The following is a 57,671-nucleotide window of genomic DNA, read 5'->3' as shown; positions in this document are numbered from 1 at the left end:
CTCCGGTTGTCTGCTGACGATTGGAAGTGCACTGGGACAGGAAACTCCGGGGTTTGTGCTTGACGGGCATGTCCCCGGACTGGAAGACGGTACGACCGTCCGTCTGGTAAACTTGGAGAAAGACGGCAGCAGGGGAGAACCACTGGGAAAGACAACAGTACGTGACGGACGTTTCACCTTCCGTGGCAGTGTCGTATCTCCAACACTCTGCCGGGTAGAGATTCTGCGGACGGAGACTTACGAGGACGGCTCCTCGTATGAGACGGAGACGGACACCCGTCTGATGCTGGAGAATGTTCACGTTGCAATGGAAGCCGTTCATCTCGACAGCCTCCCGCTGACGTATGAGTTCGGGCATTCTCCGTTGGAGAAGGAGCGTAATGCGACGGTCACCGGTGGACGTGCCCAACAGGAATACCTCGCTTACCGGAAGGCACTTCATGCTGCCGAGCTGGTCGCCTGGCAGATGGAACGCCGGTATGTGGACCTTCAGTTCTCCCGGCAGAAGAAGGAGCATGCAGACTCCCTTTCATACTACAAGCAGCGTTCCCAGGAGGCTGCCGGCAAGGTGAAAGCGCTGACCGATGCGTTTATCCGCAGCCATCCCGAGGCGTCCATCTCGGTGTATCTGGTCGGGCGGAAGCTGACGGAACCTTTCAGTCTGACGGCTGACGAACTGGACCGTTGGCTCGATTGTGTGAAGGGTACTTGCGACACGGTGCGTCTGGCACACGTCCGTCAGCAGGCAGAGGCATACCGGGCATACGTTACCGGACAGCCGTTGAAGGACTTTGCGCTTCTCGATACCGGGAGGCAGCCGACAACTCTTGCTGCCGTCCGTAAACCGGGTGTCTATACATTGGTCGACTTCTGGGCGTCGTGGTGCGGTCCGTGTCGTGCGTCGATTCCGCATCTGAAACAGCTCTATGCAGCCCAACCTGTTGCACTCGACATCATCAGTGTGTCCGTTGACCGCAAGGAGGCGGACTGGCAACGTGCCATGAAGGAGGAGCAGATGTCCTGGCGTCAGTTTACCGTCACGCCTGAGGTGTCGAAGCAACTGTCCGAGCTGTATCAGCTGACGGGGATTCCTTTCCTGCTTTTGCTTGACCCGGACGGGAACATCCGGGTCGGTACGCACAGTCCCGATGTCGTGGAGCGTATGCTGATGCAGGAGGCAAGTGAGGAGACTGCCTTGTAATCGAGAAACCGCCGTATTGCAGGTTTTCTTACAACACAAACTCCACTTCCTTGAAGGCATAGGGGCGCAGACGGCCTTCCGTGTCTTCAAGGATGATGAGACCACTGTCCTCCACATGATGGAGGCGGGCATTGAATACTCCGTCGGCATCCCGGTAAGGATGGAAGTCGCGCCGGCGGAACAACGCCTTGCGGTAGTGTTCGCGGATGGTTTCCACCTCGCCACGCTCCAGCATGCGGTAGTAGGATTCGAAATGTTTCAGGATGCGTTCCAGCACATGCTTGCGCTTGCAGTGTATTCCGCAGACCTGGAGCAGTGATACTGGATTGGGTGCGCCGCCTTTGAACTCCGTTTGATTGATGTTCAAACCGACTCCGATGATGCTGCGGGCAATGTGTGTGCCCGAGAGGTCGTTCTCGATGAGGATGCCGCCAATCTTCTTGTCACGCCAGTAGATGTCGTTGGGCCACTTGATGCTGAAGCGACGGATGTAGTGCCGGAAGACATCGAGCACGCTGAGTGAGATGATTTGCGACAACAGGAATTGCTGTTGGGCGTGCAGGAACGTCGGATGGCACGACAGGCTGAAGAGCAGGTTCTTCCCCCGCGCCGATTCCCAGGAGTTGCCGCGTTGTCCCTTGCCCCCGGTCTGATATTCGGCGGAGATTACGAGGAACTCTTTGCCGGGACTGTGTTCATGGTTGCGGATGGCGTTGTTGGTCGAGTCGGTCTCGTCGACACGTATGATTTCGAAGTGGTCAAGGTAGTGTTTCATATGTGGTTCTCATTTTGCGTGTGAGTTTTTGGGGGGATGGAATAGCCGACGGACGGGCTTATTCCAAGGGAGGATAGAAGGCATCCTCGATGTGCTCAATGCTGTGGCTGGCAGCATTGCCGGTGACGGCAATCACATCGAAACGTACCGGCATGTCCAAGTTGAACCGCCTCAGGTAGGCGTCCGTAGCCCATACGATGCTGCGTACCTTCCGTTCGTCGATGGCTTCATAGGGGTCGCCGAAGCTGCCGTTCCGTCGGGTCTTTACCTCGACGACGACCAGCGTCCCGTCCTGCACGGCGATGATGTCGAGCTCGTGACGTCCGGCACGCCAGTTGCGGTGGCGGATGTAGTATCCTTTTGACAGGAGGAAATCTGCAGCAAGGTCTTCTCCGGCTTGTCCCAGCAGGTTGTGTTCAGCCATAGTTGTTGTCTTTTTTGCAAATTTACTCTTTTTATCTTTCGTTATTTACTCAGAGCGACTAAATTTGCAGGTAGTATGAGCAAAGAAGTCAAAAAACGGGTAAAAGTAGCTCCGACCGAACCGAAACGTACGCGCCGCCTGGTGTGTCTGGTGAGCGAGGATGAGGCAGCCATCGTCGACCGTTACTTGCACAGGTACAAGATAACGAACAAGGGACGCTGGATGCGCGAGACCATGCTTGCCTTCATCTGCCGTGCGATGGAGGATGACTACCCGACTTTGTTCAACGAACATGATATGCGACGCTGACTATGCCCGATGATTCCTATTACATGAGACAGGCGCTGGCGGAAGCCCGTCTGGCGGCAGACTGTGGCGAGGTGCCGGTGGGTGCCGTCGTGGTGTGCCGCGACCGCATCATTGCCCGTGCACATAACCTCACCGAGACACTGACCGATGTCACGGCTCATGCCGAGATGCAGGCCATCACTGCAGCCGCTCATACCTTGGGTGGCAAATACCTCAACGATTGTACGCTTTATGTCACCGTGGAGCCCTGTCCCATGTGTGCCGGAGCCTTGGGCTGGTCGCAGCTGGGGCGTCTGGTCTATGGCGCAGCCGACGACAAACGGGGCTATCACCTGTATGCTCCTGCCGTGCTCCATCCCAAGACGGTGGTGGTGAGCGGCGTGCTTGCCGATGAGGCGCGGACGCTGATGCAGGAGTTCTTCCGGAAAAGAAGATAGGAAAACAAACAGGACAGAAGCAGAAGGAAGGTCCGATGACCTCTTCTGCTTCTGTCCTGTTTGTCGTATTTCGTCTTGCTGCCTTGTGTCGGAAAGGCTTGTCTTCAGTCCACTTGTCCGAGTGAATTGCCGAACTCCATCTCGCCTTGCACGACGAAGAGGATGTCCTCGGGGTCATATTCACCCATCTGGTCCTTCTTGGCCTCCTTCACGATGTAGTCTACGATGGCGTCCTGGTCGATTTCGATGTAGCCGTCGCTGTCGGGCTCCACATCCAGGCATCCGCTGGAAGCATAGTAGTCCACGATGAGGTCCAGGAAATAGTAGAGTTCGTCGTCAGTAAACTTCTCTTTCAGGTCCTGCGGCAGGTAGTTCTTGATGAACTCCACGGTCTTTTCATCGTCCAGGTCTTCCTGCAAAAATTCATCTGTTGCCATATCGGTGCTCTTTATCGGTTAAAAAATATCCGCTTTCCTCCCCTTGTGTGGAAGGGGACGAAAGCGGATCATATTCCATCTTTCAATCAGAGAATAGCCTTGAGCTTATCCTCGAATACGGACTTCGGAGCGGCGCCAACCTGCTTGTCCACTACTTCACCGTTCTTAAAGAACAGTACCGTCGGGATGTTGCGCACACCGAACTTTCCTGTCAGAGCGTCGTTGGAGTCAACGTCGCACTTACCAATGATTGCCTGTCCTTCATATTCTTGAGCCAAAGCTTCAATCTCCGGAGCAATCTTCTTACAGGGACCACACCATGTAGCCCAAAAATCTACTACGAGCGGCTTGCCTGAGGCCAGCAGTTCGTCAAAGTTCGCGTCAGTAATTTGAAGTGCCATAATTTTCTGTATTTAATGAATTCGTCGCAAAGGTATTAATTAATTTTGAATTCCAACTCCGGACGGCTCTTTATGTAAGTGATGAGGTCACGCTTAACAGATATTTTAACTTTATTGGCTTTCATCGTGACATGCATCTTGCTGTCCCTGTCGACCACGCGGAAGTGCAGCTCGGCGTTGCCGGGATTCTTCTGCACGAGCGTGGAGATGTCGGTTATCAGCTCTTTGTCAAGAGACGAGAGCGGAGTTGTGATGGTGATTTTGTCTATCAGGTTCTCCTTCACGTCGGGCAACAGCTCGATGGAGCCTATCTTCAGGTCCAGTTCGTTGGGGTTCCACTGACGGGGAAGGCACTTCGCCCGTATATAGAGGAAATAGCCTTCGCGCAGGTAGTTGCACCAGGTGAGCCAGTCGTTGCCGAAGAAGGGGATTTCGCCGGAACCGGAGTAGTCCTCCAGCTTCACGATGCCGAAGGGCTTGTCGTTCCGCGTACGCCCTTCCCGGACGTTGGTCACGATGCCGCCCATCGTCAGTTCCCGGTTGACCAGGGCCGACTTGTCGGCAAGGTCGGACATGTGGGTGTTGCAGACGTTCTCCAGGATGATGGCGTAGTCGTCCAGCGGGTGGGCGGAGAGGTAGATGCCCACCAGTTCCCGCTCACGGTTCAGCCGGTCGAGCGAGTTCCACGGTTCGAAAGGCGGAATTTCGGGCTTGGCAATCTCCACCTGGTTCTCGCCGCCGAAGAGGGAGTTGATGGCTGCGGCTTTGTCTACCTGATATTTTGCCCCGTAGCGGATGAGCAGTTCGGTGAACGTTTCGCCTTTGGCATTGGCGGCAAAGAACATCTCCCGCTTCACGCCGGGCAGGGAGTCAAAGCCGCCCGCCAGTGCCAGGTTCTCGACGTTCTTACGGTTGCACGCCAGGAGGTTGACCCGCTGCACGAAGTCGAAGATGCTCGTGAAAGGACCGTTCTTCGTGCGTTCGTCGATGATTGCCTGCACGGCATTCTCGCCGACTCCCTTCACGGCTCCCAGTCCGAAACGGATGTCTCCCCGTCGGTTGACAGAGAACTTCATGATACTCTCGTTCACGTCCGGTCCCAGCACCTGTACGCCCATCACCTTGCACTCGTCCATCAGCTTGGTGATTTCATCGATGCGCGAGATGTTGCGGCTCAAGTTGGCAGCCATGTACTGGGGAGGATAGTGCGCCTTGAGGTAAGCCGTCTGGTAAGCCACCCAGGAGTAGCAGGTCGCGTGCGACTTGTTGAACGCATACGAAGCGAACTTCTCCCAGTCGCCCCAGATTTTCTCCAGAATCTTCGGGTCGTGTCCGTTCTTCTTTCCACCCTCGATGAACTTGGGCTTCATGTGGTCCAGCTTGTCGCGCAGCTTCTTTCCCATCGCCTTACGCAGGGCGTCACTCTCACCACGGGTGAAGTCCGCCAGCAGACGGGAGAGCAGCATGACCTGCTCCTGATAGACCGTGATGCCGTAGGTGTCCTTCAGATACTTCTCCATGACGGGGATGTCGTATTCGATGGGCTTGCGTCCGTGTTTGCGGTCGATGAAGTCGGGGATGTAGTCCATCGGTCCCGGACGGTAAAGGGCGTTCATGGCGATGAGGTCCTCGAACGTGGACGGCTGGAGCTCGCGCAGGTACTTCTGCATGCCCGGCGACTCGAACTGGAACGTACCGATGGTGCGTCCCTCGCTGTACAGTTTATAGGTGGCGGCATCGTTGATGTCGATGGAGTCGATATCTATCTCCAGTCCCAGACTCAGGCGGATGTTCTCGATGGCCTCCTTGATGATGGAGAGTGTCTTCAGTCCGAGGAAGTCCATCTTGATCAGTCCGGTGTCTTCGATGACCGAGCCTTCGTACTGTGTCACCAGGATTTTCTCTCCGGTGTCCTTGTCGTCGGCCGTACTGACGGGCACCCAGTCGGTGATGTCGTCACGGCAGATGATGGTGCCACAGGCATGCACGCCGGTATTGCGGACGTTGCCTTCCAGCATCCGGGCATACTTGATGGTGTCGCGCAGGACGGGGTCGGTCGATGCCTCCGCCTCCTGCAGCTCCGGGACATATTCGATGGCATTCGCCAGGTTGACCTTCTTGTCGGGTATCTTGTCGGGGACGAGCTTGCAGAGGTAGTTCGAGGTGGCTAGCGGAAGCTTCTGCACCCGTGCCACATCCTTGATGGCAAGTTTGGTTGCCATGGTGCCGTAGGTGATGATGTGCGCCACCTTCTCCTGTCCGTACTTCTCGGTGACCCAGCGGAGCACGTCGCCCCGTCCGTCGTCATCGAAGTCCACGTCGATATCCGGGAGGGAGATACGGTCGGGGTTGAGGAAACGCTCGAACAGCAGGTCGTACTGGATGGGGTCAATCTTCGTAATCCCCAGACAGTAGGCAACCGCCGAACCGGCAGCCGAACCACGTCCCGGACCGACCGAGACGCCCAGCTTCTCACGCGCGGCGGCAATGAAGTCCTGCACGATGAGGAAGTAGCCCGGGAAACCCATCGTCTTCATGATGTGAAGTTCGAAGAGCAGTCGCTCGCGCACCTCGTCGGACAACGGGTCGCCGTACCGCTTCTTGGCTCCGTCGAAGGTCAGCTTCGTCAGGTAGTCGGCTTCCAGCTTGATGCGGTAGAGCTTGTCGTATCCGCCCAGCTTCTCTATTTTCGCCCGGGCATCGTCCTCACTCATCACGACTTCCCCGTGCTCGTTGCGGGTGAACTCGTTGAAGAGGTCTTCCTCGGTGTATTTCCTGCGGTATTCCTCCTCCGTCCCGAAGTCCTCGGGAATGGCGAAGGTCGGCATGATGGGCGCATGGTCGATGGAGTAGAACTCCACCTGGTCGCAGATGCTGACCGTGTTCTCCATGGCTTCGGGCACGTCGGCAAAGATGGCGTTCATCTCCGCCTTGGTCTTGAACCACTCCTGCTTGGAGTACATCATGCGGTTCGGGTCGTCGAGGTCCTTGCCCGTGCTCAGGCAGATGAGCCGGTCGTGCGCCTCGGCATTCTCCTCGTCGACAAAGTGGACATCGTTGGTGCAGACGAGCTTCACCCCGTACTTCTTGCTGTATTCCTTCAGGTGCTTGTTCACTTCGAGCTGAAGCGGATACGCTTCGTGGTTGGCACGGGGGACGGTTGCCTTGTGCAGCTGCAGCTCCAGGTAATAGTCATCCCCGAAGACACGCTTGTACCACTGCACGGTCTCTTCCGCCTCCGCAAACTGTCCGGCGCGTATCTTGCGGGGCACCTCGCCACCCAGGCAGGCGGTGCAGACAATCAGCCCTTCGTGGTATTTCTCCAGTTCGACCCGGTCGGTACGCGGACGCATGTAGTAGCCCTCGGTCCAGGCTTTGGAGACGAGCTTGATGAGGTTGTGGTATCCCTTGTTGTTCTTTGCCAGCACCACGAGGTGATAGCCGCTCTGGTCGGGCTTCCCTTCCTTGTCGAAGAGCCGGCGGCGTGCCACATACATTTCGCAGCCGATGATGGGCTTGAAGAGCTTGCCTTCCAGCTCGGTCACCTTTGCCTTGCAGGCAGCCACTTCTTCCGCCGGATTGTCTGCGGTCTCCTTGCCGCTCTCCAAGGCAGCGATGCGCTTCTTGAGTCCCTTGATTTCGTCTTTGACTTTTCCGTTCTTCTTGTTGACGTAGTTGTAGAACTCCTTCACGCCGAACATATTGCCGTGGTCGGTCAGTGCCATTCCCTTCATGCCGTCCGCCATCGCCTTGTCTACCAGACGCTGGATGCTCGCCTGACCGTCGAGGATGGAGTATTGACTGTGCACGTGCAAATGAACAAAATCATGCATGTTGATGTGAGTTTATTGAGGTTTCTTGTATGTTTATCGGGTTATGAATCGCTTCCGAGGGGATAAAGGTAGCGCTGTTTCGGGGAATCCCCAAGCATCGTTTGCCAACTTTAGCGGATTATAACAGATGGACCGGCACATGCCCCGGTTATCAACTCGTCACAAGAATGAGAAATAGCGGACATTCTTCGACAATATATGGTCCTTTTGCTTGCAGTATTCTCAAAATAGCTCTACTTTTGCAGAATAACCGCTAGCTATGTGGAAAATAAGAACCAAGCTACCTTTTTGGAATCATGAATAAATTAAAGAAGCTAAAGAAAATAAGACTTCATAGAGAAGGGACGCACATTCTCGTCCTCAGTTTCATCCTGTTGGCGGGCATCAATGCTTTGCTGTTCTTCTTGGTCGACTCCAAAGCTCCCTTCAGTATTGTGGCGTTCCTCAGTCTCTGCCTTTATCTCTCCATGGTGAATTTCTTCCGTTGTCCCATCCGGCTCTTCGGACAAGAGACCGAAAAGATAGTTGTGGCGCCTGCCGACGGACGCATCGTCGTCGCGGAGGAGGTGGACGAACACGAATACTTCCATGACCGCCGTCTGATGATTTCCATCTTCATGGGCATCACCAACGTACACGCCAACTGGTATCCGGTGGACGGCGTGGTGAAGAGGGTGAGCCACCAGAGCGGCAATTTCCACAAGGCTTTCCTCCCCAAGGCAAGTACGGAAAACGAACGTTCGACAGTGGTCATCGAGACCCCTGAGGGCATCGAAGTCATGGCACGCCAGATTGCCGGAGCCGTGGCGCGACGCATCGTGACCTACGCCAGCGAAGGCGAAGAGTGCTACATCGACGAGCACATGGGCTTCATCAAGTTCGGCTCGCGCGTCGACGTCTACCTGCCCGTAGGCTCCGAGGTCTGTGTCAAGATGGGTCAGAAGACCGTGGGCAACCAGACCGTCCTTGCCCGACTCAAATGAGGATCGGCAACCCCTTGCCACCCCACCAACCGCTTAGTTACTGAAAGCTTATGTCAAACTGCATTACCCGTTCCATTCCCAATCTGGTGACCTGCTGCAACCTGTTCTCGGGCTGCATTGCCACCGTCATGGCATACGAGATGCGCTATGAGCTGGCGCTCCTGTTCATCGTCATGGCTGCCGTCTTCGATTTCTTCGACGGCATGCTCGCCCGGCTGCTCAATGCCCGTTCCTCCATCGGGAAGGACATCGATTCACTGGCCGACGACATCAGCTTCGGGCTGGCCCCTGCCATGATAGCCTTTTCACTCTTCAAGGAAGTCCCTTACCCCGCTTTCCTCGACGGCGTTTCCGAGTGGATGCCCTACACCGCCTTCCTCATCGCCGTCTTCTCAGCGCTGCGCCTGGCGAAGTTCAATGTCGACACCCGTCAGACGACCTCCTTCATCGGCATGCCGACCCCTGCCAACGCGCTCTTTTGGGCATCGCTGGCCGCCGGGGCACATCCGTTCCTGATTTCCGACATGTTCAATGCCCTGTGGCTTTTTGTCCTGGTGTGTCTGTTCTCCGGACTGCTGGTTGCCGAACTGCCGATGTTCTCACTGAAGTTCAAGAACCTGTCATGGGCTGACAATCAAACACAATATATCTTTCTCGGGGTGTGCATCCCGCTGATTGCTTTCCTGGGTATCAGCAGCTTTGCAGCCATCATCGTGTGGTACGTGTTCCTCTCGCTGGTCACCCGACGCAAGGCGTGAGTCCGCGTGGCACGGAAGTTGTAGTCTGTTTGATATACAAACCCGTCGCTCAACCCCGACCGAACAAACTTATCATCTATGGGATGTCTACTTTCTATACCTATTATATTACTGTTCCTTGTAATATTCTTCAGTTCCGCCCTCCTGCGCATCGTGCAGGCACTCCTTGGCGGCTCTCCCCGTACCAACCGACAGACGCGTGCGCAGTCGCAGACGGCTTCCGCCCATGAAGCGGAAGAAGAGACCTACTATGACAGCGACAGCGGCACTGCCTATCGCCGCCGGCACACCAACGGTCCGCGCCGCAAGATTTTTGCCCCCGACGAGGGCGAATACGTCGACTTCGAGGAAATCCGGGAAGACTGACCCCGTGCATTCCCTCCGCCATCCGTTATGGATGCTGCCCTTCTTCTGCCCGACAATGACTCTTGTTGCCGGGCTCTTTTGTATCCCTTCCGCTTCTCCTTTTCTGCTGCATTTGATTAGCTTTGGATTCCCACGGCGTGGAACTGTTATTCCCACGGCGTGGAACTGTTATTCCCACGGCGTGGAACTGCGAGTCCCAGGCTGTGGAACTGCGAGTCCCAAGCCGTGGAACTGCGAGTCCCAAGCCGTGGAACTGTGAGTCTCAAGCCGTGGAACTGCAAGTCCCAAGCTGAAGGATATTTTCCGGGACGCTCATCAGGGAAGACGGATGCAGCGCAGAAGGTTGATTACCGGTGCGCTGGCATACAGAAAGCCCTCTTCCCGACTGTCGCAGCCGGAAAGAGGGCAATGGGTATAATCGAAGTTATAGAGAGTGCTCAGGTCATCGGTAAAGTTCCGACTTGGGATACTTGGAATACAAGTCCGGATTCTGAAGTTCCTCCTTCTCGGGAATGCGGAAGAGGTAGTAGATACTGTTCTTCACGAACGCGGTCCCGTCGGGCAGGTTCAGGCGCGAGTGACCGGCATTGGTCATGATGGGTTCCTGCTTGTCATCATACATCGGATTACCGTCGGTGTCGTGCTGTTGCACCATGCATTGTTCGCGCTCCACCGATTGCTGGTTGCGGATGATGTCCGTCAGTGAGAAACCCTCACCCCACAGCTCGCGGCGACGCTCCAGCCAGATTTCCTTCAGCAAGTCTTCTCCCGTGGCGGTCACTGCCGCAGCGGTATAGCCGTCTTTCATGCGGTGCTGACGGAAGGACTGCAGGAGTTGCTGCGCCTCGGACTCTTTTCCGACGAGGTGGGCAGCCGCCTCCATCTTGATGAGATGGATTTCAGACGTACGCATCAGCAGGATGTCTGCCAGCATGTTGTCGAGGTCCTTGAAGCGGAACTTCGTGCACAGCATCTTGTACTCCTGACCCTGCTGCGTGTAGCCCAGGTAGTACATGTCCTTCCGGTAATCGCCCTCGGCGAACTGGTTGTTCACGAAATTCGGGTCGGCACACAGGCTGGTGTAGTAGGCACCTTCCGTCGTCGTATCCTTGAAGTAGAACGTGTACGCGGGGTCGTTGTCGTCCAGCGTACAGGAGAGGCTCCAGATCCACTCCTTGTTGGTATAGTTGTTGAAGCCCTCGTTGAACTCGTCCTCGGTCATGATGTAGTCGTTGATGGCAAGCGCCTTGGAGGCATAGTCGTAGGCGTCCTGCCAACGGGCTGCATAGAGGCTTGTGCGTGCCAGCAGGCCCAGGGTCGTCAGATGGTCGATCTTGTATTGGTCGGTTGCCACGCTGCCATGCGAATAGTTCTCGGGAATCAAGTCCAGCGCGTCTTTCAGGTCCGTCAGTGCACGGTCATAGACTTCGGACACGCTGGATGCCGGGATACCTTTCAGGGCAGAGTCGTAGGTGCTGGGCTCCAGCCAGATGGGCACGCACACCGCGTCCGGGTCTTTCTCGATGGAGAAGGAGTAGTGCGACGCCAGCATCATGTACATGTAGCCCCGGGTGGCGAGTGCCTGTCCCTTGATGAGGTTTTTCTCGGACGCGTCGCCTTCGATGCCGTCGATGTGGGCAATGACGTTGTTGCAGTTGTTGATGGCGGTGTACATCAGGTCCCACATCACGCCGTTGTACTCACCGCGCGAATAGCCGTTCGTCAGGCTGTAGCTGGCGGAGAAACCGTAGCTTGCCGCACGCACCACGTCGGAGCCTCCGAAGTCATCGTTGATGAGGATGGAGTTCAAGCCCAGGGAGGCGTAGGTGGAACCGGAGGTGAACACGTAGTTCCACGTTCCTGCCAGCACGGCTTTGGCATTGTCGAGATTCTTGAATACCGCGTTGGTCTCCAACGAGGTGGTGGGGGTGGTGTCCAGGTCGCAAGCCACCAGGGAGCAGGACGCAAGGACCCCCATGCATATGTTTTTCAAACTTACTCTCATAGTCTTCTTCTTCTTTTAGAGTTTCACATTAATACCGAACGAAAGGGTCTTCATGGCAGGATAGCGCCAGTAGGTCACGCCGCCCAATGCCTGTTCCGGGTCGAGCCCCTGCTGCTTGGAGAAGGTCAGGAGGTTCTCTCCCTGCACATAGATGCTCACATCCTTCAGCATCGCGGGCTGAATCCACTTCTTCGGCAGGTTATAGTTCAGCGTGACGGTCTTCAGGCGCAGGTAGCTTCCGTCGACCAGCCAGCGGGTACTTGCCGAGGTGAAGTAGCTCGTCTGGTCATACTCCAGACGGGGTACGTCGGTTTGTGTATTCTCAGGAGTCCAGCGGTTGAGCAGGTCCTTGCTCATGGTGCTGCCGTTGGCACCGCTCACGCCCATCAGGCTTGCCTTGTCGCGGTTGTAGATTTTGTTGCCGATGGAGTAGGCAAACGCCATCGAGAGTGACAGGTCGCGCCACGTGAGGTCGGACTGGAAACCGCCGCTCACCTTCGGCAGGGCATTGCCCACCTTCACCTTGTCCTGCGACGTCAGCGAACCGTAGTTGGTCGTCTTCATCCGTTCGCCGGTCTCGGTGTCGGTCATGTACCACTGCGCATCGCCCGTCTCAGGGTCTACGCCTGCCCACTCGTACATCCAGAAGTCGTAGATCGAGCCTCCCTTGACCCACTTCTTCGTGCCGCTCCACATCACGTCGGTGGGGATGCTGACAATCTCGTTTTTATAGGTCGTCGCGTTGACCGACAGACGCCAGGTCCAGTCGCGTGTCAGGATGGGGGTGCCTCCGAGGGTGAACTCCCAACCATAGTTCCGCACCTTGCCGATGTTGTCGTCGATGCTGGAGAAGCCTGACGAGGGCACCAGGTCACGGGCGAACAGAAGGTCCTTCGACGTCCGCTGGAACCACTCGACGGTACCGAAGAGGCGGTTGCTCCAGAGGCTGAAGTCCAGACCGATGTTGGCGTTCAGGTTCGTCTCCCACGACAGTTCGGGGGTGTCAAGCCGCGAGGTCGTCAGTGTCGTCTCTCCCAGGAAGCTGCCGATGCTGTAGAGCGCCTGGTAGGCATAGTAACCCACGTTGTCGTTGCCCTGTGCACCGTAGCTGGCACGGAGGGTCAGGTCTGAGAGCCACGAGCCGGCAGCCTCTTCCACGAACGCCTCGCGTCCGATTTTCCACGAACCGCCGAACGACCAGAAGGCTCCCCAGCGGTTGTCCGGATGGAAGCGCGACGAACCGTCGGCACGCATCGACACCGAAGCGAAGTATTTCTGTGCGTAGTTGTATTCTGCCTGTCCGAAGTAGCTCAACAGCTTGTACTGGTCGCTGTTGCCCGAGAATCCCGTCAGTGTGGACGCCACGTCGGGCTCGAAATACCCGTCGGTGATGACGTTCGAACGGCTTCCGCCGAAGTTCGACGTGTTGTACTCATAGTATTCCTGACCAGCCATCAGGCGGACGTTGTGCACCTCGCCGAACGTATGTTCCCAGTTGACCACGTTGTTGAAGGTCATGCCTGTCGTGCGGGTGTTGCTCTTGCTGACCGAACCGGTCACAGGCTCCTTGCCGTAAGTCGGGTTGGCATAGTCGTGTGTGAAGCGGCTGTTGTAGTCGATGTTGAGCGACATCTTGTAGGTCAGTCCCTCGATGGGTGTCACCTGGAGGTAGCCGCGCACCGAGGCGGCATCGCGCTTGATTTCGTTTTTGTCATAGAGCATCGACTGCGCCTGGTTGTATCCGGCATACGAGCCGTGACGGTACTTGCCGTAGTCATAGACGCGCTGTCCGTTCTCGTCGAACACATAAGCACCGGTCTCCGGGTCGCGCTCATAGACGGGGTAGAACGAGGGAATGCTGCGTGCGGCGAGTACGACGTTGCCCAGCGAGGAGTCATCGGACTTCGGGAAGTCCTGGATGGAGTGTGTCAGACCGACGTTCACGCCCACCTGCAACCATTTCGTCAGGTCCGAGGTGATGTTGGCGCGCAGCGTGTAACGCTTGAAGCCCGAACCGATGTAGGCTCCCTGGTTGTCCATGTATCCCAGGGAGAAGTAATATTGTGAGTTCTCGCTACCTCCCGACACCCGGGCACTCAGGTCCGTATAGTGGGCATCCTGCGAAAGCGCATCCTCCCAGCTGTCGTTCCACAACAGACGTGCCCCCTCGACGAGCTTGCCGTCCGTGCCGATGGGTTGCGGGTAGGCTGTCCCGTAAGGATTGATTCCGATATAGTTGAGTATCAGGTTCTGGGTGGCATAAGCGGCAGCCGCCTCAGCCGTGTCGGGATTCTTTTTCAGGTTCATGCGCATGTTGCGGATGGCCTCCCACTCGAGCATGAAGTATTGTTCGGTGCTCACCTGCTCGTAGTCTTTTACGGCGCGGTCGGAGAAGCCATATTTGGCTGAAATCTCGATGCTGGGAGCTGACTTCTTCGAACCCTGTTTCGTGGTAATCATCACCACACCGTTGGCGGCGCGGGAACCGTAAAGCGAAGCCGCAGCGGCATCCTTCAGCACCGTGATGGAGGCGATATCCTGATTGGAGATGGACGAGAGGGCGCCGTCATAGGGCACACCGTCGACCACATAGAGGGGCGTCGTGGAGGCATTCACCGAACCCACGCCACGAATCAGGATGGTGGCGTCCTCGCCCGGCTGTCCGCTGGCAGAGAACGACTGCAGACCTGCCACCGAGCCTTGCAATGCCTGTGACACGCTTGCTACCTGTGAGTTGGCAATGATTTTCTTGTCGACGACACCAGCCGACCCCGTAAAGGTCGATTTCTTCGCCGTACCATAAGGGACGGCAATGACCACTTCGTCCAAGTCGGTTGTTTTCTCTCTCAGTTCCACGTTGATGGGGCCGTTTCCCTTGACGGGCACTTCCACGGTCTCATAACCGATGAATGAGAATACCAGTACACTTCCGGCATCCGCCTTGATGGTAAAATCACCGTCGAGCGATGTGATCGTACCTCCTGCGGTCCCCTTCACGGAAACTGTCACGCCGGGCATTTCCAGACCGTTCGCCGTGACCTTTCCTTTCACCGTCATGTTCTGTGCATACGCTGCTCCTCCGAGCAACAGCGCACACGCCAATAAAGAAAGTTTTCTCATGCGATTAATACATTAAATGATACAAATCTTTTTACCTTAAGAGTTCTTCAAGTTCATCCTAAAGTCTCGTCAAATTTAGTTTTCGCCTGCAAAGGAAATGAAACAAACGTATACTTACAACAAGAAATCGGAATTTCCCCGTACTTTAACATTTGCATCCATAAGTTTTAGCCCGCAAAAACGGATTAATTTACAATCAATATACAACCTGTACTATCATTTTGAAAGAGATGTTCCTAATGACAGATAGGCAACTGAATCGGGTTAATTGGTGTTCAACGGGCATGTGAACGTTTCTTAATGGTATCCTGGAGCGTTTCTTCGTTTAAATTCCTGTATTTAATAAAGTTTATGCTTTGCAAGAATATATTTTACGTTGTGGTTTTGGGCTGTTGAGATTTTGTGGTGAGAGTCAGGGAAGGGAAGAGGGTTATTAGAATGGCGTTTGAATAGGATTTGAACAAAGAAAATCCTCCTTGCAGGAGGGGACACTCATCTGCAGGGAGGATATTCTTTCTAGAAGGAAATAAGCAGTTTACCGCTCGCGATAAAGCACGTCGCGAATCTTGCCGAATCCTGTATATTCGCTGAGCAATGTCAGTGTGCCGGTAGTCTGGTTGAACTTGTTTTACCAAACATACCCCACAGACAGGCTGAAAGCGTTGCTTTTCAGGTTGTATTGGGGTTGCAGACTCTTCAAGCCATGCTTGTAGCTTGCAGATACCGAATAATGTCGGGCAAAACGGAAGTCAATCCCGCACTCTGCACCATAGTCCCAACGTTTGAAAGCGTCTATATGATGGTAATCCTGATCATAATCCGTTGTCGGATGCCATTTTTGGGACAAACCGTCAGCAGATACGACATCCCCCTTGAGTGATGCGACTGCATACCTTCCGAACATGCCGATGGAGGGTATGATTGAGAAGTTATGTCCCATGTTGAATTCATATCCGACCTTAATGGGGAGTTCAAAAGAAAGTGTTTGGGTATTCACTTCCTTGAACTCCGTAATTTGTGCCGATGTCACTCCCACGTACGGACTCATTACGGAGAATTTTCCACCATATTGCGAGAGGTTGAGTCCGGAAAGGAGCAGCAGATGTGAAGTCAGACGATAGGATATGTCACCTCCTATCTCTGCTCCCACTTTTGCCGACTCATCATAGATGCGGTAAGCATCTCCACCCTGATAGCCGGAAACATTCATACCCACATGAACTCCATAGTTGAATCGCTGACCGAATGTTGCAACTCCGGAGGTAAGTAGTAAAACGAACAACAGAATACGCTTTTTCATACTTGATACTATTTTTATTAAAATCACTGTCCTTAAGACGCCGTCTCCCCCGGAAACCCTTACTCAAGAAGGAGGAAAAAATGAGCTGAAGAAGAATTTTCTACTTTTTCCTGATGAGGAGTAGGAGTTTTTGGGTTCTTTTTCGTCATACTAATAAAATCTGGAAGCGCAAATGTTTAAAGCATCCGAATTAGAGGAGTTGTTCAAGGAGAATTACGATGCGTTGTGTATGTTTTCAATGCATTATGTGGAAGGCTTTGAGGCTGCGGAGGACATTGTCATGGACAGCTTTTCGAAGTTGTATGAGAAGGTGTCTGCCGGAGAAAAGATAGTATCCCCCAAGCTGTATCTTTATCAGATGACCAAGAATGCCAGTATAGACTACGTCCGCAAGAAGTTGAATTTGAGTCCTATAGTTTGGAGAGTGCCGTCCGGATGCTTGAAGCCACGTTGGATGTCATAATAAACAAGGAATGAAAAAGGGGATGTTCGCTGTTCTGTTTTTATGCATGGCATTGGCGGCGTCGGCTCAGAAGTCTACCGTCCATGATGTGTTGTTGCAGATTCAGAGAGCGTACAAGGTACATTTCGCTAGTCCTCACGACGCAAACAGGCAAACGGTCCTTGACGTGCAGTAATATCAAAACAGAGTTTTCGCTGTCCGTGGAGGTTGGGGATGTGTGGCGGGATATCATTTGGTTGTCAGGTGAAGCTTGGAGTCTTTGGAATTTTGACATTCTGTCATTCCTCGACAAAGTGTCAAACGAGGCCTCTCTATTTTGCCTTCAAACGGAGCGGAGGACGAGTCGGTGGATTTTTTTGCATTCTCAGGCGATTCGCAAAATACATCTTGCTGCCGTATGTACTCATGCCATCTCATAACGGAAGGAAATGCGTCCGGATGAAACCATAAAGCAACAGAACCGGGGAACACGCTGTGCATTCTCATACCTTCCGATTTTACGCTTCCGGGAACAAACCAGGAGTGAATGACTCTGAAATTGTGTTTCGAAAGTGTAAAACAAGTGTTTTGTCTTCCGAAGACTTGACATCGACGGATGAAACAATATTGTTTGACGTACCAAACACAAGTGTTTCACTTCCCAAACAATATTGTTTGACGAGTGAAACAATATTGTTTCGCAGTATAATTATTCGTTTTTGCCCCGGATTTGGAATAAGTATGCACACGCTTCCGCATGAATATTCCTAAAATAACCTACTTTGCGCGATTCCTCCAAAGTATGCGTTAGTCGGAAATGGTGTTTTGCCTTGTTTTGTCAAGTAGAACCCTTGTTTTGCTGGCATTGTGTCATTCCGTGCGGTCTTTCCGGCGAGTGGAATCTGTGGGCGGAAGATATGAAAGAATCTGACAGAAGAATGGGAAGGAATGTTGGTTTTCTGCGGAATATTTTGTTACTTGCGTGCCAAAGATAATCAGGAAACAGCATGAAAAACGTACTTTGCTTTTTACTTGCCGGGGCAGGGCTGATGGCCTGTCAGTCGGCAGATGAGTTCATTGTGTCGGGAGAGTTCCCGGAGCCTTTTTCCGGGTCGGTTTATCTGACGTATGTGCAGCCGGACAGCGGATTGGTGAAGCTGGATTCGGTGGCGCTGGAGGGGGATACGGAGTTCCGTTTCAAGCGTCGGCTGGACAACCCCGACACGTACCGGATTGTGACTGCTCCCGGGAAATATGACGGGGAGTTCATAGCCGAAGGCGGAAGCCAGTTCCGGTTGAGCTTTGGCGATGAGCTGCATGAAGTGTCGGTGGAGGTGCTGGAAGGGGGCAAGGAGCAGCAGCTCTATGCTGACTATGCCATGAGCCTTGGAGACTTGCGTGAGCGGGAGCTCCAGCTCAACAGGGCGTACAGCCAGGCTTCGGAACAGGGTCCGAAGGGCATCTCGAAGCTCGACTCGCTGCAACAGCTGTTGAGCGCCGTGTTCACGGAGCGTGAGCAGGCGACGCGGGAGTTCATCCTGCAGCACCCGACGACGTATGTGGCTTGCCGACTTGCCGGCGAACTGCTGATATACACCTATCCCGAACTGGAGGAAATCTACAGTCGGATAGACACGGTCACATTTGCCCGGACGCGCAGCTTCCGGGACTTCTACGGGAAATATGCGGACGCCCGCTCGCGTTGGTTGGTCGGACGCCCGGCTCCTGAGTTTGTGACCCGTACGCTTGACGGACGGGAGGTGAAGCTCTCCGACATGCGAGGCAAGTATGTACTGCTGGACTTCTGGGCAAGCTGGTGCCGTCCGTGTCGCAAACGTGCGGCTGAGCTGAAGGCGGTCTACGACCAGTTGCAGGCACGCGGCATCACCGTCTGTGGCGTGAGCATGGACCAGGACCGCACGCAGTGGAAGACTGCCACGCAGGAGGATGGCATCGTGTGGACCAACACGGGCGAGGGGCTTCCCTTCCGCGACAATGCCATCGCCGCCGCCTACAAGGTGGAACAGCTGCCGACGATGTTCCTCGTCGACCCGGAGGGTGTCATCGTGAAGCAGAACCCGGAAGTTGCCGAACTGCTGGCCATGCCTGTGGTGAAGGAATAAGGGGAGAACCTGCAAAGACGCCGGGACACGGGGGAGTAGTTCCCTTCCGTGTCCCGGCGTCTTTGTGTCTGTATGGGTGTGCTGCGTGCCTTACTTCAGGTATTCGAGAATCTTCCCGCTAATCTGGAGCAGGGAGATTTCGCACACCTTGATGTCGTACTGTACGGAGAGGATGCGCTCCTCGGCATCGAGCAGACTCTGCTGGGCTTCGCGCACCTCAATGCCCGAGAGGTCACCTTCCATGTAGCGGGTGATGGCGATGTCGTGGTTGTCGCGGGCGGTGATGAGGTTCTGACGTTCCAGGTTGAGCAGGTTGAGGTTGTTCTGGTACGCCTGCCACATGTTCATCAGGTCGGCACGGAGGCTCTGCTCCAGTTGCTGACGTGCCAGTTGGGAGTTCTCGATTTCCAGGCGTGCATTGCGGAACTCACGTCGCCGGTTGCCGTCGAAGAGGTTGAACCCGAGAGTCAGTCCGGCGTTGAAGCCCAGGTTGCCGCTCTTGCGTGTGGGCGAAGAGGAGTCGTACTTGTTGAACGTATAGCCGTAGCCGGTGTTCAGACGCAGGTACGGATAGTCGCGCGAGCGCACCTTCTTGTAGTCCAGCTGGGCGATGTTGACGTTCTGGTTGGCCTGGAGCAGGGAGGCGTTGGTTGCCAGCGTCGCTTCCCACAGTTCGTCGAAGTGGAGGTTGGCGTTGATGTCGATGAGCGAGTCGCGGATGATGAAGAACTCGTCGACGTCCGGCACCGCCATCAGTTCGTTGAGGCGGATGCGCGAGGTGTGCAGGGTCTCCTGTTGCTTGATGTACTGGGCGCTGTCGGCGTTGAAGTCGACGAGTGCCTGCTGGTAGTCGAGTCGGGAGCCGCTGCCCACGATGTGGCGTGTCTCGGCGACACGTACACGCTCCTTGGAGAGCGACACGGCATAGAGGAAGTTCTTCAGGCGGATTTTCTGCTGGATGAAGTTGTAGTACTCCGACGCGATGTTCGCCACCATGTCTTCGATGGCGATGCGCGTGTTCGTTTCACCCTGACGCTTGAGTTCACGCAGACGCTTGTAGTCGGCGGTCATGCTGAAGCCGTCGAAGAGGGTCCAGTTGAGGTTCAGCCCCACGTCGGCGCTCTGGTTGAAGGTCGAGGGGGCCTTGGTCGTGGTGCCTGTGGCACGGTCGGTGGTACTGCTCTTGTCGGCATTGCCCACGTATCCGGCCGAGAAGTCGAGCGTAGGCAGCAGTCCGGCGTTCGCCCAGGTGGCGTTGTTGTCGCTTATCTGTTCGTTGTTGTGGGCGATGCGCAGGTCATAGTTGTTTTGCAGTCCCAGTTCCAGGCAGTAGCGCAGGTTGTAGAACTTCTGCGCCTGTACGCCGGTGAGCAGGCACAGTGCTAGGAGGAAAAGGCAGGTACGTTTCATGCTTTCAGTTGTTGTTTGATGCGGTTGGTTGACACATAGCTATACACGGCAGGCACGATGTACATGGTCAGGAAGGTCGACACGAGCATGCCTCCCACCACGGTGATACCCATGGCGATGCGCTGGTTGCAGCCTTCACCCGATGCAAAAGCCATCGGAATCAGACCCAGGATGGTTGCCGCGCTGGTCATGAGGATGGGACGCAGACGCTGGAGCGAGGCGTCGTGGATGGCCTGCATCTTGTCTTCTCCCGCTGCCTGCTTCTGGTTGGCGAACTCCACGATGAGGATACCGTTCTTCGCCACCAGTCCGATGAGCATGATGATACCGATCTGGCTGAACACGTTCATTGTGATGTCGTTGAAGTACATGAAGATGAGTGCTCCCGTGATGGCGAGCGGCACGGTAATCATGATGACGAGCGGGTCCTTGAAGCTCTCGAACTGTGCTGCCAGGATGAGGTAGATGAGCACGATGGCGAGCAGGAAGGCGAACATCAGGCTCGATGCACTCTCGCTGTATTCCTTCGATTCTCCCGAGAGAGCCGTGCGGAAGGTGTCGTCGAGCGTCTCTTTGGCAATCTTGTCCATCTCTTCCAGTCCTTCGCCGATGGTCTTCCCTTCAGCCAGTCCGGCAGAGATGGTGGCGGACACGAAGCGGTTGTAGCGGTAGAGCTTCGGCGGGGCGATGCCGTTCTCCAGCTCGATGATGTTGTCGAGCTGCACCATGTCTCCGTTGTCGCTGCGGACGTAGATGGCTTTCAGGTCGGCGGGCTTGTTGCGTTGCTGACGGTTGATTTCGCCAAGGATTTCATACTGCTTCCCGTTCATGTAGAAGTATCCCATGCGCTGGCCGCTGAGTCCGTATTGCAGTGTCTGAGCAATGTTGCGGGTGCTCACGCCCATGATGCTCGCCTTGTCGCGGTTGATGTTGACGCGCGCCTCGGGCTTGCTGAACTTCAGGTCGACGTCCGCCATCTGGAAGGTCGGGTTGCTGTAGACCTTCGCCATGAATTCGGGAAGTACCTTTTCCAGCTTCTCCAGGTTGGTCGCCTGCAGGACGTACTGGATGGGCATGCCGCCTCGCCGTCCACCGAACGAGGAATTCTGCTGTACGAAGGAGCGTCCCATGGTCTTCTTGCTGACGGCACGGGAGAGCTTCTCTGCCATCTCCATCTGGGTATAGTCACGCTCCTGCATGTCCTTCAGGGTGATTTGCACGCTGCCGCTTCCGCTCGATACACGTGCCGTCACATACTCGGCATCGGGGACGAGCGAGTCGACGAGCTGGTTGATGTCCTCCGTGTAGTCGCGGATGAACTCATAGGTGATGCCCTCGGCACCGCGTGTGTTGATGTTGATTTGCGAACGGTCTTCCAGCGGAGCCATCTCGGCAGGGATGGTGTTCCACAGGACATAGATGATGCCCAGGGCTGCCGCGATGATGGGGAAGGCAATCCACCGCCGGCGGAGCAGTGCCTTCAGCGAACGGCTGTAGAGGTTGTTCATGCCTGTGAAGAAAGGCTCGGTCTTGCGGTAGAACCAGTTCTTCTTCTCCTGACGCTTGAGCAACTTGGTCGACAGCATCGGCGTGACGGTCAGTGCTGCAAAGGCAGAGATGAGCACGCTGCCCGACACCACGAAGCTGAACTCCCGGAAGAGTCGTCCGGTGGTTCCCTCCATGAAGACAATGGGGAAGAACACGGCGACCAGTGTGATGGTGGTCGAGATGACCGCAAAGAAGATTTCCTTGGAACCCTCGATACCCGCCTCCAGCGGGGCCATGCCCTGTTCGATGCGGATGTAGATGTTCTCCGTCATTACGATGGCATCGTCGACCACCAGACCGACGGCAAGCACAATGGCAAGCATCGAGAGCACGTTGATGGAGAAGCCCGCGACGTACATCACGAAGAAGGCGCCCACGAGCGAGACGGGAATCACGATGCAGGGAATCAGCGTCACGCGCCAGTCGCGCAGGAAGAGGAAGATGATGACAATCACGAGTACGAAGGCCTCATAGACCGTGCTCTTCACCTCGTTGATGGAGGCGCGGATGAAGCGCGTGTTGTCGAAACCGTAGTTGTACTTGATGTCTTCGGGCAGGTCCTTCTGCATGGTCTGCATGCGCTGGTAGACGGCGTCGGCGATGTCGATGTGGTTGGCACCCGGTTGCGGGATGACGACCACGCCGACCATGGGTACGCCGTTCATCTTCATGTAGCTTTTCTGGTCGGCAGGACCCAGCTCGGCACGTCCGATGTCGCTGAAGCGGACAATCTGGTTGTTCTCTTCTTTCAGGATCAGGTTGTTGAACTCATCGGCGGTGTGCATGAGTCCCATGGTCCGGATGGTCAGCTCGGTCGTGTTTCCCTCGATACTTCCGGAGGGCAGCTCGACGTTCTCCTGGTCGACGGCAGCCTTTACGTCAGAAGGGGTGATGCCGTAGCCTGCCATCTTCACCGGGTCGAGCCAGAGGCGCATGGAGTAGCGTTTCTCACCCCAGATGCTCACGCTGCTGACGTCGGGGATGGTCTGCAACTGCTCCTTCACTGTCAGGTCGGCAATCTCACTCAGTTCCAGCAGCGACCGCTTGTCACTCTGGAGGGCGACCATCAGGATGGGCCGTGCGTCGGCGTCCGCCTTCGACACCGTCGGAGGGTCACAGTCGTCGGGCAGGTAACGTTGGGCACGCGAGACCTTGTCGCGCACGTCGTTGGCAGCCGTCTCCAGGTCAACGGACAATTCAAATTCGATGGTGATGCGGCTCTGTCCCTGCTGGCTCACGCTCGACAATGAGCGGATGCCGGGGATACCGTTGATGTTCTGCTCCAGCGGTTCGGTGATCTGGTTCTCGATGACGTCGGCGTTTGCACCGGCATAAGAACAGCTCACGGAGATGATGGGGTTGTCCACCGACGGATATTCACGCACGCCCAGGTAGGTGTAGCCGATCAGACCAAACAGGATGATGATGATGGTGAGCACCGTCGCCAGTACCGGACGGCGGATACTTAGTTCGGATATGTTCATAGGCGCGGTGTGTTAATCGATGTGGTCCAGTGTGACAGGCAGTCCGGTGCGCAGCTGGAGTGTTCCTGAGGTGATGATGGTGTCGCCCATCTGCAGTCCGCGTACCACTTGCACTTCGGCGTCGGTGCGCAGTCCGGTGATGATTTCCACGGGTTGGGCCAGTCCGCTCTTGTATAGGTAGACCTTGTCCTTGCCCATTTCCGGCACGATGGCTTCGGTCGGGATGGCGATGGCATCCTTGATTTCAGCCTTGTGCAGGTGGATGCTGGCATAGCGTCCCGGCAGCAGACTGCCGTCATGGTTGGGATAGATGGCGCGTACGGTGAGCTGGTGCATCTCCTTGTCGAGCGAAGATTCCACGGCGTAGACCTTTGCCTTATAGGACTGGATATCGTTCTGACCGAAGTCGAAGTTCAGGTTCAGTCCCTTCTTCATGTCGCTGGCATAAGCTTCGGGCACGGCAAACTCGACCTTCAGCGGAGAGGTCTTGGTCAGTTTTGCCACGATGGTGGTGGGTGATGCATACGTTCCCACGCTCACCTGGCGCAGACCGATGATGCCGTCGAACGGGGCACGCAGCTCCGTCAGGGCGATTTCCTCTTTGACGATGTTGATTTCGGCATTCAGGGTGGCAAGGTCGGTACGTACCTGTTCGTAGGCTTCCTGGCTGACGGCGTCACGCTTGAGCAGTGCCTGCTGGCGGTACACCCGGTCCTCGGCAAGCTTCACCTGTGCCTGGAGGCGTTGGAGTTCGGCTTGCAGCTGGCGGTCGTTTACCTTGGCAAGGATTTGTCCCTTCTTGACGGCGGAGCCTTCCATGAAGTTGATTTCGACAATCTTTCCCGACGTCTCGAAGGAGAGGTCCACCTCTTCATCGGGGAGGAGCGTGCCGATGACAGTGATTTCGTCGGTCATGGACTCCGGCTTGATAATCTTGCCGTTGACGTTGAGTATCTTTTTGTTGCTAGCTTGTTGCGCCGGTGAGTTGTCGGCGGCTTCCAGTTCTTCATTGAGCTTCGGACGCTGGGAATAAATGCCCCAGCCGATGAGTCCCAAGCCGATGAATGCGACAAGTCCCCACTTTATCTTTTTATTCATGGCATAATAGTTTGTGTTTGTAATATTCTCAGTTTCATTCTAAGGGTTGAGTGGCGCGTGGAACGGATTCTCCGGGTAGAGTCCTTCCCCGTCGGGCGTGTAACCACTCAACATACAGGTGATTGTGTTTTTCTGTTTACATGCGGGCGGTCTCCGGTATCTTCCCGGTTTCGTCCGCATACGCCCTTGCATGGTTAGACTTTTTCAACGTGTCAGGGTTTAACCCAAATCGGCCATTAGACCGCTAAAAGTTCTCTTCGTTTCAAAAGGGCAAGCTCTTTGAGCATCTTGTTCCCCTCTGTCGTCATCTTCTTCCTCGTTCTGTCTCGACGTAGCCCGCTACGTCTTCAACAAAACGAGAAACAAGCTGCCTGACAGATGCGAACAATCTACTCAAACTCTAATGACCGATTTGGGTTTAATGTTTCGTGCACTAAAGGTGTGTGTCCTCTCTCTTTCCGGCCGGACGGGACTAGTAGGCGGCGCGGTACTTCCCCTCGTGTTCGTCTTCGAGTATGTTCAGGTAGGACAGGTAGCGCGACTCGCTGATGAGGTGTTCCTCCACCGCTTTCCTCACGGCGCAGCCCGGTTCGTGCACATGGGTACAGTTGCCATACTTGCACTGTGCGGAGTATTGGAAGATTTCCTTGAAGTAGTGTCCCACTTCCTCCTGGCTCATGTCGAACGTGCCGAAGCCCTTGATGCCCGGGGTGTCGATGAGATATCCTTCCTCGCCAATCTCGAACATCTCGGAGAAGGTCGTCGTGTGCATGCCCTTGTTGTGGTATTCCGATATTTCCCCCGTCCGCGCCTGGAAGTCGGGGTGAATGGCATTGATGAGTGTCGACTTGCCGACGCCCGAGTTCCCCGAGAAGAGCGTGACGCGGTGGTCGAGCAGGGAACGGATTTTGTCGATGCCTTCGCCACGGACGGCGGACACCTTGTAACAGGGATAGCCGATGTACTCATAGAGGTTCACCAGTCCGTCGAGGTAGCGCAACTCGTCGTCGTTGTAGCGGTCCACCTTGTTGAAGATGAGGCTGACGGGGACGCGGTAGGCTTCCGCCGTGGCAAGGAAGCGGTCGATGAAGATGGTCGATGTCTCGGGGTAGTTCACCGTGACCACCAGGAAACACTGGTCGAGGTTCGCGGCGATGATGTGCGATTGCTTGGAGAGGTTGGAGGAGCGGCGGACGATGTAGTTCTTCCGGTCGTCGATGGAGGTGATGAAGGCAGTGCCCTCGTTGTTGAGCACGATGTCCACGCGGTCGCCCACGGCGACGGGGTTGGTGCTCCGGATGCCTTTCAGCCGGAAGTTTCCTTTGATTTTGCAGTCTATCAGCCGGCCGTCGTCCGTCTTGACCTGGTACCAGCTGCCTGTGTTTCTAATAACGAGTCCGTGCACGTGTTCTAGCGGAATAGGAGGAGGAGAGCGTCGGCAGAAAACGACGCAGACCGCCGCAGATGTCTCTCACCTCACGGGTCGTAGGGACCCGTAGGGAACGTCTGCGCCGGTCTGCGTGTTCGTTTTCAAAAGCGGACAGCTTTCGGGATGGTTATACAGTCATGATTTCTTTGTCCTTGGCAGCGAGCATCTCGTCGATCTGCTTGATGTACTTGTCGTGCACCTTCTGCAGCTTGGCCTCGGAGTTCTTCTGCTCGTCTTCAGGCATACCGTCCTTCACGGCCTTCTTCAACGCGTCGATGGCATCGCGGCGGGCGTTGCGCACGCTGACCTTTGCGGTCTCACCTTCGCCCTTGCACTGCTTGGCGAGCTGCTTGCGGCGTTCCTCGGTCAGAGGCGGAATGCCGATGCGGATGATTTCGCCGTTGTTCTCGGGCATGATGCCGAGCTCGGAGTCGATGATGGCTTTCTCGATGACGCGGAACATGCTCTTGTCCCACGGTTTGATGGCTATGCTGCGTGCATCGGGAGTCGTCACTGCAGCCACGTTGTTGATGGGGACCATGCTTCCGTAGGAGTCCACGCGGATGCCGTCGAGCAGGCGGACGTCGGCCCTGCCGGCACGGATGTGTACAAGCGCGTCCTCGAGGTACATGACAGCCATGTCCATTTTCTCCTGTGCTTGTTCCAGGATTGCTTTCGAATCAGTCATAGAAGTCTATACGATTAATGTTTTGTCAATTGAGTTCGTGCAACAAAAGTAGTACAAAAGAATTTAACATGCAACGCTTGCTGCAGATTTTCCTACGCCTGCACTCTTTTCGGATGCGTCAGCGTGCGGAGTGCGAACCACAGGTGGCGCATCACGGTCGGGACGGTGCCGTAGTGGCGGCACATGATGTGGAAGCGTTCGATGAGCGAGGCGCGGTGGTTGCGCGTGGTGAGTCCCTCGTCGAGGTAGTCCACCAGTGTCAGGTGGGTGTTATGCAGGTACCGGGCTTGCTTCATGACGCGGATGCACCAGTCGAAGTCCGCCGAGAAACGGTAGCGCAGGTCATATTGCGGGGCGATGGCACGGCGGGCGAAGAAGGCCTGGTGGCACACGAGCATGCCGTGCCGGAAGCTCTTCCACGTGAGGTGCTCGGGAGGGGTCAGGCGGCGCATCCGCAGGAAATGGCCCTCACTGTCGACCAGCGCCGTGTCGCCATAGAGGACGTCGGGCGGACACGGTGCCTCATGGCTGGCGGCCACCGAGTGGACCATGCCCAGCAGGGTGTCGTCCTCGTGGAGGCAGTCGCCTGCGTTCAGGAAACACACGTAGTCGCCCGTGGCAAGGGACAGCCCTTTGTTCATGGCATCATAGAGCCCCTGGTCCGGCTCGCTCACCACGGTGTGTATGTGGTCACGGTAACGCTCGATGATGCGCATCGTGTTGTCCGTCGAGGCGCCGTCGATGAGGATATACTCCACATTCTTGTACGTCTGTGTGATGATGCTCTGGATGGTGTCCTCCAACACCGCTCCGGCATTGTAGGTAACGGTGATGAGGGAGAACTTTGGATGAAAGTGGGTGTGCATGTCAGTGTTCGAGGGCTTGGTTGTAGATGTTGATATACTGGCGGGCGACAGCCTGCTCGGAGTAGCTCGAAAGCGCCTTCCGCCGTGCCTCCTCGCTCAGCTCATTGCCCGGTTCGGAGAGCACCCAGTGGATGCCGTTTGCCAGGTCGGAGGCGGAGCGGTATTCCGCCACATAGCCGTTGTGCAGGTGGTCGATCATCTGCGGGATGCCGCCCACGTTGAAGCCCACGCAGGGGATGCCGCAAGCCATCGCCTCGACGATGGTGTTGGGCAGGTTGTCCTGCAGCGAGGGGGTGACGTAGAGGTCGACGGCGTTGTAGATGTCCACCAGGCGGTGCTCGTCGGTGACGTAGTCCATGTTGTAGCACGTGAAGGGGAGGAGGGCGGCGCTCTCTTCCGCCTGTTTGCCCATGAGGACCACGCCGGCACGGCTTTCCAGCTCCGGATAGTCGCGGAGGAGAAGGTGGCACGCCTCGATGAGGTAGTCCACGCCCTTGCGCTTGTCGGTGGTCTTCATCGAGCCGAAGAGGATGAGCTTGCGGTCGGCGGGCAGCCCCAGCTTCCGGCGCACCGCCTGCTTGTCCTGCGGATGGTAGAGCTGAGTGTTGATGGCGTTGGGGATGTTCGTGACGTGCTTGCCTTGCAGCAGGAGGCTCTTCCGCGCCAGTCCTTCCAGCCAGCGGCTGCATGCCACAAAGCGGATGTTGCTCTCCGCCATCCACTGCGCCTTCTGCCGGAACACCTTCCAGGCAAGGTCGTGGGCACGCCCCTTCCCGTAGAGCTTGGGACAGTGGGAGCAGCCGGTCTCATAGCGTGCGCAGTCGTCGGCATAGTGGCAGATGCCCGTGAAGGGCCACATGTCGTGCATTGTCCACACGACGGGTTTGCCCGAAGCGGTTATCTTGCGGAGTTGCTTGAGCGAGAGCATGCCCTGGTTCACCCAGTGCAGGTGGATGATGTCCGCCTGCTTGAATTCCGGCAGCTCCGTGACGTCGATGCCCGTGTTGGCGATGTCTACCTCGAACAGGTTGTGCCGCTTGAAGCGGTTGGCTTTCCAGATGACGAGGCGTTCCCAGATGAAGCGCCACATGTTGAGCCACGAGGGGGGCAGCTCCACGACATCCGCGGCGTCGGTCTGCCTGTCGCGCACGAGCATCTGTACCTGTACGCCGCTGTTCTTCAATGCTTCCATCAGGCGACGTGCCGCAATCGCCGCACCGCCCGTCTTTTCCGAGGTGTTGATGATAAGTACTCTCATAGGAATCCGCAACCTTATTGTCGTGCAAAGGTAGGTAATATTTTTGAGTTCTTCCGCCGCGGGGACGGGTTAGTTGACGGAGGGCAGGCGTCGTCCGCCGGTCTGTCGTCCGGGTTGCGGGACGCCTCGCGGGGCAGGCACACCGACGGGAGGTGCCGCGGGACGGGTGCGTCCGTTCACGCCCCGAAGTCTCCGCGCAGGGTGCGCTTGATGCGTCGCAGGGCTTTGGCGAAGAAGGAGTTGGTGCGGGCGTAATAGCGGACGTACGCCCGGCGGGCAGCCGCGTTCTCCTCGATGGGGCTGATGCGCACCACGGGCAAGCGGTCCGGATAGAGCGTGGTGGCATAGAGTCCGCCCCCGCCGCAATGGGTCCCGCTGCCGTCGAAGCCCTCGTTCTGCACGAGGGAGCGTCCGACGTTGAGCGAGAGGATGCCCTTGAGGAAGAGGCTGGCGTTCCAGCGGATGGCCCATGAGTTGTTCTTCCCCTCAATCTGCCGGCGGAGCATCCGCGTGTAGCCGTACTTGCCGTCGAAGTCGAACGTACGGTCGAGCTTGCGGTCGAGCAGCTCGTCGAGCAGGGCGCGGCCGTCGGGGTTGAAATGTTTCCACGCGCGTGCCCACGTTGCCCAGCCCCAGCTGCCTGTCCAGCGGATGAGGAAGGTGTCGGGGAGCGACGGGTCGCGAGTGAAGTCGCACGCCTGGATGTGCCCCACACGGGGTTCGTCGGCATACATCTCCAGGGCGTCGTTCATGAACGTGAGGAAGTAGGGGGCGGTCACCAGGTCGTCCTCCAGCACGATGACCCGTCCGAAGCGGTTCACCTGGGTCGTCACGCCGTCGATGATGTTGCGTGCCAGCCCCCAGTTCTCGTCGCGCTCGATGAGGGTCACGCTGCGGAAGCCCCCGATGTGCCGGATGTAGGCTCGTACCTCGTCCACGGCAGGGCGGGCGTCGGCGTCCCGGGCGGCGTCGGCGTAGATGAAGAGGTCGCTTTCGCCTGCCAGCACGTTGGCTTGCAGGGCTTCCACCGTGCGGCGCAGATGCGTCGGGCGGTTGTAGACAAAGAGCAGGATGGGGGCGTACATGGGCATGGTCTTGTTTTTCGGGTGATGGGTTGCGTGTCAGAAGTGCAGTCCCTTGACGAAGGCAAGGTGGTCGAGCACCCGGCTCACGGCGTTGTAGGGAGCGGGGCGGTTCCGTCGGCGTTTGTCCTTCAGGCAGTTTGCCAGCGACTTCAGCGGAAGGTGGAAGAAGAGGCGCGTCAGGTTCTGCCGTTGCTCGTCCAGCAGACGGGCGTATTCCGCCGGGTCAGCCTCCAGCCGGCGCACCAGGGCGACGGCCTCGTCCATTGTCTTGACGTTGCAGGCGTCGGTAATCAGTTCCTTGTGAATCACCTCGTCGCGGTTCATGATGGCGAGCGTACCCAGCGAGATGGCCTCGGCTACGGAATTGCCGCGGATGGTGCGTCCGCCCATCTTGATGAAGTACTTGGCATCGTAGATGCTCTCCAGGTTCTCGGCGATGAGCTGGCGGTGGAGGAGGACCTCCTGTCCCGCCTCTTCGACGAGCGGACGGAAGTGTTCGGGGACGCGCGTCACGGGGCGTTCCCGGGTGGAGTTGATTTCCATGAACACACCCCGGCTCTTCGAGGGGCGTCCCAGCTTGGCGGCGAGGAGTCGCTCCAGGGTGTCTCCGCTGACGAAGGTGTAGGGGAAGTCCACCGCGCCGCACCGTTCCGCCACGATGCCCCGTGCCAGCTGGTTGAGGGTGACGTCGTAGCCGAAACGTGCCGTCCGTGTCGCCATGTTCGCCTCGCCTATCATGTAGGCGAAGAGCGTGTGCGGATACTGCCGGATGAGGCGTGTGGGCAGGCTGACGTTGATGGAGATGACGATGTCATACGCTCCCCAGTCGACGGCGTAGCAGCTCACGGCAAAGTCGCCGTTGGCATGCGGACTGCCCGGGCGCTTGAACTCCTGTCCGGGGAGCTTGTCGAGCGTCTGTGTCTTGAGCAGGTAAAGGTGCTTGGCAAGGTGCGGTATGACCTTGCGATAGATTTGCGTTTCCCACTGCGGTTCTTCGTGGACGATGTAGAAGTCGGCGTCCAGTTCCGCCATCAGTCCGATGGGGCCGACCCGTCCCTGTGAGGAGAAGAGTATGTTGCCCGCGTCCTTTTCCGAGGTGGGACAGACGTAGAGGTCCTGGTACACCTCTTGCTTCACGAGCGCGATTTTTGGAGTAGTCATGGGATGTCTTTGTTTTGCCGCTGCAAAGATAAGGATTCGATTGACAATGGACAACGGCTCAATTGACAATTGACAAGGAACAATTGGCAATTGCCCTGCGGCGTGGGGACGTGTCCGTCAGGCGGTGAATGTCCATTATCAATTGTCAATTGTCAATTGATTCTGTTCATTTTGTCACAATGACATCGTTTTCCCCATTTTAGCATCACAATTTTCCGATTTGTCGTTTTCGGCTAACGCGCAAATTCGCAATTTCGTCCCAATTAGAAAAACGCACGTTAAATATTTTAAGATATACCCTTCGAAACGCCTTGTAATAAACGTCTCTTTACGTAATTATACTCTTTATAACGCAAAAAAAGCATCCTTCGCACCCATTTCCAGAGTCAAAAGCACCTGTGATTGGTTTCGTACGGACGCGTCCGCACCACCGTACCGACGTGTCCGCACCGTCGTAGTCGTTCGTCCGTACGAAAACAGGGACCTGTCTGCATTTTTTAGTGCACAAGGGAGTATGATTCCGCAGGTGTGAAATTGCGTCCGTCCGTGTGAAAAGACCGACGGAAGGGAATGAAGGGAGGGGGAATGATGGCAGAAGGAAAGGAAACAGAGGAAAACGCCGGCATGTTGAAAAACGCGAATCGCCTGAGAAGGCCCTTCCTGGTCACCAATCCGTATTTTGGTGCAAGGAAGCCCCTTCTCGGGCGATTCGTTTGACATTTTGACAAATTGACACCGCGCTCCCGGACGACGGAGGGGAGGGTTACCCCTTGGCGAGCCGACGCGCCAGCTCCTTCACTTCCGCCCGGCTGACCTTGCCGCTGCCCGTCTGCGGAATGGAGGCGACGCGGTAGCAGTGCTTCGGGCACCAGTACGGAGGGAGCACGTCGCGGCAGCGTTGCAGGAGGTCCGGCTGTTCGGACGGCGCCGCGTAGAGCAGGGTGACGGCTTCCCCCAGTCGGACGTCAGGGACGGCAGTGACGGCAAAGGGGAAGGGCAGGATGGGGGCAAGCCGGGCTTCCGCCTGTTCGATTTGCACCTTCACGCCGCCCGTGTTGATGGTGTTGTCGGCACGGCCGAGGATGCGGAACTGTCCCCGCTCGTTCAGCTCGGCGATGTCGTTGGTCTCCAGCGTCTGCGGGTTGACGGCAGGAGCGTCGATGACCAGGGTGCCGCGTTCCGACAGGCGGATGCGGACGGAGTCGAACGGCGTGTACCACTGCGAGGCTTCCTCCCCGTTGAGGCGGCGCAGGGCGATGTGCGAGAGCGTCTCCGTCATGCCGTAGGTGCTCCACACGGCGTGGGGGAAGTCCCTCAGGGCACGTGCCAGGGAGTCGTCCACCGCGCCGCCACCGATGATGAGGTGCTTCACCCGGCGCAGCAGTTCCCGTTCGCGCGGCACCTGCAGGGAGTTGTAGACCTGCATGGGAATCATGGCGGCGAACACGGGGGCTTCGTCCACATCGGCGAGCGGATGCCCGGACGGCTGAACGGTCACGAGCCGGAGTCCCCACACGAGGGAGCGGACCACGACCATCTTCCCGGCAATGTATTGCAGGGGCATGCACAGCAGGGCGGTGTCGCCCCGTTGCAGTCCGAGGAACGAGCAGGTCAGCCGGGCGCTTGCCTCCATGCGGCACTTCTCGACCTGCATGTGCTTGGGCGTCCCCGTGGAGCCGGAAGTCTGCACGCCGACGGTCGGACGGCCGTCGTGCCACTCGTCGAGGAAGGCTTGCAGGGCGGCGTGGATGTCGGGACGGGCGGAAGGGGTCACCGGTTGAACCATAGCTTCTCTCCTTTCATCGTGAGCGGACTGTCGATGTTGTCCGTGAAGAGCAGCCCCGTGCCCAGTCCCTGCGGCATGGTGGGGTGCTGTGTGGCGCACCATTGGGCAATGGCGTTGAGCCCGACGTTCGACTCCAGTGCGGAGGTGACCCAGTAGCGGATGCCGCGTTCGGCAGCGAGGCGCATCCACTCTTCCGCTCCTGCCAGTCCGCCGTGGAGCGAGGGCTTGAGGATGAGGAACGCGGGGCGGATGCGGTCGAGCAGTTCCGCCTTGCGGCGAGGGTCGTTCACACCGATGAGCTCCTCATCGAGCGCAATGGGCAGGGGGGACGTGCGGCAGAGGCGTGCCATCTCGTCCCACTGTCCGGCGCGTATGGGTTGCTCGATGGAGTGCAGCGTGAAGGCGGCGAGACGCTCCAGCTTCTCCGGGGCGTCGGCAGGCGTGAAGGCTCCGTTGGCATCCACGCGCAGCTCGATTTCGTCGGGGGAGAAGTGGCGTCGGATGAAGTCGAGCAATGCCAGTTCGCGCTCGAAGTCGATGGCGCCTATCTTCAGCTTGATGCAGCGGAAGCCCGTCCGCATCTTCTCCTCGATGCGTGCATACATCTCGTCGAACGTGCCCATCCAGATGAGTCCGTTGGTGACGATGCCCTCCTCCCCGCGGGCAAAGGGGCTGTCCCACAGACGCCATTCCCCTCCGGCACGGAGGTTGCGCAGGGCGGTCTCCAGTCCGAAGCGGATGGAGGGATAGTCGCGCAGGAGGTCGTCGGGCAGCTGTCCGTCGGCTTCCGTCAGCCGGCAGGCGCGTCGCAGGGTCTCCTCATAGTCCGGGACGTCGTCGCAGCTCAGTCCCGGGAGCGGTGCACACTCGCCCCAGCCACAGTCCGCCTGTCCGTGCGGCGAGCGCAGCAGGCCGAGCAGTTCCGCCTCGCCGGGGCGTGCGTTCCCGTCCGGACGGGTGGCACGGACGTACCACACCTTCCGCGTGGTGAGCACACCGCGCGAGGTCCCTGCCGGCTGCTTGAAGTGGAGCCGGTAGGGAAGGATATCCAGTTGCAGGTCCGTCATCGCGTCAGGGGAGTTTGGGATACTTGCTCCAGTCCGGTTTGCGTTTCTCCAGGAAGGCTTTGCCACCCTCCTGTGCCTCGTCGGTCATGTAGTAGAGCATGGTGGCATCCCCGGCGAGCTCCTGTATGCCCGCCTGTCCGTCCAGTTCGGCATTGAGTCCCGCCTTTATCATGCGCAAGGCGAGCGGGCTGTGCTGCATCATGGTCTCCGCCCACTCCACGACCTCGTCTTCGAGCCGGTCGAAGGGTACGACCTTGTTGACCAGTCCCATGTCGAGTGCCTCCTGCGCGGAGTACTGGCGGCAGAGGAACCATATCTCCCTGGCCTTCTTCTGCCCGACGATGCGTGCCAGGTAGGACGAGCCGAACCCGGCGTCAAAGCTTCCCACGCGCGGTCCGGTCTGTCCGAAGATGGCGTTCTCGGAAGCGATGGTGAGGTCGCAGACGACGTGCAGGACGTGACCGCCCCCGATGGCGTAGCCGTTGACCATGGCGATGACGGGCTTCGGCAGCGAGCGTATCTGCTTCTGCACGTCGAGCACGTTCAGGCGGGGCACACCGTCAGGTCCCACGTAGCCTCCGTGTCCCTTGACGTGCATGTCGCCGCCGCTGCAGAAGGCCTTGTCGCCGGCGCCGGTGAGCACGACGACGTTGATGTCCCGGCACTCGCGGCAGTAGAGCAGCGCGTCGCTGATTTCCGACGTGGTGACGGGGGTGAAGGCGTTGCGGTAACGCGGACGGTTGATGGTGATTTTGGCAATGCCGTTGTAGAAGTCGAACAGGATGTCGTTATACTCCTTGATCGTAATCCATTCTCTTTTTTCCATGCTAGGTATGTTTTGATGTGTTCTTGTCAGGTTGTCAGTCGCGTCTCAGCGAATGATAGTATGCTTTCAGCTGGCGGATGTCCTCTTCCCTGTCGGTGAAGACCTCGAGCAGGCGGGGGCAGTCGCTCTCGGGAGCGGTGAAGTCTGCCCATGCCCGGTCCAGCTCGTGTGCGTTGCGGACGGGTTGGTAGGCGAAGCCGCGTTCCTCCGCCCATCCGCGTGCCGTGGTACGGTGCGAGGCGGTCACCAGGTTGTGCGCCTGAGTGGAGAGCGACAGTCCGGGGAGTGACTGGAAGATTTCGCCGCCGCCGTTGTTGAGCAGCAGGATGCGCACGTTGGGACGGATGTGGCGGTTCCACAGGGCGTTCATGTCGTAGAAGAAGCTGAGGTCCCCGATCAGGATGTAGTTGAGGTCTTCCGAGGCGGCTGCATAGCCGATGGCGGTGGAGAGCGACCCCTCGATGCCGTTCACGCCCCGGTTGCAGCGCACGGTGATCCGCTGTCCGACGGGGAACAGCTGGGCGTAGCGCACGGTGGAGCTGTTGGCAAGGTGGACGGTGACGTGTCCTTCGGTGTGCCGGGCGAGCCGTTCGAGCAGTCCGGTGACGGCGCCCATCTCGGAGTAGCCGAATGCCGGTAACGGGTGTGTCAGGCTGCGTCGCCTCCATTCCTCCACGTAGGCGGACCCGGTCACACCGGGCTGTGGCAGCAGGGGGACCAGCTGACGGAAGAAGTCGGCAGGTTCCATCTCAAACACCGCACTCAGCCGGCAGAAGACGTCGGGCGTATCCCCGTCGGGGGAGATGTGCCAGTGTATCACTTCCGGCAGTCGGCGAATCCACTGTTTCAACCGTTTTGAGACAATGTGCCCACCGTAGGTGATGACCAGTTGGGGCGCGAGCACCTCCCGTTCCTCCGCCGTGGCGGCATAGAGCAGGGCGTCGGCATGCGGGGTGGCAAAGGTCTTCAGCGAGCCGTTGCAGAGGTTTTCCGTCACGCCGACGAAGCCTTCGGCACAGGCTTCAGGCAGCACGAAGTCCGCTTCCGGGGCAGACTGCCCGCCGATGAGCATCCGTCGGGGGCAGGCAGCGAGGGTGGCTGCGAGGCGGTCGCGGAGGTTCGGGTCCTCCATGCCGGTGTAGCGGCGGATGACCCGTTCGGTCGGCAGTTCCGTGACGGAGAAGTCGAAGAAAGGTTCGGAGATGGGGATGTTGATGTGTACGGGCCCCTTCACGTGGTGGTCGAGTGCGAGCAGGGCCTCGTTGATGAGTCGGTTGCAGTGCCATGCCTCCTCCTGGCTCCGCACTTCGGGCAGGTTCACCGAACGGCGCACCAGTGACCCGAAGACATTGGGCTGGGGCAGTGTCTGTCCGTCCATCTGCCCGATCCAGGCAGCCGGACGGTCGGCAGAGAGCACGAGCAGCGGCACTTGCTGGTAGTAAGCCTCGGACACGGCAGGGTGCAGGTTGAGCAGTGCCGAGCCGGATGTACAGCATACGGCAGCCGGCTGTCCGTTTTCCAGGGCAAGTCCCAAGGCAAAGAATCCCGCACTGCGCTCGTCGGTCACGGCGTAGCAGTCGAAGTCGGTGCAGGAGGTGAAGGTCTGTGTCAGGGGGATGTTGCGGCTCCCCGGCGCAATGACGATGCGTCGGATGCCGTGTGCACGCAGGAGTGCTGCCAGTTGCAGCACGCTTTTCTTATCGCTATACATTATTATATGATTAGGTGACGAGGTTTGGGTTGACGTGTGGACGGGGAGGGCGTCCTTCCCTCCCGGTCAGTTGAAGACCGTCCGTCCGATGGTGGCGAGCTTGTGCTCGGTCTCTTCCCACTCGGAGTCCACGTCCGACGAGGCGAGGATGCCCCCTCCGGCATACAGGACGACCGTGTGCCCCTGTATCTCCATGCAGCGCAGGTTGACGTAGAGCTGCGTGTCGCCCTTCGGGTCCATCCAGCCCACGAAGCCGGCATAGTAACGTCGGTCGACGCCTTCCTGTCCGGCGATGAAGCGGTACGCCTCTTCCTTGGGCAGCCCGCAGACGGCAGGGGTGGGGTGCAGGTCGGCGAGCAGGTTCCCGATGGCACGCGGTTCCGGCAGGGGGAAGCGGAAGTCGGTCTTCAGGTGGACCAGCTCTCCCGCCCTGGCGGTATAGGGCCCTTCCTCCCGGGCTTCCAGGCCGTGGGCGGACAGGCACGTGCGGATGTACTCGCTCACGTACTCCTGTTCACGGCGGTTCTTCTCGTCCCAGTCGGTAGGCTCCACGCCGTCGGTCACAGGCATCGTGCCGGCGAGGGAGACGGTGTGCCCTTCACCCTTCTGCACGGACAGGAGTATCTCCGGGGTGCAACCCATCCACAGACCGCTGACCGGCGTGTAGCAGACGTAGTTCATCACCCGCGGATAGCGTTGGCAGGCGTCCATGAACGTCCGTCCGATGGAGAAGCCCTCCGGGAGCTCCCGCGTCTGCTGACGGGAGAGGACGAGCTTGCGCAACGTCCCGCCGTGCAGTGCGTCATGGAACTGACGGAACGCCCGTTCGTAGCGTGCCCGGCTGTCGGACGGGATGTCCGCCGGTCTGCCTCCGGGATGGGAAGGCAGCTCGTCGGTCCGGATACGCTGTATCTTCTCCGCACCGTGCACGACATGTTCGGGGCGGATGAGCAGCAACGGGCAGTCGTCGCCCGGATGGAAAGGGGCGAGGACAAACCCTTGCAGGTCGTTCAGGTCTTCGATGTGGGGAATGATGTAGGGTACGGCGTCCTCCTGCCACACCAGGTGCAGCTCCTCCTGCCAGGGCAGGCGGTAGAGGGCGAAACACACGCCGCGTCCGGTGAGTGTGTCGATCAGGGATGTGAGGAGCGGTTCGTCGGTGTTCATACGCGGACGTTTGCAATGAAATTGACGACCCGGATGCTGGATACCACCTTGCCGGTGGTTTCCGACGTGATTGCCACGTCCCAGATATGCGTGGAGCGGCCGATGTGCAGCGGGGTGGCGACCCCGACGACGCGTTCTCCCATACGGGCGACAGCGATGTGGTTGGCGCTGACCTGTATGCCGAAGGCAGCGGTGTGCGTTCCCAGGATTCCGTAGGAACCGTAGCCCGCCAGGGTCTCGGCGAGTGCGAGGGAGGCTCCCCCGTTGAGTATGCCGGGCGGACGGCTGGTGTTCCGGTCCACGGGCATGGTGGCGCGTACGGTGTTGTCGTCAGTGGGGCAAAGGGTGATGCCCATCATGCCTGCCATGGAGTTCTCCAGCTCCTCTTGCAGGTGCTTGATATCTTCTTGTGTAAACATAGGCTTGAGGTTTGATGCGCAAAGTTAGTCTTTTCCCCCGACAAGCGGATGGTTTTCCACCCCGAATCTGCGTACGCACCGCTGCGACTCACCACTCGATGAACTTCCCGCGTTTCCGGCGTTCCGCAAGGATGACAGCCAGACGCTGGCTCTTCGACTTGGCGATGTACTTGCGCAGGAAGATGTTCGGGATGGCCACACCCAGGGAGATGCACAGGATGATGAGTGCGGAGTTGATGCCGTTCGACATCGCATGGGTCACCTCGCCGATGACGCCGTGCATGTTGATGAGTCCCAGCAGACCGCGGTACATCAGCACACCCGGCACCATGGGGATGACAGACGGGATGGTCAGCACGTGGTTGGGTACGTGGAACCAGTGGACGGCCTTGAGCGCGATGAGGCTCACCACAAGCGCACCCGTGAACGAGCCGATGACCGGTCCGTAACCCAGCTCGAAGTTGACGAAGTTGCGCGTGCAGACAGCGATGATGCCTCCGATGGCAACCACCCAGAGCAGGCGGCGCTGCACGTTGAAGATGGTGGAGAAGCCCATGGCGGCTATCGCTGCCGCGATGGCATAGACGTAGTAGGGGTCATGGGGCGTCATGCTCAGCTCGCTGAACTTGTCGCTGATGGTGATGTCCTTCATGACCAGCAGACGCATGGCGAACACGATGCCGAAGGCCATGGCGCCCATCATCATGACGGTGTTGGCAGCGCGGGTGATGCCCACGAGCAGGTAGTTGTCAATCATGTCGTCCACGAAGTTGATGAGGGGGACGCCCGGCACGATGAACAGCGCACAGGCAAGCAGCGGATGGTAAGGGGTCGACGACAGTTCGGTGAACGAGGTGGCATAAGCCAGGCACGTGGAGACGAATGCCGCGATGCCGATGCTCATGTACACGTTCACGCCGAAGTCAATGCACCGCGCCCGGACGCGGAATCCGATGAAGGCGCACAGCGACGCAAAGAGGAACGCAATCCAGTCGCAGCCGAAGAGCTTGCAGAAGCCGCCGCAGGCAAATCCCGCGCAGATGGCGACCAGGTAAGGCTTGTAGTTCCGCGGCTTCCGGCGTATCTGTTCCAGCTCCTGCTCGTAACGGTCGAGCGTGTAGTCCTCTTCGATGGCACGCCACGAGAGCTTGCTGACCTCCGAGATGGCAGACATGTTGATGCCGTGCTTCTCGCACTTCTGGAACTTGGTGTACGAGTATTGGTCATCGCTCACATTCACCTGGAGCATGGTGTAGCTCACGTCAATGTGGAGCTTCTCTTCCGGGATGCCCAGATAGGCAGCCACGCGTTTCATGTTGCGTACGATGCGGTTGGTGTCGGCAGCGCTCTCTACGAGCAGTTGGCCGGTGCGCAGTAGGAGGTCGACTCGCCGCCCTATGGTAGCGCTCATACTCTCCCGAGAATCTTCGTTTGTCGTCATACCGATATTGCTTTATTACTATAAGGGGTTATAGGTTATCCTGTGACAATGTCTTTTACTAAAGGCGTGCAAAAGTAATAAAAAACGGGGTACCACGGGAGCCGGATTGTCCCTTTTTTGTCGCACGGAGGTTCCCCCGACGCCTTCCGTCCGCCCCTTTGGGTGAAGAAAGTGGACGCAGCATGGTGCTCGTCCGTGTTAAAAGCCTTACCTTTGTCCTGAAAAGCTTACACTATGATGAGAACTTCCTGCATAATCCTGACACTCCTGCTGGCGCTGGCTGCCTGCAGGGACAACAGCCGCACGTTCACCTTGAAGGGGACGCTCAAGGGCATCCCGGAGGGAAAGGCGCTGGTTATCCTCCCCGACACGGCGCACAGCCGCATCGACACCATTGTCATCAAGGACGGACAATTCACCTACGAGCTGCAGACCGACACGACGGCACAGCTCACCCTGGTCTTCCCCGGAGAACGCTTCTGCACGGTCTTCGCCGACCGCGGGACGGAGACGGAGCTGACCGCCGACACCGCCTGCTGGGACTCGCTCTCCCTGCGCGGAGGAGTGGAGAATGACGCCCTCCAGCACTTCACCGACTCCCTGCGTGCCTGTCCGCCGGACAGTATCCGGCACGCCGTGAAGGAGTACGTCCGCAAGCATCCCTTTTCGCCCGTAGGCGCCCATCTGCTTAATGTCTACTATGCGCAGACCGATACGCCCGACTATGCCGGCATCGAGGAGGTCATCAAGCTCATGAGCGGCAAGTTGCAGGACAACCCCATCGTACAGGACCTGCGGCTGCACCTGGATGACGTCATCCAGGCAGACACGGGCAAGTACATCGCAAGCTTCCGCATCAAGGACAAGTATGACAAGTTCATCAACGCCTATCAGTACGGAGGCGACTTCCTGGTCGTCACCTTCTGGGCAGGCTGGCAGCCGGGGGGACTGGAACTCCAGAAGGAAATCCTCGCCCTGAAGGAAGCCAAGGACAAGAAGAAGGAGAAGGTGACCTTCATCAACGTCTCGCTCGAGACCGACAAACGGCGCTGGAAGGACCTGCAGGAGAATGACTCCCTGCCCGACGTGCAGGCATGCGACTTCGAAGGGTGGGAAGGCGACATGGTGAAACGCTTCGGCGTGACCGACCTGCCGCAGATGATCCTGCTCACCCCGCAACGGCGCGTCGCCCTGCGCACGGCACGGCTCGACGAGGTGAAGGCGGAGCTCGACACCCTGCTCGTCCGTGAAAAAGAGCGGGAAAAGAAGAACAGGCAGCGCTGACCCTGCCGGTGCCCCGTCCGCTCCACGGACGGATGGCGCCCCTGCCTGTCCCTATGGTTGTGTGTATCCTTAAAAACGAAATATCATGTTAGTGAAACTCTTCGCGGCGGCTGTCCAGGGCATCGATGCCATCCCGGTGACCATCGAGGTGAACAGCTCCCGCGGCATCAGGTTCTTCCTGGTGGGCTTGCCTGACTCGGCGGTGAAGGAAAGCCACGAACGCATCATGTCCGCCCTCCAGGTCAACGGTTATCATTTTCCCGCCCATCAGATAGTCATCAACATGGCACCCGCCGACATCCGTAAGGAAGGGTCGGCATACGACCTCCCCATGGCGCTGGGTATCCTGGCGTCGGTAGGTCTCGTCCGGGAAGAACGCCTCCCGAACTTCCTGATTATGGGCGAGCTGAGTCTCGACGGCAGCCTGCAACCCATCAAGGGAGCCCTCCCCATCGCCATCAAGGCGCGTGAGCTGGGTTATGAGGGCATCATCGTGCCCCGGCAGAACGCCCGCGAGGCGGCAGTGGTCAACAAACTCAAGGTCTACGGCGTGGAGAACCTGCACGAGGTGGTGGACTTCTTCAACGGACGGCAGGACCTGGTACCCACCGAGGTCAATACGAGGGAGGAGTTCTACCGCGAGCAGACCGAGTTCGAACTGGACTTTGCCGACGTCAAGGGGCAGGAGAGCGTCAAGCGCGCCTTCGAGGTGGCGGCAGCCGGTGGGCACAATCTCATCATGATCGGTGCGCCGGGCAGCGGCAAGTCGATGATGGCAAAGCGGCTCCCGTCCATCCTTCCGCCACTGACCCTGGCGGAGAGCCTGGAGACGACGAAGATACACTCGGTGGCAGGCAAGCTCGGCAGCCGGACGGCACTCATCGCCCGCCGTCCCTTCCGCTCGCCCCACCACTCCATCTCGTCGGTCGCACTCATCGGCGGCGGACAGAACCCGCAACCCGGCGAGATAAGCCTGGCGCACAACGGGGTGCTCTTTGCCGACGAACTGCCGGAGTTCAGCCGGAGCGTGCTGGAGGTGCTGCGCCAGCCGCTGGAGGACCGTAAAATCACCATCTCGCGCGCCCGCTACAGCGTGGAGTTCCCGTGCAGCTTCATGTTTGTCGCCTCGATGAATCCCTGCCCGTGCGGCTACTACAACCATCCGACGCGTCAGTGCGTCTGCTCTCCGGGACAGGTGGCACGCTACCTCAACCGCATCTCCGGTCCGCTGCTCGACCGCATCGACATCCAGGTGGAGATTGTCCCGGTGGCGTTCGAACAGATGAGCGACTCCCGGCGCGGGGAGCGCAGCGCCGACATCCGCCAGCGGGTGATACGCGCCCGGCAGATACAGGAGGAACGGTACCGCGAATACCCCGGCATCCACTGCAACGCACAGATGACGTCGGCGTTGCTCGCGGAGTATGCCCAGCCCGACGCGAAGAGCCTCTCCCTGCTCAAGCAGGCGATGGAACGGCTCAATCTCTCGGCACGTGCCTACGACCGCATCCTGAAGGTGGCACGCACCATTGCCGACCTGGAGGGGGCGTCCGTCATCGGGGTCCCGCACATCGCCGAGGCCATCAGCTACCGCAGCCTCGACCGTGGCACTTGGGGAACAGGGCTCTGATGCACTGAACGAACACACTTTAAAAACAAATACTATGAAACTGACCCTGAAACTGATTCTTTGTTGCGCGGGGTTGCTGTCGGCAGCCTCGGCATTCGCCCAAGGGCGGACGTATGAACCTGTCGCCGTGGAAGCACCCTTTCCCATGGACTCGATGCCCCGCGTCGCTTTCCTGCATGGCTTTTATTGAGAACGGTGTGATCTATGGCATCCTGCAGGGCGCAGGCAAGTAGTCCGTGCCGGGGAACTTCTCCTGTGACACGATGGGGCGGCCGGTGGGTCGCCCCTCTTTTCGCGACAGGGTTGATTTGTCGTTTTGTTCTTATTTTGCTGATTTTCCTTTCCTTTTTTCCTGATTCGGCATTTTCATCTGACGCGTACTTTCGCGTTTTTCTCCCTTCCAGCGCGGAGTTGGATACATATTTTAAGATACGGACGTCCGGACGAGGCTCTATTTTTCTTCCGTTAACATAAAAACGAGAGCGCGGCATCCTTCTCACCGCGCTGTTACCCCCTTTTCACGTTCGTACGGACGCGTCCGCACCACCGTACCGGCGTGTCCGCACGGTCGTAGTCGTTCGTCCGTACGAAAATAAGGGTCTGTTTTGTCTGTTTTCTTTACCTGTTTTCATTTTCAGACGGAAGTGGGCTTCTGTCTCCTGTCTGTCGTTCTGACGTTCGTACCGATGTAGTCATAACGTTTTGACGGGAAATTCATGTATGGATGGAAAGAAATGAAAGCAACGGAGGGAGAAGGACGACAAAGTGTATTTTGCGAATCGCCCGAGAGTGCCCTCGGAATCCACCGCCTCGTCCACGGGGGCGAAAGCGGGGCAAATAGAGGGGTTTCGTTTGACAGAATGTAAGTCGGGCGGATGATTGACACTTTGTCAGCGTCGGTCATTCCAGCTCGATGCTTGCCACGTCGATGGGGCAGTCGAGGAAGATGGATGCGGACTCGCGGAACTTCTCCACGGACTCGGTGGTGAAGAAGCGGCAGGTGCCCCGGCGGGTGCAACGGGCGTCCATCTCGGGATGGCGGTGCAGGTAGTCACGGAGGCTTTCAGCCACGTAGTCGCCTTGTGGGATGACGGCGATGTGGGACGGGGTGAAGGCGCGTATCTTGCGGTAGAGCAGGGGATAGTGGGTGCAGCCCAGGATGATGGCGTCGATGTCCGGGTCCTTGGCGAGCAGCCGGTCGATGTGCTGGCGGACGAAGTAGTCGGCGCCGGGCTTGTCGAACTCGTTGTTTTCTACCAGGGGGACCCAGAGGGGGCATGCCTCTCCCGTGACGGTGATGTCGGGGTGCAGCTTCCGGATTTCGAGCACGTAGGACTCTGACTTGATGGTGCCCGCCGTGGCGAGCACGCCGACGTGGCGCGTCCGTGTGAGCGCACCGATGCGTTCGGCAGTGGGGCGGATGACGCCGAGCACGCGCCGCGAGGGGTCGATGTGGGGAAGGTCGTTCTGCTGGATGCTGCGGAGTGCCTTGGCGGAGGCGGTGTTGCAGGCGAGGATGACGAGGTGGCAACCCATCTCGAAGAGGCGGTTGACCGCCTGGAGCGTGAACTCGTAGACAATCTCGAAGGAGCGTGTCCCGTAAGGAGTGCGGGCGTTGTCGCCTAAATAAACATAGTCGTATGCGGGCAGGTGCTCCCGGATACGACTTAGGATGGTCAACCCGCCATAGCCGGAGTCGAACACTCCGATGGCTCCCGGGCGGGTTGGTAGGGCGGTATTCATCATGTGTGTCTGCGGTGCGTGGTTAGTTGGCTGTCTGCGCAGGGGCAGAGGTGGTGTTCGTGGCAGGGAGGATACCGAGTTCCGTTTCGACGTCGGCGGTAATGTCGATGCCCACAGCCGGGTTGATGAAGAGATAGTTACGTTCTTCGGTGTTGAGCACGTAGTCGAGGTTGTACTTCAGTGCCACGCGTGCGATGGCGTCATTGAGCTCGATGGTGAGGGGTGCGAGCATCTTGTCGCGTGCGGTCTTGAGGGTGGCGCGTATCTCGTTCTTGAAGGCGATGCTCTTCTCCATGAGCTCTTGCAGCTCCTTGTGCCGTTTCACCATGATGTTCTGGGGGAAGTCTTTCTGTTCCTGGAGGAACTCGGCGTACTTGCGGTTGAACTCGTCCTCCGAGCGCTGTATCTCTGCGTCGTATTTGCCTTCGAGACCGGCGAGCTGTGCGGTCGCTTCAGCGTACTGGGGGTGTGCCTTGAGGACTTCGGAGTAGTTCAGATAGCCGAATCGGGCTTGTGTCTGCGCCCATACTCCCAGGGGGAGCAGGCACAGCGCTATCCATATCAAGCGTCTTACCATAATAGAATTGCTGTTTAAGTTTTTAATCACACGTTTGTTTATCACTCTTGCAAAGGTACGTGTATCGGATGAATAATCAAAGGATGAGGGGGCAGATTCTCAGTCCGGGCGGGGGATGGGGCAGGCTGTGGCGGTCAGGGGCAAAAGAAAAGGCACGGAGCAATGGGGTTGCTTCCGTGCCTTGGATATGGTTGTTCGCGTGTCTGCGGCTTATTTGAGTCCGAGCTTGGCTTTCACTTGTGCGCTGACGTCGGTGCTCAGCGTCTCGTTGATGAAGGGGATTCCGGCTGTCTGGTCGAAGATGTAGATGAAGCCTCCGGCCTTTCCGACTTCCTGAATGGCTGTTTCAATCTTCTTGCTGATTTCAGCCATCTTCTCCTGGGTAGCCTTTTGCATGTTCTGGTTACTTTCCTGTGCATACTGCTGGAGGCGTGCGTAGAGGTCCTGGAGCTCGCTTTCTCTTCTTTGACGGATGTTCTGCGGGAGTGAGTCACGCTGTTTGTCGTACTCGGAACTCTTCTTGGCGAGTTCGTCCTGCATGATTTTCATTTCGCCTTCATATTGTTTCTGGAGCTCTTGCAGTTCAGTTTGTGCCTTGGTGTATTCCGGCATTGCCTGCATGATGGGCAGGGGGTTGATGTGACCAAATTTCTGTGCAAGTGCACTCATAGGGATGACAATGATTGCCAATAGGATGATTCTTTTCAACATAGCTTTGTTTATTAGAATAATGAGTTAGTATTGATAGTTCTGTTTAACGGCGCAAAGTTAGGCATTTAATTGGAATAACCTAGTATAGAGAGCACTTCATCGCTAATGTCAATGGCCGGTGAGGCAAAAATGATGGCATGGTCCGAGGCGCGGTCCAGGACGAGGGAGAGTCCTCGCCGGAGCGAGATGGTTTTGACGGTCTCGTAGATGCTGTCATTGATGGGTTGCAGCAGTTGCTGCTGTTTCTGTGCCAGGGTTCCCTGAGGACCGAAGTATTGCTGGCGCAGTTCGGCTGCCTGCTTTTCTTTGGCGACGATGGCGTTCTCGCGTTGTGTGCGCTGGGCGGCGGTCAGCTTGTCGGCTTCCTGTTGGTAAGCCTCGTAGAGCTTCTTTGCTTCCTGGCTGATGGCCTCCACTTCGTTCTGGTATTTTTTCGAATCGGCATCCATCTGAGCCATAGCCTGTTCGTATGCCGGGATGTGTTGCAGGATGTATTCCATATCAATCAAGGCAAACTTCTGTGCCTGTGCGCTGAGTGCCAGGAGGCATCCCGCGATGAGTAAGAAAACAGACTTTTTCATGTGGTTTGAGTATTAAGTGGTTGTTGGGACGGGGCAGGCAGCCGGGCGTCGCTGGTGGCGGCTGTCGGTCTGCCTGCTTCCGTTTGTCTTAGAATTCTTGTCCGATGATGAAGTGGAACTGGCTTCCGCCGTAGTTGCTCCGTCCGAAGACTTTGTCGAAACCGTATCCCCAGTCGATACCCATCAGACCGATCATCGGGAGGAAGATACGTACGCCGACACCTGCGGAACGTTTCATGTTGAAGGGGTTGAACTTCTTCACGTCGGTCCAGGCATTACCGCCTTCAGCGAAGGCAAGGGCGTAAATCTGGGTAGAGGCTTCGAGCATCACGGGGTAGCGGAGTTCGAGGGTCATGCGCGAGTAGGCATATCCTTCGTAGCCGTAGGGGGTCAACGAACCGTTCTCGTAACCGCGGAGTCCGATGGTCTCGGTAGCGTAAGTGCTGGAGTAGCCGGTCATACCGTCACCACCCATGTAGAAGGTCTCGAAGGGTGACTTCTTGTATTTGTCATAGTGACCGAGCAATCCGAACTCGACACGTGTCATGAGTACGGGGCACTTGTTGGCGCTGCTCAGTGCGGTGAAGGTACGTGCCTTGAACTTCCACTTGTGGTATTCCACCCACTTGTACTTCTTCTGCATGTCGTCCTGGTAGTTCTCCGAACTGGGGGAGGTGGCAAGCTTGGAGTAGTCGGTCTTGTCAAACCAGGAGTAGGGCGGGGTGAAGTTCACCGAGAACGAGAATTCCGAACCGGTACGGGGGAAGATCGGGTTGTCGATGGAGCTTCGCGAGAGTGTCAGTCCGAGGCTGATATTGTTGCACTTACCGTTGGAGATGAGGAAGTACTTCCAGTCCTTCAGCACATAACGCTGATAAGCGAGCTCGGCGGTGAGCACGAAGTAGTCGTCGGGCCACTTCAGACGTTTACCCCATCCGAGCGATACACCGTAGAGCTGTACCGATTCGTCCGGGTCGTAGTATGCGTCGTAGCCATAGTAGGCGGAGTTGTAGCTTCCGTAGCCATACATATAGCTCATGTAGTTGTTGTAGTAGTCGGTGTAGTAGCTGTCGTTCACGTCCGTCTGCCGCGAATAGAATGCCGTGACAGAGAACTGGTTCGGTCGTTTGCCTCCAAACCAGGGGTCGAAGAACGAGAGGCTGTATGACTGGTAGTAGCTACCGTTGGTCTGTCCGCTGATGGTGAGGGTCTGACCGTCGCCTTGCGGGAGGAAGCCCCGTTTGTTTTCATTCTTCGAGAAGAGGTTTGCCATGGAGAAGTTGGTGAACTTCAGACTCAGCTTACCGATGACTCCGGTCTGTCCCCATCCGGCAGAGAACTCAATCTGGTCGTTTGCCTTTGATTCGAGGACGTAGTTGATGTCGACCGTTCCGTTCTCGACATCCGGTTCCACTCTCGGGTCGATGGTCTCGGGGTTGAAGTGTCCCATCTGTGCCAGTTCTCGGTAGGAACGTTCGAGGTTGGACTTGCTGAAGAGGTCTCCGGGTCGTGTACGCAGTTCCCGTCGTACCACGTCTTCATAGAGTCGGTCGTTTCCGGTGATGCGTACGCGATTGATGGAAGCCTGAGGTCCCTCCACGATGCGCATTTCCAGGTCGATGGAGTCGTTGTCGACGTTCACTTCCACGGGGTCGAGGTTGAAGAAGACGTAACCGTTGTTGTAGTAGAGGTTGCCGATGGCGTCTTCATCGTCCTGCGTACGTTCCTTGAGCATCTTCTGGTTGTAGACGTCGCCTCGCTTCATGCCGAGTATGGAACTGAGCACATCGGTCGGGTAGACGGTGTTGCCCACCCAGTTGATGTTACGCAGGTAGTACTTTTGTCCTTCATCGATTTTGATGTGGATGTCGACGGTGCGGTCGTCAAAGTTGCTCACGCTGTCCCACACGATGGTAGCGTCGCGGTAACCCAGCTCGTTGTACTTGCTGATGATGTTCTCCTTGTCGGCTTCGTAGTTGTCTTCGATGAACTTCTTGGTCTTGAATAGGTTGATGAGCTTGCCCTTTTCGTTGGTCTTCTTCATCGTCCGCTTGATCTTCTTCTCGGACAGGGCGACGTTGCCTTCAATGGTTATCTGATGTACCTTGACTTTCTCTTTCTTGTCGATGTTGATGTCGACGATCACCTGGTTGGTCTTGTTGGGGTCGTCGCGTTGGTTGATGATGATTTCTGCATTCTTGAATCCCTTGTCGTCGAAGTAACGTTTAGCCAGCAGCTTGGCGCGGTCGATGATGTTGGGAGTCACCTGTCCGCCTTTCATCATGCCGAGGCTGGCTTCCAGGTCTTCGCGTTCCGACTTCTTCACGCCGTGGTAGGTGATGTCGGAGATACGCGGACGTTGCACCAGGGCAATGTTGAGGTATATCTTGTTGCCGATGATGCTGTCTGCCTCAATCTTGGCTTGTGAGAACAAACCGTGGTTCCAGTAGCGTTTCACCGCCTGGGTCACTTCATCGCCCGGCACCGTGATGGTCTGTCCGACTGACAGTCCCGACAGTCCTATCAGGACATAATCTTCGTAGCCTTCGCCGCCAGTCACACGGATGCCCCCGATTTCATATTGCTTGGGTGTACCCGAGTAGAGGATCAAGGGCTTCTTGACCTTGTCTTGGTTTGCTTCTTGTGCGTAGAGCTGTCCCGGCACCATGGTGAGTCCGGCAAGGAACAACGCACTGAATGTTGTCTTAAACACGGAATTATGAATTGAGAATCTGTTCATCATTGCTGGTTATCATTATTCATTGACCACTTGTTCGCTTGTCTTGCCGAAGCGCCGCTCTCGCTGTTGGTAGTCGTAGAGCGCTTTGTAGAACTCTTCTTCGTTGAAGTCCGGCCAATAGGTATCACAAAAGTACAGTTCGGAGTAGGCACATTGCCACAGGAGGTAGTTGCTGAGACGCAGTTCGCCTCCGGTGCGGATGAGCAAGTCCGGGTCGGGCATGAAGTGGGTGGTCAGATGGTGTGCTATCAAGTCTTCGTCTATGTCATCGACGTCCAGCTTTCCCGCCTTCACCTCAGTGGCAATCAGCCGTGTGGCGCGTGTCAGTTCCCATTTCGAAGAGTAGCTCAGGGCGATGACCATCGTCATGCGGGTGTTGCCTGCGGTATGCTCGATGCATTGTTCCAGCCGCGTACGTACAGCTTCAGGCAGCCGCTCCATGTCGCCGATGACACGGAAGGCGATGTTGTTCTTCATGAATATCTCTTCTTCGATGGAGTCGAGCAGGAGGGTCATCAGGGCAGCCACTTCCTCAGCGGGGCGGTTCCAGTTCTCGGTGGAGAAGGTGTAGAGAGTGAGGTATTTCACTCCGGCTTCCGCAGCAACCTGTGTGATGTTGCGGACCGTCTCCACACCTGCCTGGTGTCCATAGCTCCGGTGTTGGTTGCGTTGCTTGGCCCATCGTCCGTTCCCATCCATGATGATGGCGACGTGGACCGGGATTCTGCTTTTGTCGATTTGTTCTTTATATGACATAGTATCTTCGTTTCTGTCGGTTTGAAGCCTACACCTTATTTAATTAAAAGCCCAGGCGGTTGATTCTGCCGCGCCACACTTCCGTCTGTCCGTTGGTCTGTGCCGACTGGCTCCAGAAGACCCAGATGAAGTTGTGTTCGTCCACCACGTAGGAGAAGGATGCCGTACGGTTGAGGAATTCTTTCGGCAGCATCACCTTCTCTGTCTGCGGATGCCAGCTGATGCCACCGTCCATGGATTCATAGAGATACTGGAAGGGGACAAGGCGTACCGGAGGAGTCTGTGTGCTGGGGATATCATAGCTTCCACCGAAGGCATAGAGCTTGCCGTCATAGGCAAATGCTGCGAGGTTCTTCAGCTTCGGACAGCCATAGGTATTGTTGGTGGCTTGTGGATAGTGGGACCATGCCGGTTCGTTGGACAGCTTGGCCCATACGGTGGCAGTGGTGTCGTTGGCAAGGGAGGCGTCGCGTGTACCGACTACGACCAGACGTTCCAGCGATGTGTTGCTGTCCGGTGTGGTGGCTGCGTATGACAGGTTCTGTGTCGGGAAGTAGGTGTTGGCAGTGCCGGTCGCGCTGACTTGTGTCCCGTCAGCCGAGACGGATACCAGTTCATTGCCGGACAAAGCATAGAGCTCGCCCAGCTTGGGAGAGGCGGCAAACAGCTTGTCGAAGGTCCGCTCGGTGTTGGCAGCCGTCCAGGTCACGCCGTCATCGGAGAGGTAGAGCTTGTTGTCTGCCAGGATGTAGAGCTGTCCGTCCAAAGTCGTTACCGACGTGTAGTCGGCAGTTCCCGGCAGTGAAACGGTCTGCCATCCGCTCCAGGAAGTGCCGTTGGCGGATGAGGTGACCTGCAGGCTCTCTCCGCGTTGGGCGAAGATGTACAGCTTGCCCGGGGTACAGACAGCCTTATGGACTGCATTTTCCGGGATGGACAGGCTGGTGTCCGTCAGTCGGGTCCATTGCAGCGAGTCCGGGTCTTGCTGGTGTACGCGGACTTCTATCTGATATTGGCGGATGCTGCCGTTGAGGGCATAGGCCTTGAAGGTCAGCGGACGCGTGAAGTCGATGGAGTCGGTGTCCGTCCACAGGGTATCTTTGTCATTCTTCAGGTAAGTCACGTAGTAGCCGTAGTACGAGAGGCTGGTGGTCAGCTTGTCCACCTTGGTGCCCACAGGCAGTGAGTCGCTGTTGAATATCCGTCCGTTCTGCTGGTCAATGGAAAACTTATAGGAGGAGGCAGGTACTGTGTAATAGATGGTAGAGTCCTTTTTGCCGTCCTTGGTCTTGATGGTGTCTGTCATGGTGATGTCCCCGACGGAGAACGCCGTGATGGCTGCATCCGGAGTCAGTTCGTACTCCGTGGTGTTGCTGTCCAGACAGGAAGTGAAAGCGAAGGTTATCGCCAATAGCCCTATAAGTAGATATAAAGAGTTCTTTCTCATTGAAATGATAATTGATTACAAGCTGCAAAAATAGAAACAATTTCCACTACTATACTAACAAGGTGAGTAGTTTTATACAAAATTATAGATAAAACTTCCTAATTTGTCTACACCTCAGCACATTTCATCGACGGACCATTCGGCACGGCGGAAGTAGTGCAAATAGTCCGATTGAAAGCGCTTTATGCCACGGAAACAGGCGGATGTGCCCATCTCGGGAGCCGGTACACCCTGTCCCAGGATACGAGGGGTACGTTCGATGAAAACCTCGTCCCATAAACCGGCATCAATGAAGCTTTGCAACAATTCGCGTCCGCCCTCCACCAGCAGCGACTGGATGTTGCGTTGGTACAGGAAGTCCATCATCTGTGGGAGGATGTCGCGGCTGAAATCGAGTGTCACAGACTCTGTCCCCGGATGCAGGCGGGTGGTTTGTCCGGTGAACACCACCGTCGGTGTACTGCCGTCGAACAGCCGCAAATCATCCGGAAGGCTGCCTTCACGGTCGATGACGAGCCGCAGCGGATTTTCACCGTGCCAATGTCGGACCGTCAGACTGGGATTGTCAAGCAGAGCCGTGCGCCGTCCCACCAGGATGGCTTTGCAGCAGGCACGTTGCCGGTGGACCAGCATCTGGGTTTCGGGAGAAGAGAGCACAACCGGACTGCCCTCCGTGCGTTCAAGGTCGATGAAGCCGTCTGCCGACTGTGCCCATTTCAGGACTATGTAGGGACGCCGTTCGCTGTGGAACGTGATGAAGCGGCGTATCAGGTTGCGGCATTCACGCTCCAGGACGCCCACACGGACCTCGACTCCCGCATCGCGCAGCTTCCGGATGCCGCGTCCCGACACTTGGGAAAAGGGGTCCACACAACCCACGACAACACGGGGAATGCCTTTTTCGATAAGCATGTTGGCGCAGGGAGGCGTCTTGCCATAGTGTGAGCAAGGCTCCAGGCTGACATAGATGGTGGAGCGTTTCAACAGTTCCGTTTGGGTCACGGAACGCACGGCATTCACTTCGGCGTGTGCCTGTCCGCACCGGCGGTGATAACCCTCTCCGATAATCTTCCCGTCGCACACGATGACGGCGCCTACTATCGGATTGGGGGCTGCCCCCATGACTCCGTTGCGTGCCAGCTGTATGCAGCGGCGCATGTACTTTTCGTCTTCGTCCATAATGTGATGTTGTTTGACTTGCGCGGACTCAGGCGGCAAATCGACGAGCTGACAAGACCTGTCCCGGAAAGAAACGATGTCCCCGGGACTACCTGTCGGCTGAATCCTCGTCAGTGGAATAAAACCACGCCGCCGTGTGATGCTTTTCGCGCTAAACTTTCTACTTTTGCAGACAGTATGAAGCAAGCAATCTCTTACCTCAAGCAACAGTTGTCGGGCATATATCCGCCCGGAGAAATACAAGCTGTCGCCTACCTGATGCTGGAAAAGCTGTTCCGTGTGACCAGGCTGGACGTCTGCATGGGCAAAGATAGGACTTTATCGGCAGACGAACGTCTCGCGTGGGTAAAGATTACGGAACGTTTACAGAAGGAGGAACCCATACAATATATTTTAGGGGAAGCCGACTTCTGCGGACGGACGTTCCGCGTCACTCCCGCTACGCTGATTCCCCGTCCGGAAACTGCCGAGCTGGTGTATTGGATAGGTGCCGACGCTGAAAAGAGGCAGGTGCGTTCCATCCTGGATGTGGGGACAGGCAGCGGCTGCATCCTCCTGACCCTGGCAGCCATCCTTCCCGGAGTGAAGGCAGAGGGCTGGGACATCTCCGAAGAGGCACTGTGTGTCGCACGGGAGAACAGCCGGAAGCTGGGGGTGGAGGCGACCTTCCGTCAGCAGGACATACTGGCACCGTCGCTCCCTGACAGGCAGGTGGATGTCCTGGTGAGCAATCCACCTTACGTCACCGAGTCTGAGAAGGCGGAGATGGAACGCAATGTGCTGCTATGGGAGCCTTCCACCGCACTGTTTGTTCCCGATGACGACCCGCTGCGTTTCTACCGTGCCGTGGCAGGTTATGCCCGTCGGGCATTGAATCCCGGTGGAGCACTCTATTTTGAAATCAACCGTGCATACGGTCCGGAGACGGTCCGCCTGTTGCAGGAAGCGGGCTTCCCGTCCGTCGAACTGCGGAAGGACCTCTCGGGCAACGACCGTATGGTAAAAGCTAGCCTATGAAAGAACTGACTGAAGAAGAAGCACTCTATAAAGCCGCGGCATATTGCTCGTCGGCAGAACATTGTCGCTCGGAGGTGATTGCCAGGCTGACGGCATGGGGTGTGGACGACGGGGCGCAGCAACGCATCCTGGAACGTCTCGTGAAGGAACGCTACATCGACGAGGCGCGCTATGCCCGTTTCTACATCCACGACAAGTCCCGGTTTGACAAGTGGGGACGCAACAAGATCGCGCAGGGGCTGAAGCTGAAGAAGGTCCCGTCGGCAGTCTATGCCGGACTCCTCGACGAGCTCGACGAAGAAGAGTACCTCGACGGACTTCGCACGCTACTTGCTGCCAAACGCAAGCACGTGAAGGCACGTACCGATTATGAACGCAACGGCAAGCTCATCCGCTTCGCCCTCGGACGGGGGTATGAGATGGATGCCATTCGCCGTTGCCTGCCGGAGGCTGACGATGATGAATTTATGGATTGAAACCCTGCTCGACTGGATTTATCCCCGTCAGTGCCTGATGTGCGGACGTCTCCTGACCGTCGAGGAGAGGCACATCTGCCTGCCCTGCCTGATGGACCTTCCCCGCACGACCTTTCACCTGCATCCCGAAAACCTCATGGAGGAACGTTTCCGGGGTATCTTTCCCCTGGAACGTACCGCTGCCCTGTTCCTTTACGAGAAGGGGGCTGCGGTGTGCAACATCATCTACAGTCTGAAGTACCATGACCAGCCGGACATCGGGGTGTTCTTCGGACGGCTGCTGGCATGGGATATCCTTGATTCAGGCTTCTTTGAAGGCATCGACTGCATCATCCCCGTTCCGCTGGCACCCGGACGCTTGCGGGAACGAGGCTACAATCAGGCAGCCATGATTGCCCGCGGTGTGTCGTCGAAGACCGGAATACCGGTGTTGGAGACCCGCCTGGTGCGTACGCGTGAAAACCCGACACAGACCCGGCAGAGTGTCCGCGGACGTTTTGAAAATGCTGAACGTTTGTTCGAGGTGAGACATCCCGAGGAACTGGCAGGGAAGCACGTCCTGCTGGTGGACGATGTCGTCACCACCGGAGCCACCATCCGTGCCTGTGCAGATGCCCTGATGGCGTGTCCTGGCATACGTTTCAGCGTTCTTTCGCTGGGGTGCACCTACTAGCCGTGCCGGGCATCCGTCCGGTACAGAACCTCTGCCTGCTCTCCATTTTGACTTTTTTGAACATCTTGCCAATTCGTATCGACGCTTAATTTTTGTAAAAACAAAGCGGCAAATGGTTGTCCTTCAAACATCATCTGCTATATTTGCGCGTTATATCACCAAAAACTATACACATATAAATCGATTATGGAGACATTGGAAAGACTTTTCGCCGAGAAATTATTGAAGGTTAAGGCCATCAAGCTGCAGCCGGCCAATCCGTTCACCTGGGCTTCGGGTTGGAAATCGCCTATCTATTGTGACAATCGCAAAACGTTGTCTTATCCCTCGTTACGTAATTTCGTGAAGATTGAAATCTCACGTCTTATTTTGGAAAAGTTTGGCCAAGTGGATGCCATTGCCGGTGTGGCTACCGGAGCCATTCCCCAAGGCGCATTGGTTGCCGACGAATTGAACCTGCCGTTTGTGTACGTCCGTTCGAAACCGAAGGACCACGGACTGGAAAACCTCATTGAGGGTGAGCTTCGTCCGGGAATGAAAGTCGTTGTAATCGAAGACCTGGTGTCTACCGGTGGCAGCAGCCTGAAAGCAGTGGAAGCACTGCGTCAGAACGGCTGTGAAGTGATTGGCATGGTGGCTTCGTTCACCTATGGTTTCCAGGTTGCTGTGGAGGCATTCAAGGCTGCCAATGTGAAGCTGTTGACGCTGACCAACTATGAGGCAGTATTGAAAGTGGCGCTGGACACTGAATACATTGCCGAAGAGGACATCGAGGTGTTGCAGGCGTGGCGGAAAGATCCGGCTAACTGGAACGTAAAGTAAACGCAGATTGAATGATAGTGTGAAGAGAACAATCCGGGGCATGACTCTGTGCCCTCCGGGTCGTTCTCTTTTGTTTTATGGTGGACAAGTCGGATTGTCCACTCATCCCCTTTTTTATTCCTAGATCTTTAAAACAGACAAATATGACTCAATTTGAAAGTGGAATCAAGATGATTCCTTACAGCCAGGAGCAGGTGTATGCCAAGCTCTCCGACCTGAACCATCTGGAAGCTGTCAAAGACCGCATTCCTGCCGACAAGATAGAAGACCTCCGGTTTGATGCCGACTCGGTGAGCTTCAATGTGTCCCCCGTAGGACGTCTGTCGCTCCGCATTGTCGACCGTGAACCGTTGAAGACCATCAAGTTTGAGGCGGAAAATTCGCCCATCCCCTTCAACCTGTGGATTCAGCTGCTGCCTGTCACTGAGACCGAATGCAAGATGAAGCTCACCATCAAGGCAGAAATCAACATGTTCCTCAAGGGAATGGTGTCCAAACCCATGCAGGACGGACTGGAGAAGCTTGCCGAGATGCTGGCTGTCATCCCGTACAACGGCTGACGACGCCTTGCCGACTGTCAAGTTGAGCTTGTGCGAAACTTATAACCCTTTACTTTTTCACGAACATGAAACTCTGGGAGAAAAATTTCGAAATGAACAAGGAGATCGAACGCTTCACCGTGGGGCGCGATCGGGAGCTGGACCTTTATCTGGCAAAGTATGACGTCATCGGTTCGATGGCACACATCACCATGCTCGAAAGCATCGGTCTGCTGACTGCCGAAGAGCTGGACCTGCTGCTGCATGAGCTGCGGCGCATCTATGAACTGGCGGAACGCGGCGAGTTTGTCATAGAGGAAGGTATCGAGGACGTACATTCGCAGGTGGAACTGATGCTGACACGTCGGTTGGGCGATGTAGGCAAGAAGATTCACAGCGGACGTTCGCGGAACGACCAGGTGCTGCTCGACCTGAAGCTGTTCACACGTGACCGTCTGAAGGAAATCGCCCGGCTGACCGAACGCCTTTTCCACACGTTGCAGAAGCAGAGCGAGACCTACAAGGAGGTGCTCATGCCCGGCTACACCCATCTGCAGATAGCCATGCCCTCGTCGTTCGGTCTCTGGTTCGGTGCGTACGCCGAGAGCCTGGTGGACGACATGCTTTTCCTGCATGCAGCCTTCCGAATGTGCAACCGTAATCCGTTGGGTTCCGCTGCGGGCTACGGCTCTTCCTTCCCCCTCAACCGTACGCTGACCACTCGCCTGTTGGGCTTCGAAAGCCTGAACTACAATGTGGTCTATGCGCAGATGGGACGTGGCAAGATGGAGCGTAACGTGGCGTTTGCCCTGGCAACGATTGCCGGAACGCTCTCCAAGCTCGCCTATGATGCCTGCCTGTTCAACAGCCAGAATTTCGGCTTTGTGAAGCTCCCCAACGAGTGTACGACCGGGTCGAGCATCATGCCGCACAAGAAGAACCCCGACGTGTTTGAGCTGACGCGTGCCAAATGCAATAAAATCCAGGCACTTCCCCAGCAAATCATGATGATAGCCAACAACCTCCCTTCCGGTTACTTCCGCGACTTGCAAATCATCAAGGAAGTGTTCCTCCCCGCCTTCGACGAGCTGAAGGACTGTCTGCTGATGGTGGACTACATCGTGGAGCGCATGGAGGTGAACCGCCACATCCTCGACGACGACCGTTATGCCCCCATCTTCAGTGTAGAGAAAGTCAACCGGTTGGCAGCCTCGGGCGTGCCGTTCCGCGACGCCTACAAGCAGGTAGGACTCGAAATCGAGGCCGGCAAGTTCACGACGGACAAGCAGGTACATCATACCCATGAAGGCAGCATCGGCAACCTCTGTACCGAGGAGATTGCCCTGCAGATGCAGGCTGTCGTCGACCAGTTCCATTTCGAACAAATCGAACAAGCCGAAGAAGCCTTGTTGCGTACCGGCGAATGAGCCGGACCTGCATGACTGCTGTCTTGACAAAGTGTCAAAACGTCAAACGAATCGCTCCAGAATGCCCGTTTTCAGCCCCAAGGATGAGTTGAAACGCAAAGAAGGCATTCTGGAGCGATTTGCTAAATACACATTGTTGTCGTTTCGTTCTTTTTCCCTTCTTCCTGGCGGATAATTGTCCTTTTCCTCATTCATCCTGTTTTCAACCGACCGTTTTTACCCCTCAAAACAATAGTTCCCGATTGAGTGCCTTCCCGTACAAACTGGAGGTGAATGAAGTAAAACAAATCTTTCAATTTTATAAAATAAGCGTTTCGTACGTCAAACAAATGTGTTTCGCCGATGAAACAATATTGTTTGAGACACCAAACACAAGTGTTTGACACGTGAAACAATATTGTTTGACGAGTGAAACAATATTGTTTGGCTGCATAAGTATGCGCTTTGGGGACTTAAACGGAATAATCATGCAAGCCAAATCGCATGAATATTCTTAAAATACCCTACTTTGGTCGATTTTTCAAAAAGACGCGTTAGCTGGAAACGGTGAAAGTACTGATTCTGTCAAGCAGAAGTCTTGTTTTTGTGTCATTCTGTATATTATTGATGCTTTGTTAGCCTATTTTGATTTAAGATGTTCCAACTTGTTATTTCATATTGAATATATATATATTATCAATGGATGGATGATAGTTATTGAGTTAAGCATTA

General features: G+C 56.8%; 49 protein-coding genes (1 of these 49 running past the window's edge). 17 read left to right on the top strand and 32 right to left on the bottom strand.

Translation table 11 applies throughout. The features are described from left to right. A protein-coding gene (locus tag M3087_RS05335) for a TlpA disulfide reductase family protein (RefSeq protein WP_249094215.1) crosses the window boundary here: on the top strand, positions 1-1,201 show its 3' portion. It extends 29 nt beyond the left edge of the window; only the last 1,201 of its 1,230 coding nucleotides appear in the window; its start codon lies off the left edge, out of view; it ends in the stop codon at positions 1,199-1,201. A gap of 28 nt (positions 1,202-1,229) precedes the next feature. Here M3087_RS05335 and M3087_RS05330 read toward each other — a convergent pair whose 3' ends face one another. Together M3087_RS05330 and M3087_RS05325 are read right to left on the bottom strand one after the other, a co-directional pair. Beyond that, entirely contained in the window at positions 1,230-1,976 is a 747-nt protein-coding gene (locus M3087_RS05330) for a biotin--[acetyl-CoA-carboxylase] ligase (RefSeq protein WP_022385511.1), read from the bottom strand. 58 nt (positions 1,977-2,034) lie between these two features. After that, a complete protein-coding gene (locus M3087_RS05325; RefSeq protein WP_022385510.1) occupies positions 2,035-2,400 on the bottom strand; it encodes a YraN family protein in 366 nt (121 codons plus the stop codon). Between the two features lie 75 nt (positions 2,401-2,475). On the opposite strand from M3087_RS05325, the gene M3087_RS05320 reads away from it, so the two are divergent. Continuing rightward, a complete protein-coding gene (locus M3087_RS05320; protein WP_022385509.1) occupies positions 2,476-2,709 on the top strand; it encodes a hypothetical protein in 234 nt (77 codons plus the stop codon). Positions 2,710-2,711: 2 nt separating this feature from the next. After that, a complete protein-coding gene (locus M3087_RS05315; RefSeq protein ID WP_106484253.1) occupies positions 2,712-3,146 on the top strand; it encodes a nucleoside deaminase in 435 nt (144 codons plus the stop codon). A gap of 104 nt (positions 3,147-3,250) precedes the next feature. Here the strand turns inward: M3087_RS05315 and M3087_RS05310 are convergent, their stop codons facing one another. From M3087_RS05310 to dnaE, 3 genes are all read right to left on the bottom strand, one after another. Continuing rightward, positions 3,251-3,583 (bottom strand): hypothetical protein, encoded by a 333-nt coding sequence (locus M3087_RS05310; RefSeq protein WP_022385507.1) that lies wholly within the window; start codon positions 3,581-3,583, stop codon positions 3,251-3,253. Between the two features lie 86 nt (positions 3,584-3,669). Continuing rightward, a complete protein-coding gene (gene trxA, locus M3087_RS05305) occupies positions 3,670-3,984 on the bottom strand; it encodes a thioredoxin (RefSeq protein ID WP_022385506.1) in 315 nt (104 codons plus the stop codon). 35 nt (positions 3,985-4,019) lie between these two features. Next, complete coding sequence (gene dnaE, locus M3087_RS05300; RefSeq protein ID WP_249094213.1) at positions 4,020-7,817, bottom strand: DNA polymerase III subunit alpha; 3,798 nt, start codon at positions 7,815-7,817, stop codon at positions 4,020-4,022. Between the two features lie 296 nt (positions 7,818-8,113). On the opposite strand from dnaE, the gene M3087_RS05295 reads away from it, so the two are divergent. The 3 genes from M3087_RS05295 (at position 8,114) to M3087_RS05285 (ending at position 9,924) form a co-directional block, all read left to right on the top strand. Continuing rightward, positions 8,114-8,800 (top strand): phosphatidylserine decarboxylase family protein, encoded by a 687-nt coding sequence (locus tag M3087_RS05295; RefSeq protein ID WP_106484255.1) that lies wholly within the window; start codon positions 8,114-8,116, stop codon positions 8,798-8,800. A gap of 50 nt (positions 8,801-8,850) precedes the next feature. Continuing rightward, positions 8,851-9,558 (top strand): CDP-diacylglycerol--serine O-phosphatidyltransferase, encoded by a 708-nt coding sequence (pssA, locus tag M3087_RS05290; protein WP_249094212.1) that lies wholly within the window; start codon positions 8,851-8,853, stop codon positions 9,556-9,558. A 78-nt stretch (positions 9,559-9,636) separates the two neighbouring features. Then, positions 9,637-9,924: a DUF4834 family protein gene (locus M3087_RS05285; RefSeq protein WP_249094210.1), complete on the top strand. Its 288-nt coding sequence runs from the start codon at positions 9,637-9,639 to the stop codon at positions 9,922-9,924. A 442-nt stretch (positions 9,925-10,366) separates the two neighbouring features. Here M3087_RS05285 and M3087_RS05280 read toward each other — a convergent pair whose 3' ends face one another. The 3 genes from M3087_RS05280 to M3087_RS05270 form a co-directional block, all read right to left on the bottom strand. After that, positions 10,367-11,929, bottom strand: a complete 1,563-nt coding sequence (locus M3087_RS05280; protein ID WP_249094208.1) for a RagB/SusD family nutrient uptake outer membrane protein — start codon at positions 11,927-11,929, stop codon at positions 10,367-10,369. Between the two features lie 15 nt (positions 11,930-11,944). After that, positions 11,945-15,049: a SusC/RagA family TonB-linked outer membrane protein gene (locus M3087_RS05275; RefSeq protein ID WP_249094206.1), complete on the bottom strand. Its 3,105-nt coding sequence runs from the start codon at positions 15,047-15,049 to the stop codon at positions 11,945-11,947. Between the two features lie 628 nt (positions 15,050-15,677). Beyond that, a complete protein-coding gene (locus M3087_RS05270; RefSeq protein ID WP_249094204.1) occupies positions 15,678-16,349 on the bottom strand; it encodes an outer membrane beta-barrel protein in 672 nt (223 codons plus the stop codon). A gap of 172 nt (positions 16,350-16,521) precedes the next feature. Between M3087_RS05270 and M3087_RS14405 the strand changes: the two genes are divergently transcribed. Together M3087_RS14405 and M3087_RS05265 are read left to right on the top strand one after the other, a co-directional pair. After that, on the top strand, positions 16,522-16,812 hold the full coding sequence (locus tag M3087_RS14405; RefSeq protein ID WP_354003331.1) for a sigma factor: 291 nt from the start codon (positions 16,522-16,524) through the stop codon (positions 16,810-16,812). Between the two features lie 986 nt (positions 16,813-17,798). Further along, entirely contained in the window at positions 17,799-18,914 is a 1,116-nt protein-coding gene (locus M3087_RS05265; RefSeq protein ID WP_249094202.1) for a peroxiredoxin family protein, read from the top strand. 90 nt (positions 18,915-19,004) lie between these two features. On the opposite strand, the gene M3087_RS05260 is transcribed toward M3087_RS05265, so the two are convergent. The 16 genes from M3087_RS05260 to M3087_RS05185 all read right to left on the bottom strand — a co-directional run bounded on the left by M3087_RS05260 (position 19,005) and on the right by M3087_RS05185 (position 39,358). Beyond that, complete coding sequence (locus tag M3087_RS05260; protein WP_249094200.1) at positions 19,005-20,324, bottom strand: TolC family protein; 1,320 nt, start codon at positions 20,322-20,324, stop codon at positions 19,005-19,007. Beyond that, positions 20,321-23,356: an efflux RND transporter permease subunit gene (locus M3087_RS05255; RefSeq protein ID WP_022385495.1), complete on the bottom strand. Its 3,036-nt coding sequence runs from the start codon at positions 23,354-23,356 to the stop codon at positions 20,321-20,323. The genes M3087_RS05260 and M3087_RS05255 overlap by 4 nt, the downstream gene beginning before the upstream one ends. A 12-nt stretch (positions 23,357-23,368) precedes the next feature. Further along, positions 23,369-24,454: an efflux RND transporter periplasmic adaptor subunit gene (locus M3087_RS05250; RefSeq protein ID WP_249094198.1), complete on the bottom strand. Its 1,086-nt coding sequence runs from the start codon at positions 24,452-24,454 to the stop codon at positions 23,369-23,371. 472 nt (positions 24,455-24,926) lie between these two features. Continuing rightward, positions 24,927-25,859 (bottom strand): ribosome small subunit-dependent GTPase A, encoded by a 933-nt coding sequence (rsgA, locus tag M3087_RS05245; protein WP_249094196.1) that lies wholly within the window; start codon positions 25,857-25,859, stop codon positions 24,927-24,929. Positions 25,860-26,010: 151 nt separating this feature from the next. Further along, entirely contained in the window at positions 26,011-26,571 is a 561-nt protein-coding gene (gene frr, locus M3087_RS05240) for a ribosome recycling factor (RefSeq protein ID WP_022385491.1), read from the bottom strand. Positions 26,572-26,663: 92 nt separating this feature from the next. Further along, positions 26,664-27,437, bottom strand: coding sequence for a glycosyltransferase family 2 protein (locus tag M3087_RS05235; protein WP_249094195.1), 774 nt, complete (start codon positions 27,435-27,437; stop codon positions 26,664-26,666). 1 nt (position 27,438) lies between these two features. Then, a complete protein-coding gene (locus M3087_RS05230) occupies positions 27,439-28,695 on the bottom strand; it encodes a glycosyltransferase family 4 protein (RefSeq protein ID WP_249094193.1) in 1,257 nt (418 codons plus the stop codon). 176 nt (positions 28,696-28,871) lie between these two features. Beyond that, positions 28,872-29,786, bottom strand: a complete 915-nt coding sequence (locus M3087_RS05225; protein WP_022385488.1) for a glycosyltransferase — start codon at positions 29,784-29,786, stop codon at positions 28,872-28,874. Between the two features lie 30 nt (positions 29,787-29,816). Beyond that, positions 29,817-30,941: a hypothetical protein gene (locus M3087_RS05220; protein WP_249094192.1), complete on the bottom strand. Its 1,125-nt coding sequence runs from the start codon at positions 30,939-30,941 to the stop codon at positions 29,817-29,819. 763 nt (positions 30,942-31,704) lie between these two features. Next, on the bottom strand, positions 31,705-32,727 hold the full coding sequence (locus tag M3087_RS05215) for an AMP-binding protein (RefSeq protein WP_249094190.1): 1,023 nt from the start codon (positions 32,725-32,727) through the stop codon (positions 31,705-31,707). Continuing rightward, positions 32,712-33,794 (bottom strand): o-succinylbenzoate synthase, encoded by a 1,083-nt coding sequence (locus M3087_RS05210; protein ID WP_249094188.1) that lies wholly within the window; start codon positions 33,792-33,794, stop codon positions 32,712-32,714. Before M3087_RS05210 ends, M3087_RS05215 begins: the two co-directional genes overlap by 16 nt. Positions 33,795-33,798: 4 nt before the next feature. Then, positions 33,799-34,620 carry a 1,4-dihydroxy-2-naphthoyl-CoA synthase gene (gene menB, locus M3087_RS05205; protein WP_022385484.1) on the bottom strand — a complete coding sequence of 274 codons (822 nt, stop codon included), beginning with the start codon at positions 34,618-34,620 and terminating at the stop codon, positions 33,799-33,801. Positions 34,621-34,654: 34 nt separating this feature from the next. Beyond that, positions 34,655-36,331: a 2-succinyl-5-enolpyruvyl-6-hydroxy-3-cyclohexene-1-carboxylic-acid synthase gene (menD, locus tag M3087_RS05200; protein WP_249094186.1), complete on the bottom strand. Its 1,677-nt coding sequence runs from the start codon at positions 36,329-36,331 to the stop codon at positions 34,655-34,657. A gap of 66 nt (positions 36,332-36,397) precedes the next feature. Further along, entirely contained in the window at positions 36,398-37,498 is a 1,101-nt protein-coding gene (locus M3087_RS05195) for an isochorismate synthase (protein ID WP_022385482.1), read from the bottom strand. After that, on the bottom strand, positions 37,495-37,917 hold the full coding sequence (locus M3087_RS05190) for a PaaI family thioesterase (RefSeq protein WP_249094184.1): 423 nt from the start codon (positions 37,915-37,917) through the stop codon (positions 37,495-37,497). Before M3087_RS05190 ends, M3087_RS05195 begins: the two co-directional genes overlap by 4 nt. An 88-nt stretch (positions 37,918-38,005) precedes the next feature. Beyond that, positions 38,006-39,358, bottom strand: coding sequence for a threonine/serine exporter ThrE family protein (locus tag M3087_RS05185; RefSeq protein ID WP_249094182.1), 1,353 nt, complete (start codon positions 39,356-39,358; stop codon positions 38,006-38,008). 234 nt (positions 39,359-39,592) lie between these two features. On the opposite strand from M3087_RS05185, the gene M3087_RS05180 reads away from it, so the two are divergent. The 3 genes from M3087_RS05180 to M3087_RS05170 all read left to right on the top strand — a co-directional run bounded on the left by M3087_RS05180 (position 39,593) and on the right by M3087_RS05170 (position 42,462). Continuing rightward, positions 39,593-40,642 (top strand): DUF4369 domain-containing protein, encoded by a 1,050-nt coding sequence (locus M3087_RS05180; protein WP_249094180.1) that lies wholly within the window; start codon positions 39,593-39,595, stop codon positions 40,640-40,642. Positions 40,643-40,727: 85 nt separating this feature from the next. Next, entirely contained in the window at positions 40,728-42,272 is a 1,545-nt protein-coding gene (locus M3087_RS05175) for a YifB family Mg chelatase-like AAA ATPase (RefSeq protein ID WP_022385478.1), read from the top strand. Between the two features lie 34 nt (positions 42,273-42,306). After that, a complete protein-coding gene (locus M3087_RS05170; protein ID WP_249094178.1) occupies positions 42,307-42,462 on the top strand; it encodes a hypothetical protein in 156 nt (51 codons plus the stop codon). A gap of 710 nt (positions 42,463-43,172) precedes the next feature. Here the strand turns inward: M3087_RS05170 and murI are convergent. From murI to ribD, 8 genes are all read right to left on the bottom strand, one after another. Continuing rightward, positions 43,173-44,015, bottom strand: coding sequence for a glutamate racemase (gene murI / locus M3087_RS05165; RefSeq protein ID WP_249094312.1), 843 nt, complete (start codon positions 44,013-44,015; stop codon positions 43,173-43,175). Positions 44,016-44,037: 22 nt separating this feature from the next. Further along, on the bottom strand, positions 44,038-44,592 hold the full coding sequence (locus tag M3087_RS05160; RefSeq protein WP_249094176.1) for an OmpH family outer membrane protein: 555 nt from the start codon (positions 44,590-44,592) through the stop codon (positions 44,038-44,040). Positions 44,593-44,802: 210 nt separating this feature from the next. After that, complete coding sequence (locus tag M3087_RS05155; RefSeq protein ID WP_022385474.1) at positions 44,803-45,303, bottom strand: OmpH family outer membrane protein; 501 nt, start codon at positions 45,301-45,303, stop codon at positions 44,803-44,805. A 65-nt stretch (positions 45,304-45,368) separates the two neighbouring features. Beyond that, the gene (locus M3087_RS05150; protein WP_022385473.1) at positions 45,369-45,884 is read right to left on the bottom strand and encodes an OmpH family outer membrane protein; all 516 of its coding nucleotides are present in this window, start codon (positions 45,882-45,884) and stop codon (positions 45,369-45,371) included. An 88-nt stretch (positions 45,885-45,972) separates the two neighbouring features. Beyond that, positions 45,973-48,552 (bottom strand): outer membrane protein assembly factor, encoded by a 2,580-nt coding sequence (locus M3087_RS05145; RefSeq protein WP_249094308.1) that lies wholly within the window; start codon positions 48,550-48,552, stop codon positions 45,973-45,975. An 87-nt stretch (positions 48,553-48,639) separates the two neighbouring features. Beyond that, entirely contained in the window at positions 48,640-49,419 is a 780-nt protein-coding gene (locus tag M3087_RS05140; RefSeq protein ID WP_255413999.1) for an isoprenyl transferase, read from the bottom strand. Between the two features lie 4 nt (positions 49,420-49,423). Further along, positions 49,424-50,827, bottom strand: a complete 1,404-nt coding sequence (locus M3087_RS05135) for a DUF6242 domain-containing protein (protein ID WP_249094174.1) — start codon at positions 50,825-50,827, stop codon at positions 49,424-49,426. 114 nt (positions 50,828-50,941) lie between these two features. Next, positions 50,942-52,006: a bifunctional diaminohydroxyphosphoribosylaminopyrimidine deaminase/5-amino-6-(5-phosphoribosylamino)uracil reductase RibD gene (ribD, locus tag M3087_RS05130; protein ID WP_249094173.1), complete on the bottom strand. Its 1,065-nt coding sequence runs from the start codon at positions 52,004-52,006 to the stop codon at positions 50,942-50,944. 177 nt (positions 52,007-52,183) lie between these two features. On the opposite strand from ribD, the gene prmC reads away from it, so the two are divergent. The 6 genes from prmC (at position 52,184) to argH (ending at position 56,960) form a co-directional block, all read left to right on the top strand. Further along, positions 52,184-53,023, top strand: coding sequence for a peptide chain release factor N(5)-glutamine methyltransferase (gene prmC / locus M3087_RS05125; RefSeq protein ID WP_249094170.1), 840 nt, complete (start codon positions 52,184-52,186; stop codon positions 53,021-53,023). Then, complete coding sequence (locus tag M3087_RS05120; protein ID WP_249094168.1) at positions 53,020-53,499, top strand: regulatory protein RecX; 480 nt, start codon at positions 53,020-53,022, stop codon at positions 53,497-53,499. The genes prmC and M3087_RS05120 overlap by 4 nt, the downstream gene beginning before the upstream one ends. Continuing rightward, complete coding sequence (locus tag M3087_RS05115) at positions 53,483-54,172, top strand: ComF family protein (RefSeq protein WP_249094166.1); 690 nt, start codon at positions 53,483-53,485, stop codon at positions 54,170-54,172. Before M3087_RS05120 ends, M3087_RS05115 begins: the two co-directional genes overlap by 17 nt. 186 nt (positions 54,173-54,358) lie before the next feature. Then, entirely contained in the window at positions 54,359-54,994 is a 636-nt protein-coding gene (gene pyrE, locus M3087_RS05110; RefSeq protein ID WP_249094164.1) for an orotate phosphoribosyltransferase, read from the top strand. Between the two features lie 143 nt (positions 54,995-55,137). Further along, positions 55,138-55,554: an SRPBCC family protein gene (locus M3087_RS05105; RefSeq protein WP_022385464.1), complete on the top strand. Its 417-nt coding sequence runs from the start codon at positions 55,138-55,140 to the stop codon at positions 55,552-55,554. Positions 55,555-55,619: 65 nt separating this feature from the next. Next, entirely contained in the window at positions 55,620-56,960 is a 1,341-nt protein-coding gene (argH, locus tag M3087_RS05100) for an argininosuccinate lyase (RefSeq protein ID WP_106484293.1), read from the top strand. Positions 56,961-57,671 lie beyond the last annotated feature (711 nt).

The organism is Mediterranea sp. ET5, assembly GCF_023337025.1.
Lineage (GTDB): Bacteria > Bacteroidota > Bacteroidia > Bacteroidales > Bacteroidaceae > Phocaeicola_A.
Note: the sequence above shows the minus strand (reverse complement) of the source record. Positions and strands in the feature narration are given on the sequence as shown.

What these genes read in the sequence shown, in the direction of transcription:
- M3087_RS05330 (WP_022385511.1), bottom strand. Translation starts at nt 1,976, where the DNA reads ATGAAACACTACCTTGACCACTTCGAAATCATACGTGTCGACGAGACC.
- M3087_RS05325 (WP_022385510.1), bottom strand. Translation starts at nt 2,400, where the DNA reads ATGGCTGAACACAACCTGCTGGGACAAGCCGGAGAAGACCTTGCTGCA.
- M3087_RS05320 (WP_022385509.1), top strand. Translation starts at nt 2,476, where the DNA reads ATGAGCAAAGAAGTCAAAAAACGGGTAAAAGTAGCTCCGACCGAACCG.
- M3087_RS05315 (WP_106484253.1), top strand. Translation starts at nt 2,712, where the DNA reads ATGCCCGATGATTCCTATTACATGAGACAGGCGCTGGCGGAAGCCCGT.
- M3087_RS05310 (WP_022385507.1), bottom strand. Translation starts at nt 3,583, where the DNA reads ATGGCAACAGATGAATTTTTGCAGGAAGACCTGGACGATGAAAAGACC.
- trxA (WP_022385506.1), bottom strand. Translation starts at nt 3,984, where the DNA reads ATGGCACTTCAAATTACTGACGCGAACTTTGACGAACTGCTGGCCTCA.
- dnaE (WP_249094213.1), bottom strand. Translation starts at nt 7,817, where the DNA reads ATGCATGATTTTGTTCATTTGCACGTGCACAGTCAATACTCCATCCTC.
- M3087_RS05295 (WP_106484255.1), top strand. Translation starts at nt 8,114, where the DNA reads ATGAATAAATTAAAGAAGCTAAAGAAAATAAGACTTCATAGAGAAGGG.
- pssA (WP_249094212.1), top strand. Translation starts at nt 8,851, where the DNA reads ATGTCAAACTGCATTACCCGTTCCATTCCCAATCTGGTGACCTGCTGC.
- M3087_RS05285 (WP_249094210.1), top strand. Translation starts at nt 9,637, where the DNA reads ATGGGATGTCTACTTTCTATACCTATTATATTACTGTTCCTTGTAATA.
- M3087_RS05280 (WP_249094208.1), bottom strand. Translation starts at nt 11,929, where the DNA reads ATGAGAGTAAGTTTGAAAAACATATGCATGGGGGTCCTTGCGTCCTGC.
- M3087_RS05275 (WP_249094206.1), bottom strand. Translation starts at nt 15,049, where the DNA reads ATGAGAAAACTTTCTTTATTGGCGTGTGCGCTGTTGCTCGGAGGAGCA.
- M3087_RS05270 (WP_249094204.1), bottom strand. Translation starts at nt 16,349, where the DNA reads ATGAAAAAGCGTATTCTGTTGTTCGTTTTACTACTTACCTCCGGAGTT.
- M3087_RS14405 (WP_354003331.1), top strand. Translation starts at nt 16,522, where the DNA reads ATGTTTAAAGCATCCGAATTAGAGGAGTTGTTCAAGGAGAATTACGAT.
- M3087_RS05265 (WP_249094202.1), top strand. Translation starts at nt 17,799, where the DNA reads ATGAAAAACGTACTTTGCTTTTTACTTGCCGGGGCAGGGCTGATGGCC.
- M3087_RS05260 (WP_249094200.1), bottom strand. Translation starts at nt 20,324, where the DNA reads ATGAAACGTACCTGCCTTTTCCTCCTAGCACTGTGCCTGCTCACCGGC.
- M3087_RS05255 (WP_022385495.1), bottom strand. Translation starts at nt 23,356, where the DNA reads ATGAACATATCCGAACTAAGTATCCGCCGTCCGGTACTGGCGACGGTG.
- M3087_RS05250 (WP_249094198.1), bottom strand. Translation starts at nt 24,454, where the DNA reads ATGAATAAAAAGATAAAGTGGGGACTTGTCGCATTCATCGGCTTGGGA.
- frr (WP_022385491.1), bottom strand. Translation starts at nt 26,571, where the DNA reads ATGACTGATTCGAAAGCAATCCTGGAACAAGCACAGGAGAAAATGGAC.
- M3087_RS05235 (WP_249094195.1), bottom strand. Translation starts at nt 27,437, where the DNA reads ATGCACACCCACTTTCATCCAAAGTTCTCCCTCATCACCGTTACCTAC.
- M3087_RS05230 (WP_249094193.1), bottom strand. Translation starts at nt 28,695, where the DNA reads ATGAGAGTACTTATCATCAACACCTCGGAAAAGACGGGCGGTGCGGCG.
- M3087_RS05225 (WP_022385488.1), bottom strand. Translation starts at nt 29,786, where the DNA reads ATGCCCATGTACGCCCCCATCCTGCTCTTTGTCTACAACCGCCCGACG.
- M3087_RS05220 (WP_249094192.1), bottom strand. Translation starts at nt 30,941, where the DNA reads ATGACTACTCCAAAAATCGCGCTCGTGAAGCAAGAGGTGTACCAGGAC.
- M3087_RS05215 (WP_249094190.1), bottom strand. Translation starts at nt 32,727, where the DNA reads ATGGTTCAACCGGTGACCCCTTCCGCCCGTCCCGACATCCACGCCGCC.
- M3087_RS05210 (WP_249094188.1), bottom strand. Translation starts at nt 33,794, where the DNA reads ATGACGGACCTGCAACTGGATATCCTTCCCTACCGGCTCCACTTCAAG.
- menB (WP_022385484.1), bottom strand. Translation starts at nt 34,620, where the DNA reads ATGGAAAAAAGAGAATGGATTACGATCAAGGAGTATAACGACATCCTG.
- menD (WP_249094186.1), bottom strand. Translation starts at nt 36,331, where the DNA reads ATGTATAGCGATAAGAAAAGCGTGCTGCAACTGGCAGCACTCCTGCGT.
- M3087_RS05195 (WP_022385482.1), bottom strand. Translation starts at nt 37,498, where the DNA reads ATGAACACCGACGAACCGCTCCTCACATCCCTGATCGACACACTCACC.
- M3087_RS05190 (WP_249094184.1), bottom strand. Translation starts at nt 37,917, where the DNA reads ATGTTTACACAAGAAGATATCAAGCACCTGCAAGAGGAGCTGGAGAAC.
- M3087_RS05185 (WP_249094182.1), bottom strand. Translation starts at nt 39,358, where the DNA reads ATGACGACAAACGAAGATTCTCGGGAGAGTATGAGCGCTACCATAGGG.
- M3087_RS05180 (WP_249094180.1), top strand. Translation starts at nt 39,593, where the DNA reads ATGATGAGAACTTCCTGCATAATCCTGACACTCCTGCTGGCGCTGGCT.
- M3087_RS05175 (WP_022385478.1), top strand. Translation starts at nt 40,728, where the DNA reads ATGTTAGTGAAACTCTTCGCGGCGGCTGTCCAGGGCATCGATGCCATC.
- M3087_RS05170 (WP_249094178.1), top strand. Translation starts at nt 42,307, where the DNA reads ATGAAACTGACCCTGAAACTGATTCTTTGTTGCGCGGGGTTGCTGTCG.
- murI (WP_249094312.1), bottom strand. Translation starts at nt 44,015, where the DNA reads ATGAATACCGCCCTACCAACCCGCCCGGGAGCCATCGGAGTGTTCGAC.
- M3087_RS05160 (WP_249094176.1), bottom strand. Translation starts at nt 44,592, where the DNA reads ATGGTAAGACGCTTGATATGGATAGCGCTGTGCCTGCTCCCCCTGGGA.
- M3087_RS05155 (WP_022385474.1), bottom strand. Translation starts at nt 45,303, where the DNA reads ATGTTGAAAAGAATCATCCTATTGGCAATCATTGTCATCCCTATGAGT.
- M3087_RS05150 (WP_022385473.1), bottom strand. Translation starts at nt 45,884, where the DNA reads ATGAAAAAGTCTGTTTTCTTACTCATCGCGGGATGCCTCCTGGCACTC.
- M3087_RS05145 (WP_249094308.1), bottom strand. Translation starts at nt 48,552, where the DNA reads ATGGTGCCGGGACAGCTCTACGCACAAGAAGCAAACCAAGACAAGGTC.
- M3087_RS05135 (WP_249094174.1), bottom strand. Translation starts at nt 50,827, where the DNA reads ATGAGAAAGAACTCTTTATATCTACTTATAGGGCTATTGGCGATAACC.
- ribD (WP_249094173.1), bottom strand. Translation starts at nt 52,006, where the DNA reads ATGGACGAAGACGAAAAGTACATGCGCCGCTGCATACAGCTGGCACGC.
- prmC (WP_249094170.1), top strand. Translation starts at nt 52,184, where the DNA reads ATGAAGCAAGCAATCTCTTACCTCAAGCAACAGTTGTCGGGCATATAT.
- M3087_RS05120 (WP_249094168.1), top strand. Translation starts at nt 53,020, where the DNA reads ATGAAAGAACTGACTGAAGAAGAAGCACTCTATAAAGCCGCGGCATAT.
- M3087_RS05115 (WP_249094166.1), top strand. Translation starts at nt 53,483, where the DNA reads ATGAATTTATGGATTGAAACCCTGCTCGACTGGATTTATCCCCGTCAG.
- pyrE (WP_249094164.1), top strand. Translation starts at nt 54,359, where the DNA reads ATGGAGACATTGGAAAGACTTTTCGCCGAGAAATTATTGAAGGTTAAG.
- M3087_RS05105 (WP_022385464.1), top strand. Translation starts at nt 55,138, where the DNA reads ATGACTCAATTTGAAAGTGGAATCAAGATGATTCCTTACAGCCAGGAG.
- argH (WP_106484293.1), top strand. Translation starts at nt 55,620, where the DNA reads ATGAAACTCTGGGAGAAAAATTTCGAAATGAACAAGGAGATCGAACGC.